The 57,671-nt window shown below is 70.5% G+C and carries 35 protein-coding genes (1 of these 35 running past the window's edge); 25 read left to right on the top strand and 10 right to left on the bottom strand.

What is annotated here, in order from left to right:
* Both ACZ5IK_RS16565 and ACZ5IK_RS16560 read left to right on the top strand, forming a co-directional pair.
* Positions 1-46 carry the 3' end of an HPF/RaiA family ribosome-associated protein gene (locus ACZ5IK_RS16565; RefSeq protein WP_465488444.1) on the top strand. The gene continues 356 nt to the left of window position 1, outside the view, so 46 of the gene's 402 nt are visible here — the last part of the coding sequence; its start codon lies beyond the left edge, outside the window; its stop codon occupies positions 44-46.
* Positions 47-199: 153 nt separating this feature from the next.
* Positions 200-1,207 (top strand): RNA polymerase subunit sigma-70, encoded by a 1,008-nt coding sequence (locus ACZ5IK_RS16560; protein ID WP_465488443.1) that lies wholly within the window; start codon positions 200-202, stop codon positions 1,205-1,207.
* 15 nt (positions 1,208-1,222) lie between these two features.
* On the opposite strand, the gene ACZ5IK_RS16555 is transcribed toward ACZ5IK_RS16560, so the two are convergent.
* On the bottom strand, positions 1,223-1,807 hold the full coding sequence (locus ACZ5IK_RS16555) for a dihydrofolate reductase family protein (protein ID WP_465488442.1): 585 nt from the start codon (positions 1,805-1,807) through the stop codon (positions 1,223-1,225).
* A 102-nt stretch (positions 1,808-1,909) separates the two neighbouring features.
* Here ACZ5IK_RS16555 and ACZ5IK_RS16550 point away from each other — a divergent pair, with 102 nt between their 5' ends.
* Positions 1,910-2,698, top strand: coding sequence for an LLM class flavin-dependent oxidoreductase (locus tag ACZ5IK_RS16550; RefSeq protein WP_465488441.1), 789 nt, complete (start codon positions 1,910-1,912; stop codon positions 2,696-2,698).
* A 21-nt stretch (positions 2,699-2,719) separates the two neighbouring features.
* Here ACZ5IK_RS16550 and ACZ5IK_RS16545 read toward each other — a convergent pair whose 3' ends face one another.
* The 3 genes from ACZ5IK_RS16545 to ACZ5IK_RS16535 form a co-directional block, all read right to left on the bottom strand.
* Complete coding sequence (locus ACZ5IK_RS16545; protein ID WP_465488440.1) at positions 2,720-3,442, bottom strand: nucleotidyltransferase domain-containing protein; 723 nt, start codon at positions 3,440-3,442, stop codon at positions 2,720-2,722.
* Positions 3,443-3,481: 39 nt separating this feature from the next.
* Positions 3,482-4,627 carry a hypothetical protein gene (locus ACZ5IK_RS16540; protein ID WP_465488439.1) on the bottom strand — a complete coding sequence of 382 codons (1,146 nt, stop codon included), beginning with the start codon at positions 4,625-4,627 and terminating at the stop codon, positions 3,482-3,484.
* A 246-nt stretch (positions 4,628-4,873) separates the two neighbouring features.
* Positions 4,874-6,376, bottom strand: a complete 1,503-nt coding sequence (locus ACZ5IK_RS16535) for an MFS transporter (RefSeq protein ID WP_465488438.1) — start codon at positions 6,374-6,376, stop codon at positions 4,874-4,876.
* Positions 6,377-6,448: 72 nt separating this feature from the next.
* Here ACZ5IK_RS16535 and ACZ5IK_RS16530 point away from each other — a divergent pair, with 72 nt between their 5' ends.
* The 3 genes from ACZ5IK_RS16530 (at position 6,449) to ACZ5IK_RS16520 (ending at position 11,560) form a co-directional block, all read left to right on the top strand.
* Positions 6,449-9,634, top strand: a complete 3,186-nt coding sequence (locus ACZ5IK_RS16530; RefSeq protein WP_465488437.1) for an ATP-binding protein — start codon at positions 6,449-6,451, stop codon at positions 9,632-9,634.
* Between the two features lie 104 nt (positions 9,635-9,738).
* On the top strand, positions 9,739-10,515 hold the full coding sequence (locus ACZ5IK_RS16525) for a hypothetical protein (protein ID WP_465488436.1): 777 nt from the start codon (positions 9,739-9,741) through the stop codon (positions 10,513-10,515).
* 169 nt (positions 10,516-10,684) lie between these two features.
* Positions 10,685-11,560 (top strand): alpha/beta fold hydrolase, encoded by an 876-nt coding sequence (locus tag ACZ5IK_RS16520; RefSeq protein ID WP_465488435.1) that lies wholly within the window; start codon positions 10,685-10,687, stop codon positions 11,558-11,560.
* Positions 11,561-12,070: 510 nt separating this feature from the next.
* Here ACZ5IK_RS16520 and ACZ5IK_RS16515 read toward each other — a convergent pair.
* The gene (locus ACZ5IK_RS16515) at positions 12,071-12,379 is read right to left on the bottom strand and encodes a hypothetical protein (RefSeq protein WP_465488434.1); all 309 of its coding nucleotides are present in this window, start codon (positions 12,377-12,379) and stop codon (positions 12,071-12,073) included.
* Positions 12,380-12,534: 155 nt separating this feature from the next.
* Here ACZ5IK_RS16515 and ACZ5IK_RS16510 point away from each other — a divergent pair, with 155 nt between their 5' ends.
* The 16 genes from ACZ5IK_RS16510 (at position 12,535) to ACZ5IK_RS16435 (ending at position 49,356) form a co-directional block, all read left to right on the top strand.
* Entirely contained in the window at positions 12,535-15,327 is a 2,793-nt protein-coding gene (locus ACZ5IK_RS16510; protein WP_465488433.1) for an AfsR/SARP family transcriptional regulator, read from the top strand.
* A gap of 587 nt (positions 15,328-15,914) precedes the next feature.
* Positions 15,915-19,352 (top strand): non-ribosomal peptide synthetase, encoded by a 3,438-nt coding sequence (locus ACZ5IK_RS16505; RefSeq protein ID WP_465488432.1) that lies wholly within the window; start codon positions 15,915-15,917, stop codon positions 19,350-19,352.
* Positions 19,349-22,813 carry an amino acid adenylation domain-containing protein gene (locus tag ACZ5IK_RS16500; protein WP_465488431.1) on the top strand — a complete coding sequence of 1,155 codons (3,465 nt, stop codon included), beginning with the start codon at positions 19,349-19,351 and terminating at the stop codon, positions 22,811-22,813. The genes ACZ5IK_RS16505 and ACZ5IK_RS16500 overlap by 4 nt, the downstream gene beginning before the upstream one ends.
* Positions 22,814-22,823: 10 nt before the next feature.
* Positions 22,824-28,166, top strand: a complete 5,343-nt coding sequence (locus ACZ5IK_RS16495) for a type I polyketide synthase (protein WP_465488430.1) — start codon at positions 22,824-22,826, stop codon at positions 28,164-28,166.
* Positions 28,167-28,379: 213 nt separating this feature from the next.
* The gene (locus ACZ5IK_RS16490) at positions 28,380-31,418 is read left to right on the top strand and encodes a non-ribosomal peptide synthetase (protein WP_465488429.1); all 3,039 of its coding nucleotides are present in this window, start codon (positions 28,380-28,382) and stop codon (positions 31,416-31,418) included.
* Positions 31,415-36,850 carry a non-ribosomal peptide synthetase/MFS transporter gene (locus tag ACZ5IK_RS16485; RefSeq protein WP_465488428.1) on the top strand — a complete coding sequence of 1,812 codons (5,436 nt, stop codon included), beginning with the start codon at positions 31,415-31,417 and terminating at the stop codon, positions 36,848-36,850. Before ACZ5IK_RS16490 ends, ACZ5IK_RS16485 begins: the two co-directional genes overlap by 4 nt.
* Positions 36,847-38,118 carry an ATP-grasp domain-containing protein gene (locus tag ACZ5IK_RS16480; protein WP_465488427.1) on the top strand — a complete coding sequence of 424 codons (1,272 nt, stop codon included), beginning with the start codon at positions 36,847-36,849 and terminating at the stop codon, positions 38,116-38,118. The genes ACZ5IK_RS16485 and ACZ5IK_RS16480 overlap by 4 nt, the downstream gene beginning before the upstream one ends.
* Positions 38,115-39,392: an ATP-grasp domain-containing protein gene (locus tag ACZ5IK_RS16475; RefSeq protein ID WP_465488426.1), complete on the top strand. Its 1,278-nt coding sequence runs from the start codon at positions 38,115-38,117 to the stop codon at positions 39,390-39,392. Before ACZ5IK_RS16480 ends, ACZ5IK_RS16475 begins: the two co-directional genes overlap by 4 nt.
* Positions 39,389-40,324, top strand: a complete 936-nt coding sequence (locus ACZ5IK_RS16470; RefSeq protein ID WP_465488425.1) for a TauD/TfdA family dioxygenase — start codon at positions 39,389-39,391, stop codon at positions 40,322-40,324. The genes ACZ5IK_RS16475 and ACZ5IK_RS16470 overlap by 4 nt, the downstream gene beginning before the upstream one ends.
* 254 nt (positions 40,325-40,578) lie before the next feature.
* Entirely contained in the window at positions 40,579-40,968 is a 390-nt protein-coding gene (locus ACZ5IK_RS16465; protein ID WP_465488424.1) for an ATP-binding protein, read from the top strand.
* Positions 40,969-40,996: 28 nt separating this feature from the next.
* The gene (locus tag ACZ5IK_RS16460; protein WP_158255813.1) at positions 40,997-41,152 is read left to right on the top strand and encodes a hypothetical protein; all 156 of its coding nucleotides are present in this window, start codon (positions 40,997-40,999) and stop codon (positions 41,150-41,152) included.
* A 162-nt stretch (positions 41,153-41,314) separates the two neighbouring features.
* Positions 41,315-41,662 carry a hypothetical protein gene (locus ACZ5IK_RS16455; protein WP_465488423.1) on the top strand — a complete coding sequence of 116 codons (348 nt, stop codon included), beginning with the start codon at positions 41,315-41,317 and terminating at the stop codon, positions 41,660-41,662.
* 53 nt (positions 41,663-41,715) lie between these two features.
* Positions 41,716-44,472 carry an AAA family ATPase gene (locus tag ACZ5IK_RS16450; protein WP_465488422.1) on the top strand — a complete coding sequence of 919 codons (2,757 nt, stop codon included), beginning with the start codon at positions 41,716-41,718 and terminating at the stop codon, positions 44,470-44,472.
* Positions 44,473-44,749: 277 nt separating this feature from the next.
* Positions 44,750-46,303 carry a S8 family peptidase gene (locus tag ACZ5IK_RS16445; protein ID WP_465488421.1) on the top strand — a complete coding sequence of 518 codons (1,554 nt, stop codon included), beginning with the start codon at positions 44,750-44,752 and terminating at the stop codon, positions 46,301-46,303.
* Between the two features lie 26 nt (positions 46,304-46,329).
* Positions 46,330-47,790, top strand: a complete 1,461-nt coding sequence (locus tag ACZ5IK_RS16440; protein ID WP_465488420.1) for a trypsin-like serine protease — start codon at positions 46,330-46,332, stop codon at positions 47,788-47,790.
* A gap of 27 nt (positions 47,791-47,817) precedes the next feature.
* Positions 47,818-49,356, top strand: coding sequence for a S8 family peptidase (locus tag ACZ5IK_RS16435; protein ID WP_465488419.1), 1,539 nt, complete (start codon positions 47,818-47,820; stop codon positions 49,354-49,356).
* 326 nt (positions 49,357-49,682) lie between these two features.
* On the opposite strand, the gene ACZ5IK_RS16430 is transcribed toward ACZ5IK_RS16435, so the two are convergent.
* From ACZ5IK_RS16430 to ACZ5IK_RS16420, 3 genes are all read right to left on the bottom strand, one after another.
* Positions 49,683-50,021: a peptidase inhibitor family I36 protein gene (locus ACZ5IK_RS16430; RefSeq protein ID WP_465488418.1), complete on the bottom strand. Its 339-nt coding sequence runs from the start codon at positions 50,019-50,021 to the stop codon at positions 49,683-49,685.
* A gap of 104 nt (positions 50,022-50,125) precedes the next feature.
* Positions 50,126-50,536 carry a nuclear transport factor 2 family protein gene (locus tag ACZ5IK_RS16425; protein ID WP_465488417.1) on the bottom strand — a complete coding sequence of 137 codons (411 nt, stop codon included), beginning with the start codon at positions 50,534-50,536 and terminating at the stop codon, positions 50,126-50,128.
* Positions 50,536-51,651, bottom strand: a complete 1,116-nt coding sequence (locus ACZ5IK_RS16420; protein ID WP_465488416.1) for a 3-oxoacyl-[acyl-carrier-protein] synthase III C-terminal domain-containing protein — start codon at positions 51,649-51,651, stop codon at positions 50,536-50,538. Before ACZ5IK_RS16420 ends, ACZ5IK_RS16425 begins: the two co-directional genes overlap by 1 nt.
* A gap of 168 nt (positions 51,652-51,819) precedes the next feature.
* Between ACZ5IK_RS16420 and ACZ5IK_RS16415 the strand changes: the two genes are divergently transcribed.
* Positions 51,820-54,111, top strand: a complete 2,292-nt coding sequence (locus ACZ5IK_RS16415) for an ATP-binding protein (protein WP_465488415.1) — start codon at positions 51,820-51,822, stop codon at positions 54,109-54,111.
* 26 nt (positions 54,112-54,137) lie between these two features.
* On the opposite strand, the gene ACZ5IK_RS16410 is transcribed toward ACZ5IK_RS16415, so the two are convergent.
* Entirely contained in the window at positions 54,138-55,034 is an 897-nt protein-coding gene (locus tag ACZ5IK_RS16410; RefSeq protein WP_465488414.1) for a poly(ethylene terephthalate) hydrolase family protein, read from the bottom strand.
* Between the two features lie 191 nt (positions 55,035-55,225).
* Positions 55,226-56,419 carry an FAD-dependent oxidoreductase gene (locus ACZ5IK_RS16405; protein ID WP_465488413.1) on the bottom strand — a complete coding sequence of 398 codons (1,194 nt, stop codon included), beginning with the start codon at positions 56,417-56,419 and terminating at the stop codon, positions 55,226-55,228.
* A 69-nt stretch (positions 56,420-56,488) separates the two neighbouring features.
* Between ACZ5IK_RS16405 and ACZ5IK_RS16400 the strand changes: the two genes are divergently transcribed.
* Together ACZ5IK_RS16400 and ACZ5IK_RS16395 are read left to right on the top strand one after the other, a co-directional pair.
* Positions 56,489-56,977 carry a MarR family winged helix-turn-helix transcriptional regulator gene (locus tag ACZ5IK_RS16400; protein WP_465488412.1) on the top strand — a complete coding sequence of 163 codons (489 nt, stop codon included), beginning with the start codon at positions 56,489-56,491 and terminating at the stop codon, positions 56,975-56,977.
* 77 nt (positions 56,978-57,054) lie between these two features.
* A complete protein-coding gene (locus ACZ5IK_RS16395) occupies positions 57,055-57,324 on the top strand; it encodes a GlsB/YeaQ/YmgE family stress response membrane protein (RefSeq protein ID WP_101607254.1) in 270 nt (89 codons plus the stop codon).
* The last annotated feature ends 347 nt before the right edge of the window (positions 57,325-57,671 follow it).

Genomic DNA, 57,671 nt, shown 5'->3' with positions numbered 1-57,671 from the left:
GGTCGGCGTGATCGAGAGCGAAACGCAGGCTACGACCACCAGCTGACTTCGTTGTTCGCCGAGCGGGTGTACCGGGATCCGGTGCACCCGCTCGGTCGTCCTGACGAAGGCCCAGCGTCAGCGACTTCACCGATCAGAAATCCTCCGCCGCGGCGTCAGTTCTGGTGACCGCCTCGCCCCGGTGGAAGGATCGATGACCATGACCGACGCTGGACCGCTGGGCGCTGACGAGGCCACGTTCATCGCCGTGGCCCGCTCCGGCGATACGGCGCGGTTCGCGCTCATCACGGAGCGCCACCGGCGTGAGCTGCGGGTGCACTGCTACCGGATGCTCGCGAACTACGAGGACGCCCAGGACATGACGCAGGAGACGTTCCTGCGAGCGTGGAACAAGCGGGAGTCGTTCAAGGGCCACGCCGCGCTGCGGACCTGGTTGTACCGGATCGCGACGAACGCCTGTCTCGATTTCCTGGAGAAGCGCAACGACCGCACACCCGTACCGGCCGGGCTGTCGGACCCCGGCTCCGAGCTGCTGTACCTGCAGCCGTACCCCGACCGGATGCTCCCCGAGGACCCGCAGGAATCGGTGGTGGCGCGGGAGACGATCGAACTGGCGTTCATCGTCGCCGTCCAGCACCTGCCGCCGCGGCAGCGGGCGGTGTTCATCCTGCGTGACGTCCTCGGCTGGCCGGCGTCGAAGGCCGCCGAAGCCCTCGAGCTGACCGTCGCCTCGGTGACCAGCGCACTGCAGCGGGCGCGCGTGACGATGCGCGAACAGCTGCCCGACCGCCGCCTCGACTGGCGGAGCCCCGCCACCCACGAGCTGTCGAATGACGAGCGAGGCGTGGTGAAGTCCTACATCGACGCCCACGAGCGCAACGACCTCGACGAGCTGATGTCCCTGCTGCGCGATGACCTGCGCTTCGCGATGCTGCCCGAGTCGGGCACCGTGCTCATGACGGCCGAGGACGCGGTGGACGGCTGGGTCTCCGGTGGGCTCTTCCAGCGCGGCCACGACGACTGGCGCGGTATCGCCACGACCGTCAACCGCATGCCCACCGCCGTGTTGTACCTGCGCACCCGCGACGACCCGGAGTACCGGCTGTTCGCCATCGCGGTCCTGCACATCGTCGACGGGAAGATCGCCGACCTCACCGGATTCGACGCCGCCGGCAAACCATGGCTGGGCCTGCCGCAGACACTGTGATCACCCAAGCCCCCATCAGTGCCGCGTCTCGTATCGGGTCATCACCACGCCGCCGGGAAAGGTCCGCGTCTCCACCAGGGTCAAGTTCACCCAGCTGTCCAGCGCCGTGAAGAACGGGGTGCCGCCGCCCACCAAGACCGGCACGGTGACCAGTACGTACTCGTCGATCAGCCCGGCCCGCATGGCCGCCCCGGCGAGCGTCGCGCCGCCGATGTCCATCGGGCCGGTGTCCTCGGCCTTGAGCCGGGTGATCTCGGTGACCGCGTCGCCGGTGACCAGGCGGGTGTTCCCGTCGACCGTGCCGGTCGTCGAGGAGAACACCGCCTTCGGCATGTCCCGCCAGCGACGGGCGTACTCGATCACCGCCGGTGTGGCGCCGGGCTGCTGGTCCGCGGTCGGCCAGTGGGAACTCATCGCCTCCCACAGCTTGCGCCCGTACAGCGCCAGGCCCGTCGCCGCCACCCGGTCGGACCACCACTGGAACAGCTCGTCGCTCGGTGACGAGTCCGGTCCCTCACCCTCGCTCCAGCCGAGGTCGTCGCCGGGCGCGGCGATGTAGCCGTCCAGGGTCACGTTCATGCCAAAGGTCAGTTTCCGCATGCGTCAGCCTCCGTGAGTCGATCTCACACGTACAGACGGGCGCGGCGCGGAAACCTCATCGGGCCCTGCGGCGAAGATCCGGGGTGGACTAGCGTAGAAGGCATGGCCGAGGTTCGTGTTGGTGTGGTGTTCCGTCCGCAATTGCCGCCGGAGGAGCTGCGGGAGACCGTCGTGGCGGCCGACAAGGCCGGTATCGACGAGCTGTGGCTGTGGGAAGACTGCTTCCTCGAAGGTGGTCCCACCAGTGCCGCGGCCGCGCTGGCCTGGAGCGAGCGGCTCACCGTCGGGATCGGGCTGATGCCGGTGCCACTGCGCAACCCGGCCGTCGCCGCCATGGAGATCGCGACGCTGGCGCGGCTGTTCCCCGGCCGGTTCGTCCCGGCCGTCGGGCACGGGGTGCTCGACTGGATGGCGCAGGTCGGCGCCCGGGCCGCGTCGCCGATGACGTTGCTGCGCGAACACGCCGACGCCGTCCGGCGACTGCTGCACGGCGAGACCGTCAGCGTGACCGGGCGCTATGTGAACCTCGACGCGGTGGCATTGGACTGGCCACCGGTGCAGGTCCCGCCGCTGATCATCGGCGCGCGGGGGCCGAAGACCGTCGCGCTGGCCGGAGAGGTGGGCGACGGCGTGCTCCTCGACTCTCCGCTCGCCACCCCCGAGTTCGTCGCGTCGGAGAAGGCCCGTGCCACGGAGGCCGCACGGGCCGCGGGACGGCCGGCGCCGCAGGTCGTCACCTTCGCGGAGATCGAGCAGGACGCGCCCGCCCTCGGCGACCGGGCCCGCGCCTTGATCGCCGAACTGGGCGCGGCCGGCGCCACCTCCGTCATCCTGCAAGGCACGTCGGAGCACCCCGACCCGGGCCCGCTCATCGCCGCGCTGTCCCGCTGACAACCGGGCGGCCCTCGTCGGTCACGGGTTTGCGCTGGCGGCCAACTCTCGGAGTGAGGGCGCGAGCCGCTCGGCGTAGGCCGGATCGACCTGCTCGGCCTCGGTCAGCAAAGCCTCACACGCGGCAGTGAACGCCCGGCTCAGCTCGGCGGGGTCCACCGAGCGCACCAGCGCGTCCATGATCGGGTCGGCCGCCTCGGCGGGGAGATCGTCGATGCCCCGGCCTTGTGTGGCGGGCACATCGTGGCGCAGGCAAGCGAGAGTGAAAATCCCGTCGCGCATTCCGCTGATCATGTATTCCGCTTGCCGGACTCGACGCCTGGCGATGCTCGACCTGGCATGCAGCGCGTAGAGCCAGGCCCAGTCGATGAGGTCCCTCGCCATCGGTGACTTGGTCTTCTCGACATCATTCGCTTCACCGAAAAGCACTTCGAAGCGCGGACCGGTCGCGCCGAAGTCTTCGTCGTGCCAGAACGCGATATCGACTTGGAGAGTGCCGGGCAGCAAGAACACCCTGAACAACGTGTTTCCCGCCCGCACATCCAGATGGGTGATCGCATGGTGTTTCCGATAGAGCGATTCGGTCCATAGTGCGACGAATTCGTCGTAGTCGACGTCGGGAGCCAAGCGCAGCGCCAAGTCGATGTCCGACCAGCGGTACCAGCGAGACGCGAACCCTGGTCGTTGTGAATGCGACCGCTGGTCGCGTTCGCGGTCGGTGGGCTTCGCCGTGCCACTGGCCACTGTGGACTGTCCGGTTGCGACCTGTGGCACGGCTGAGCGCTATTGGCCGGTTTTCTCTTCCAGCGTACGGCGTCGAGCGGTCACCTCGTCGGGGTCGTCCCCGAGGACCAGTAGCTGCAAGGTGCTTTGCCGGATCGGATTGTCCGTGTGGCCGGTGTCATGACCGGCCACGACGAGCAGGCCACCGGCGGCCAAGGCCGGGCGGATCTCGGCGAGCAGGTCGGTGAGTGCGCCGGTGACGGTCAGCTTCACGGATTCTGCGGGGTGGTCAAGGGCGTCGGGGCGGGCGGACTGCATCGCCAGCAAAGGGATCGAGCCACTGGTGATCCGGAAGTTCAGGTCGAGTACGACCTGCTGGCCGTCCTGGGTTTCGGCGCAGTCGAGGCTGCACAGGCCGCGGTAGCCGACATCGGCCGCGCGCTGGGTGATCGCCAGGCATTCGGCGAGCAGTTCGGCGGGAGGAGTGGTGACCGCACCGAATCTGCCGCCGGCATAGACCCCGATCGCGTCGACGCGTTGTTCGGTCACGGCGAGCAGGCGGGCCCGCGCGTCCGCTGCCACGTAGAACTGCAGGCCCCAGTTACGCCGGATCTGCAGGTATTCCTCGACGACGAACTCGTTGAGGACATCGGTGAACGCCGGCAGCATGATCTGCTCGTCGGCCTGGTGCAGATAGACATCGAGGCTGCCGCCGTGCGCGTCGTTGGTCGCGGCCTTGAGCACCCACGACTTCTCCGCCGGTGCCGCCTCCGCGAGTTGCCCACGGGTCACGACGCTGCGGTGCGCTTGGAAACGCGGATCGACCAACGTGGTGATGCTGGCTTTGTTGTTCAAATAGCCGACGAGTTGCGCGCTTTTGAGCGCGCGTTCGTCCGGGCACAGCGTGGTCGGCTGCGGGTATTCCATCGACATCAGCAGGCCGTCGGATATCGCTTCGGTCACGCGGGTGGCGAATTCCCTTTCGGTTCGGAACTCGCGCAGGTCGGTGCCGACAGGCAGGCCGCTGTCGCGCAGGTGTGCCAGCAAATCCGGGTCCGTGCCTCCGGCGCTGCAGATCACGGGCATGTCGGCCGCGACAGCGATCGGCCGCGCGGAAACCACGTCGCGGGTGTGGCGGTGCCTGTTCACAGGTTCGGTGGCGGCCAGTTCGGGGCGTGCGCAGACGGCGATGCCGGGACCGTACACATCGGTGAGAGAACGAGGAGCGCTGACGGCATGCGGCAGAACGACGGGAACAGTGATGGAGGGTCTCCTGTGGAGTGGGTCGGACCGGTCAGAACCGGCTGTGGCATGCGAGGAGATCCGAAGAGGAATGACAGCGTTGGCCGATCGACGGCCGCTGCCTGATCACCATGCTACGTCCTGACCTGGTGTAGTGGGCAGGCGTGCGATGGGCACAAGTGGGGCTCGATCTGTCGAGCCGGTGTTTTCTCATGCCGCGGCCCTCTTGCGCAGCACGGTCAGTGCGATGGCCGCGCTGATCGCGGAGACGACGGCGCAGGCGAGGGCGATCGCGTTGAGTCCGCTGGTGTAGGCATCCCCGGCGGCGGACAGCAGCCCGGCGGCGGCGTCGCCGGGCAGGGACTGGGCGGTCGTGACGGCGTTCTCCATGCTTTCCGCGGCGGGCCCGCCGCCGGGTATCTCGACGACCCCACGGTAGACGGCGTTACCGAGGCTGCCGAACAGGGCGATGCCGAGCGCGGTGCCCAGGTCACCGCCGATGGAGGAGAGGGCCGCGGCGGATCCTCCCCGCTCCGGTGGGGCGGATCCGACGACCAGGTCGGTGCCGAGCGCGCCGAGGGTGCCGACGCCGACGAAGACGATCACGAAACCGGTCACCAGCAGCGGCATCCCGCCCGGTTCGACGAAGGCGAGCAGCAGGTAGCCGAGTACGCCGACGAGCAGGCCCGCCCCGAGGACGGTCCCGAGTGGATACCGCTTGGCGACGATCGGGGCCAGTTGCGCGGCGACGATCGACGCGAGGGCCGCGGGCACCAGCCACAGGCCCGCGTCCAGCGGCGAGAGCCCTTCGACCATCTGGAGGAACCCGGTGACGAAGAGGTACGCCCCGCCGGTGCCGATCATCGTGACGACCAGGATCACCAGCGCCGCGGCGAACGCGCTGATCTTGAACAGGCTCAGGTCCAGCAGCGGGTCCGCCAGTTTGCGTTGCCGCCTCACGAACACCGCGCCGAGGACGATGCCTGCGACGAGCGCGGCGACCGGTGTGGTCGCCAGGCCGTGGCGTGCCAGCTCCTTCAGCCCGTAGATGGTCAGCAGGATCGCCGCCAGCGACAACACGACACTGACCAGATCGAGCCGTTCGGCGTGGGGATCCTTGTATTCCGGCAGCACGAGCGGGGCGACGATCAGCAGGACCACCATGACCGGCACGCCGATCAGGAACACCGAGCCCCACCAGAAGAACTCGAGCAGCGCGCCGCCGATCACCGGTCCGAGCGCGGTGCCTCCCATGAAGCATCCGGCCCAGACCGCGATGGCGCGGCCGCGCTGGGCCGGGTCGTGGAACAGGGTGCCGATCAGCGCGAGGGTGGACGGCATCAGCGTCGCGGCGGCGATACCGAGCAGCGCGCGGGTGATGATGAGCTGCTCGGCGCTGCCGGAGAAGGCGGCCAGCACCGAGGTGACGCCGACGGCCGCGGCGCCGATCATCAGCAGCTTGCGGCGGCCGACCCGATCCCCGAGCCTGCCCATGGTGATGAGGAAGCCGGCGATCATGAAGCCGTAGATGTCCATGATCCACAGCGTCTGGGTGCCGGTGGGACGCAATCCCTCGGCGAGATGCGGCAACGCCAGGTACAGAACGCTCTGGTCGAGGGCGATCAGCAGGGTGGGCAGGGCCAGCGCGGCGAGCCCCAGCCATTCTCGGGTCCCGGCTTTCCGGATGCCGGTTTCCTCGGTGTTCGATGACATGCCCGAACGGTGCGCCGTGCCGCTCCTGAGCCGCTCTCGGTTCGCTCTCGGTCCGGGGGTTAGCCTGGCCGTATGCGTTTCGGAGTGCTCGGGCCACTCGTGGTGTGGGCGGCCGACGGGGCGACGGTGGCTGTCCCCGAGCGGAAGGTCCGTGCGCTGCTGGCCTGTCTTCTGGCGCACGCCGGACACCCGGTCTCCGCCGACCGGCTCGTCGAGTTCCTGTGGGGCGCCAAGCGGCCGAGTGATCCGCTCGCCGTGCTGCAGACCAAGGTGTGGCAGCTGCGGCGAGCGCTGGAGGACGCCGAGCCGGGCGCGCGCTCCCTGGTGGTGTCGGGCCCGCTCGGCTACGAACTGCGGGGCGGCACGGACGCCGACCACTTCCAGGAACTGTTGACCCGGGCCCGCAAGGCCGTCGAACCACACGTACGGGCCGTTCTGCTCGCGGACGCGCTGGCCGTCTGGCGCGGGCCCGCGTTCGCCGACTTCGCTGACGAGGAGTTCGCGCGTGCCGTGGCCGCCCGGTGGGACGAGCAGCGGCTGACCGCGATCGAGGAAGCCGCCGAGACTCGTGTCGAGCTGGGCGAACACGCGCTGGTGGCCGACGAGCTGGGAGACCTCGTCGCCCTGCATCCGCTACGGGAGCGGTTGCGCGCGGTCCACGTCCGGGCGCTGTACCTGGCCGGACGGCAGAGCGCCGCGCTCAGCAGCTACACCGATCTGCGCACCCGGCTGGTCGAGGAACTGGGGGTCGATCCCGGCGCCGAACTCACCGCGCTGTACCAGGCGATCCTCACCCAGGATCCGGCGCTGGCCGCCCCGCCCGCCCCCGCGGCCACCGTGGCCCGTCCGCCGGCGGCGCTGCCCGCCCCGCTGACCGGCCTCGTCGGCCGCGACGAGGCGATCGATGAACTGTGTCCGCTGCTGGGCGCGCATCGGCTGGTGACGCTGACCGGGCCCGGCGGCGTCGGCAAGACGCGGCTGGCGTTGGCTGTCGCCGCACGGCTCGGCAAGGAGTTTCCCGGCGGTGTCCACCTGGCGGAGTTCTCCGCGCTCGATCCGTCACCGGGGCGGACCGAGGTGACCTCGGTGGTCGACGCGGCACTCGGGGTCCGCGACGATTCCGGGAAGCCGTTGCCGTGGGCCGAACGCGTCGCACGCGCCGTGGGTGACCGGCCCACCCTGCTGATCTTGGACAACTGCGAGCACGTCGCCACGCCCGTCGCGGAACTCGCCGAGCAGTTGCTGAAGGTGGCGCCTGCCCTGCATTTCCTGGCCACCAGCCAGCTCCCGCTCGGTGTCGCCGGTGAACGGCTCAGTGAAGTGCCTCCGCTGGTACGCCCGGCGGATGAGGCGGGCCTGAGCCTTGAGGAGATACGCGGGTTCAGCGCCGTGGAGCTGTTCGTGGCGCGAGCGGCGGCGTCCGCGCCACGGTTCGTCCTCGACGAGACCACCGTCGACGCCGTCGTCTCCCTCTGCCGCCGCCTCGACGGGCTTCCCCTGGCGTTGGAGATGGCCGCGACCCGGGTCCGGACCCTGGGCGTGCACGAACTGGCCGCCCGGCTGGACGACCGTTTCCGCCTGTTGGTGAGCACGCGAGCCGCCCCGGCACGCCAGCGGACGCTGCGGGCGGTCATCGACTGGACTTGGGAGCTGCTGGGCGAGCCGGAGCGGGTGGTGCTGCGGCGCCTGGCCGTGCACGCCGACGGCTGCACGCTCGCCGCGGCCGAGGAGGTCTGCGCGGGAGACGGCGTGGACCAGGAGGAGGTTCTCGACCTCCTCGCCCGGCTGGTGGACTGTTCGCTGGTCGTTCTGATCGACACGCACGACGGCGCCCGGTACCGGATGCTGGAATCGGTCACCGCCTACTGCCTCGAACGGCTGACCGAAGCCGGTGAGCTCGACGCGCTCCAGTTCAGGCATCGCGCGTACTACACGGAGCTGGCCGAGCGGGCCGAGCCGCGGCTGCGGGGGCACGGGCAGCGCCGGTGGCTTCGCCTGCTGGACGCCGAGGCCGCGAATCTGCGGACCGCGTTGGAAGGCGCCGTACGGGCCGAAGACGCCGGACACGCCCTGCGCCTGGTCAACGCGATGGCCTGGTACTGGTATCTGCGCGGGCGGAACGGCGAGGCCGAGCGGTCGCTGGCGCTGGCACTGTCGGTCGGCGCCGACGCGCCGCCCGCACTGGTGGCCGGTGCCACGAGCCGGCTGGGCGGCGTCCGGCTGCTGCACGGCGGAAGCGCCGACCCGGTCGCGAAATGCCGCGAAGCGCTGCGGCCGTACGAGGAGATCGACGACCCGCTCGGCAGGGCTCGTGCCGAATGGTTCCTGGGGTTGAACCTGTTCGCCATCAGCGATGTGTCGCCGAGCCGGAAGCTGGCCGAATCGGCGCTGGCGACTTTCCGGTCGCTCGACGACCGATGGGGCACAGCCGCCGCGCTGAGCAGCCTGGCTTTCTACGCCATGCTTGTGGGGGACTTCGACGCGCTGCGGCGCCACGGTGAGCAGAGCCTGGAGCTCTTTCGTGAGCTGGGTGATCAGTGGGGGCAAGTGAAGGCCATGGAGCCGCTCCAGGCACTGGCCGAGTCGACCGGCGACTACGAACGCGCCGGACGGCTGTGCCGTGAGGGCCTGCGCATGGCCGAGGAGCTCGGGCTGTGGACGGAGGTGTCCTTCCGGCTTTCGGGGCTGGGCCGGATCGCCTTGCTCACCAGGGACTATCCGCGAGCCAGGGAGTTCCACGAGCGCGGGAGGCTGCTCGCGGTCGAGCTGTCGAACGTGGTCGCCGAGTTGTTCGCCGAGATCGGGCTCGGGATGGGAGCGCGCCGGGAAGGCGACCTCGATGCCGCGGAGACACACCTGCGGAACGTGCTCGACCTGCACCGGAAGATGGCGCACGAAACCGGTCTGCCCGCGTTGATCCTCGCCGAACTGGGATTCGTCGCCGAGCTGAGGGGCGATGCGGCTTCCGCGCTGAAGCTCCAGCAGGAAGGCCTGTCCGTCGCCCGCGGCACCGGGGATCCCCGCACGATCGCCCTGGCACTGGAGGGCCTGGCCGGTGCACAGGGACTGGCGGGCCACGCCGGAGAGGCGGCGAGGCTGCTCGGACAGGCCGAGGCGGCCAGGCGTTCGGTCGGGATGCCCCTGCCCGCCGGTGAACAGGACGACGTCGATCGCATCGCGGCGCGGGCGCGCGATGCCTTGGGTGAGGCCGCGTACGCCGCCGAATTCGCCCGGGGCGCAGACGGTCATTCCTCGTGATCGAGCGTGTGAGCCGATGACGTCGGAGTTTTGAACCTGCGGTAACAGAGCGTGGGCCGGGTGCGACTGGGGGAGGGGATCGTGCCGGTGAGGGGTGGCTGTTCATGGGGCTGGCTGTCGGGGATGTCGGCGGTTGGCTGGTCCAAGCGTTGCCTGATATCTCCAGCAATTTGATCGCTGCGGCCATCGGGGGCGTGCTGGTCTGGTTGGCGACCAATGCGAGACGACGCCTCAGCCTGGTCCGCGCGCGCAGGTTCTGGCGGGCGTTGGGTGGCCGTCATCCGTTGATCGTCCTGGGGGCTCATGACTTGGGGCGGCAGCGGCGGTGGGCCAGAGCGGGTGTGGTGGGCATGGGGGACATCGGGGCGCTGGTGGAAATCGAGGCCCAGCTTCGGAAACTGGGGTTCGCCGGCAGAATCACGGAGTCGAGGCAGTTGTCGCCGCGTGAGCTGAGTTCGGACCTGGTCCTGATCGGCGGGCCGGTGGCGAATGCCGTGGCGAGGACGATGTTGGAGAAGCTGAGCGGAGTGATCTCCTACGGTTTCGGTGAAGATCGGGACCATGATGCGGCCGTGGTGCACGATTTGCGCACCGGCCGCGTGCTGGCGCCGCGGTACGACGAGTCAGGTTATCCGGTCAGCGACCACGCTTTGATCATCCGGACGCGAAATCCCTTGGCACCTGATACATCGGAGATCGTCATCGTGGCGGGGTGCTGGGAACACGGCACCGCCGCCGCGGCGGAGAAGCTCGGAGACCGGAAGTTTCTTCGCATGATGACGAAGATGGAGCACTTCGAGGTTCTTATCGAGACCACGGTCGTGAACGGTGCCCACTACAACGCCAAGATCGTCGAAACCCGGCGGATCTCGGCAGATTGACGCCGGAGCCTCCGACGAAGCCGGGTCCGCCGTTGGTAGGGCCTGCACCAGTGGGACGACGGGGGTGTTCCCGATGGTCTTCGTCTCGCTCGGCCGACAGGCTGGCCGCATGTCGCTCTCTCCTTCTCGTCGCGGTTTCCTCACAATGACCGCCACGGCCGCTATCGGTGTGGCATCTCTGGGTATCGCGGGCACCGCACAAGCCGCCGAGCCGGCGCGGATCAAACCGTTGCGGATTCCCACGCCCGCCGGCACCTTCGACGCGGTGACCGCCGGTCCGCGGCACGGCCGGAAAGTACTGTTGTTGCACGGCTTTCCCGAGTTCGGCATCGAGTGGGAGCATCAGTTGCGCGCGCTCGCCGCAGCCGGTTACCGGGCGGTGGCTCCCGACCAGCGGGGCTACTCGCCGGGCGTACGTCCTCTCGGGATCGAGAACTACCACCTGGATCACGCCGTCCGGGACGTCCGGGCGATGGCCGATTCCCTTGGCTGGCACCGGTTCGATCTGGTCGGACACGACTGGGGCGCCGCTGTCGCCTGGGTCGCCGCAGCGAAGTATGCGCGCCGGGTGCGGTCGCTGACCGCTGTCTCCGTGCCGCATCTCGGCGCCTTCGCCGAGGCGCTGCGGACCGATCCGGTGCAGCAGGAGGCGTCCAAGTACATGGACGACTTCCGGGCGCCGACCCCGATCCCGGAGAACTGGATTCTCGCGGGCGGGCCGCTCAAGATTCCGGGTGTCTCGCCGGAGAAGTGCGCGGAGTACTTCCGGCGGCTTTCGCAGCCGGGCGCCCTGACCGCCGCGTTGAACTGGTACCGGGCCAACGATTTCACGGGTTACGAGCAGCGGGTCACGGTGCCGACGCTCTTCATCGCGAGCACGAAGGATCGCATGGTCGCCCCCTCGGGCGTGGCGGCGACGAAGAACTGGGTCACCGGGCCGTACCGGCTGGAGAATCTCGAGGGAATCGGGCACAACATCCCCGAAGAGGCCGCCGAGACCACAACGGCGCTGCTCCTCGCGCATCTCGCTTCGGTGTGTTCCTAGGAAAGCCAAGGACTGCCGGCTGGATGTTCTATTGAGGGGTAAGTCAAAGGTGGCGGGGCCGGTGACGGATGAAGGCGTCCTTCGCCGCGTCCGATGCCGTGCGGCCGTGGGGGGGGGGGGGGGGGGGGGGGGGGGGGGGGGGGGGGGGGGGGGGGGGGGGGGGGGGGGGGGAGGGGGGGGGTCTTTCTCCTCCGTTTTGGATGCCGTGGGTTTTTTTAGAAAAAGCCTTTTTGGGGACACCAGACCTCAAAAGGGTTTTTTCCCCCACGTCCCGGAAAGGCTGGTGTGGCCTTCTCGCTTTGCCACTCACGACCCCCTTTATGAAGCGTATATAGGCATCAAGCAGACATTTAACCGTCTGGAAGTGTCCGATGTGAACAGTCAGGGTGCGGCCGGTTCAGATCCGCGACGCCGAAGGCTTCCTTCGCTGCATCGGACGCGATGAAGGGGCCTTCGGTCCGGCACCCCCCGCCCGCGAAGCACGACACGTTCGCCCTTCTCCGCAATAGGTCAGTCGAAGTCGGCGTCGCCATCGTCGTCGAGGCCGATGTCGCGGTCGGCGCGCTTGTTGCTGTTGTCCGGCCCTTCGGGGAATCCGGCGATCGCGGCAGCCACGGTCGTCAGCCCCAAGATGGTGTAGACCAGCCCGACCAGTATGCGGGTGATATCGGTGGTGGGCTCGCCTGCGCCGTTCAGGACGTCGATGTCGCCTTTCACGGTCAGCACGGCCAAGACTGTCATGCCGATACCGAACAGGGACCCGGCCACGCGGCCCACCAGTCCCCAGAAGCTCAGAGCGGGCTTCTGTCCCTTGGACATGGTGACGACGCTACGTCGACTTCGACGCCTGGTGCACCGCTGACCAGAGTCCGAAACGGGTCCGAGGCGGGCGGACACCAGGAAGACATCCTGTGCTGCGCACGGCGACTGATCGGTTTTGCGGCATGATCGGTGACGCCGAACGAAGGGCGGTCATGGTTCAGAGCAAAGCAACGGCTCGTGATCTGCGGCTCAGGGTGCTGGGGCCGTTCGAGGTCGAGACGGCCGCGGGGCCGGTGGACGTGGGTGGGCGGCAGCGGGCGTTGCTGGCATCGCTGGCGTTCTCGGCGAATCAGGTGGTCCCGCTGTGGAAGCTGATCGGTCACGTGTGGGATGACGATTCCCCGCTGGACGTGCGCAATGGGCTTCAGACCCTGGTGAGCAGGTTGCGGCGAAGCCTCGGAGCCGATGTCATCGAGACGACCGAGGGCGGGTACCTGCTGCGTGCCACCGCCACCGAGCTCGACCTGCTCGCGCTGCGCGAACTGGTCGAGTCGGCGGCCGTCGCCGCGAGGGAAGGGGACACCGGCCGGGAGTATGAGTCGCTCGCGTCGGCGGTCCGGTTGTGGCGTGGAGATCCGCTGGAGGACGTCGCGTCGCCGGGGTTGCGGGCGGAGGCGGGACCGCAGGTCGCCGAGCTGTGGTTCGCCGCCCGTGAGCGGATGCTGGACGTCGACCTGGAGCGAGGTCACGGGCAAGAGGTGATCGCCGACTTGCGGGACCTCACCGCGCGGCACCCGCTGCGCGAGTCGCTGTGGGCCAGGTTGATGCTGGCTCTGCACAGGGCGGGGCGGCGGGCCGAGGCGCTGGACGCCTATCGCCAGGTCACCGGCCTGGTGCGGGAGCAACTCGGCCTCGATGTGGGGCGTGCCGTCGCCGATCTGCACCAGGCGATCCTGCTCGACGACGAAGCGCTCGTGGTCGGGCAGCCCGTCAGGGCGCAGGTGCCTCGCCAGTTGCCGGGGGACGTGCGCGGGTTCGTGGGGCGTTGTGACGAGATGGCGGGTTTGGACCGGCTGGTGAACAAGGCCGACGGTCAGCCGGTCGTGATCTCCGCCGTCGACGGGGCCGCCGGCATCGGGAAGACGAGTCTGGCCGTGCACTGGGCACATCAGGTCGTGCCGCGGTTCCCGGACGGGCAGCTGTATCTGAACCTGCGTGGTTACGGTCCCAGCGTGCCGGTCGATCCGGCGGACGCGCTGGACGTGCTTCTGCGTTCGCTCGGGGTGTCGCCGGAGCGCGTCCCGGCCGACATCGAGGAGCGGGCGGCGCTCTGGCGCACCGAGTCCGCCGCGCGCGGGATGCTCGTCGTGCTGGACAACGCCCGTGACAGCGCCCAAGTGCGGCCGTTGCTGCCCGGCGGGGGTTCGGTCGTGGTGACCAGCCGCCGCAAGTTACGCGGCCTGTCCGCCCGGGAAGGGGCGCGCCACATCACCCTGGGCCTGCTCTCCCCGGCCGAGGGGCTGGAGCTGTTCACCGATCAGGTCGGCCGGGACCGGGTGGCGGCCGAGCCACGCGCGGCGGCGGAGATCGTGGAGTTGTGCGCGCGACTGCCGCTGGCGTTGCGGCTGGCCGCGGACCACGCTGCCCGGCATCCGGAGTGGCCGCTGTCTTCGCTGCGGGACGAGCTGGCCGACCAGCGTGGGCTCGAGGTGCTGGCGGTCGACGACGACCGCGACAGCGACCTGCGTTCACTGTTCGACTGGTCCTACGACGCGCTCGACGCGCAGGCTGCGGCGGTGTTCGATGTGCTCGGCCTGTTTCCCGGCGACAGTATCGGAAGGCACGCTGTCGCCGCGCTGGCCGGGATCCCGCCGGCGGACGCGGGTGCCGCGCTGGGGCGGTTGGCGGAGGTCAGCATGCTCCAGCAGCGGCTGCCCGACCGGTTCGAGTTGCACGACCTTCTTCGGCAGTACGCGCGCGACAAGGCGGCGGTTCTGCCCGGCGCGAAGGCGGCGGTCGAGAGGCTGGCGGCGCACTACGCGCACACCGCGGAACGGGCACGCGAGCAGCTCAGCGGCCTTCCGCACCGGATGCCGATGCCCGTGGCCCGGCCCGGCGTTCCGGTCGTCGACTTCACCGACCACCACTCCGCGGTCGCCTGGTTCGACCGGGAGATCGACACGATCGCCAGGCTGGTCCTCGGCGCGGACGAGCATGGCCTGCACGCCCAAGCCGCGGTGCTGTTCCAGCTGTCCTGGCACTACCTCAACCTGCGCGGATACTGGCAACGGATAGTCGACATGGGCGAAGCCGCCGTCCTCAGCGCGACCGCCACGGGCGACCGGTTCCTCCAGGGCAAGTGCTTGAACGGTGCGAGCACCGGCTACGGCCGGGCCGCCGCCCGCGACAAGCAGATCACCTACTGCCGCGCGGCGCTGGAGATCTTTCGTGAACTGGGCGACCTCGCCGAACAGGGCACGGCGCTGCTCAACCTCGGGTCGGCCCTCAACTGGCTGTGCCTGTTCGACGAGGCTGTCGAGCCGCTGCGCGAAGCGGTCCGGTTGTACGAGTCGGTCGGTGACTACCTGTCCGCGGCGATGGCACTCAACAACCTGGCGGACACGTTCGTCGGGCTCGGCCGCTACGAAGAGGCGAGTGGGCCCGCCCAGCGAGCCCTCGACACCTTTCGCGACGGGACGGAACCCTCGCGGATCGTCGCTGGTTTGGAGACCATCGCCGCCGTACAGGCGGGGTCGGGTGATCATCGCAGGGCCGCCGCGACGTACCGGGAAGCCGTCGACCTCGTCGAGGAGTTCCACGTGACCAGGTTGGCAGTGCCGCTCCGAGTCGGCTTGGGGCACGCGCTGCTCGCGGACGGCGACGTCGATCAAGCGCACCGGGTATGGCGGGAGGCCTACGACACGTGCCTTCGCGACGGCGATGAGACCGTCGCCGTCGAGATCCGGGCACTGCTTTCCGCGCACGTCCGGGCCACCCCGGAGTAGCCGACAGCGCCGTGCAAGCGCGACGACAGAGGTCATCGGGTTTCTCGCCCTACCCTCCTGTCCGAGGGCGGCGATGCGAAGAACGATCGTGGCGTTCATGGTGGCCGCGGTGGTGCCGGGTTTCTTGCAAGGGGGTGGCGCCACCGCGGCCGCGGCGCACCCGGGCCACGGCGCGCAAGCAGGCTTCCGTCCGCTCCGGGAAGTCCCGCGCGATCGGTAATCGCATTTCTGAATCGATTTCGGCGAATTCGTCCGCCGGTTGTTTGTAGACGCATTTCCCGCACAGTGTCGGTTAATATCCGACGCATTACCGGGCGTAGTCGATCGAGTGTCCATAGTGGTCGTAAGGTCGGGCGTGAAATGCCGCTCTGGCCGCTGGTTGGGCTGGAAGAGGCGGGTTGCTGCAACATCTGGTCCAAGATCAGTAGGCCATCCGAACCAAATCGACGGAATTCGTATTCCTTGGCGCGACAAGTCGTCTTAACCTTGCGTAATTCTTCACCTGAATGGTCACTGGGGAGCAAGATGAAGTCCACGCCGTTGTTGTCGCGCGCCCGAAAAACCTCGGAGCGACTGCTCGACGCCCGATGACACAAACCGGCTGCGTCAGCCGATTCGATGTGCACGCCCGGCAGTCACCCGACCGGATCGCGGTCTTCGAACACGGCACCAGGCTCACCTACGCCCAACTCGCCGGACTCGCGGGAGGCCGCGCGCTGCGGTTGCGCGACGCCGGTGTCCGGCCGGGGGAGCGGGTCGGGCTCGTCACCGGGCACGGCGGTGCCGCGATCGCGGCGATCTTCGGCACCCTCGCCGCGGGCTGCACCTACGTCCCGCTGGACCCGACCTTCCCCCGGGAGCGACTCGAACACCAGCTCGCCGCCGCGCGGGTGACCGCCGTGCTCGCGGATCCGGAGTACGTCGAGCTGGCGGAGTCCTTGTGCCGCAACGGGTCCGCGCGGCTCGTGCGTTCGGGCTCGGAGTCCGCGCCGCTCCCGGTGCCCGAATCCGATCCGGACAGCCCGGCGTACGTGCTGTTCACCTCCGGGTCCACCGGCAGGCCGAAGGCCGTGGCGCAGACCCACCGCAACCTCCTGCACGTCGTCGACAACCAGATCGCCGCGCTCGGCATCACCGCGGCCGACCGGCTCAGCCTGCTCGCCTCGTTCGGCTTCGACGCGGCGATCCCGGACCTGTACCCGGCACTGCTCACCGGTGCCGCGCTCGTGCCGGTCGACCTGCGCGCGCACGGCCTCGCCCACGCCGCGCGCGAGCTGGCCCGGCACGAGGTGACCGTCTACCACTCGACGCCCACGGTCTACCGGCACCTGCTCGACGTCCTCGGCGAGGCCGGCCTCCCGTCCGTGCGGACCGTGCTGCTCGGCGGCGAGCGGGCGACCCACGCCGACGTCCGCCGCGGCCGGTTCGCGCCGGACTGCGTGTTCGTCAACGGCTACGGCGCCACCGAGGTGACTTTCGCCGCGCACTACCGGACGACCGCCGCCGAGCTGGGACCGGACGCCGACGGGCCCCTGCCGATCGGGCGCGCGCTGCCCGGGTTCACCCTCACCGTGCTCGACAGCGGCGAACTCGAAGTGTGCGGGCGGCACCTCGTCGACGGCTACCTCGATCAGCCGAGTCCGGCGTTCGGGGTGACGGCCGACGGCGGCCGTCGCTACCGGACCGGCGACCTCGGACGGCTGCTGCCGGACGGGAACCTCGTCTGCCTCGGCAGGCTCGACCGGCAGGTCAAGGTCCGCGGCTTCCGGGTGGAGCTGACCGAGATCGAGGCCCGGCTCGCCGAGCAGCCCGGCGTCGCCGAAGCCCGCGCGATCGTGCGTGACGGCGACCTGCTCGCCTACGTGACCGCGGCCGGCCCGCGGCCGGACGGCCGGGTGCTGCGGGCCGCGCTGGCGGACGTCCTGCCCGCCTATTCGGTACCCGCGGCCGTCGCGGTGCTGGACGGTTTTCCGCTGACAGTCACCGGAAAACTCGACGAACTGGCACTTCCGGACCCACGGGCGGCCGCGACCGTCCCGGCCGAGCGGCTGACCCCGGCCGAGGAACGCGTGCACCGGATCTGGTGCGCGGTGCTCGGCCGCGACCGGGTCGGGCGCACCGAGGCGTTTTTCGACGCAGGCGGCGACTCGCTGCGGCTCGGCCGGGTGCAGGCGCGGCTGGCCGACGAGTTCGGGGTGGAGGTCCCGCTGCTCGCGTTGTTCGAGCACACGACGATCGCCGGGCAGGCCGCCTGGTTCACGGAGTCCACTTCGGACACTTGGCCGCCTGTCGCCGCGGAGGAGTCGACAGGGGATCTCATCGCCGTCGTCGGGTTGGCCTGCCGGTTCCCCGGCGCGCCGGACGCCGCCTCGTTCTGGTGGAACCTCTGCGCGGGCGTCGACTCGATCCACGACTACGCCGACGACGAGCTAACGGCGCTGGGCATCGGGCCTGGCCTGCGTGCCGATCCGGCGTACGTGCGGGCGGGTGGCCGGGTCGAGGGTGTCGAGGAGTTCGACGCCGGGTTCTTCGGGTTCACCGCCGACGAGGCCGCGCGGACCGATCCGCAGCACCGGCTGTTCCTCGAAACCGCGTGGCAGGCACTCGAGGACGCGGGACGCGACCCTGCCGCCGAGACCGGGCCGGTCGGGGTGTTCACGGCCGCCTCGGTGAACCGCTACTTCCTGTTCCATCTCTTCGGCAATCCGGCGGTGACCGGCGACGTCGACCCGGACGACTGGGAGGGGCGGCTGACCGGCCGCCAGCTCACCGACCACCTGCCCGGCCAGGTCGCCTACCGGCTCGGGCTGACCGGGCCCGCGGTGGCCGTGCAGAGCGCGTGCTCCAGTTCGCTCGCGGCGGTGGCGCTGGCCGCGCAGAGTCTCATGGACTACCGGTGCGACGTCGCGTTGGCCGGCGGGGCGAGCGTCACCTGGCCGCGGTACCGCTCCGGCGGGCTCGCGTCGCCGGACGGCCGGTGCCGCGCGTTCGACGTCGCCGCGGCGGGCGCCGGGTTCAGCTCGGGCGCCGGGGTGCTCGTGCTGCGGCGGCTGGCGGACGCGCTCGCCGACCGCGACCACGTCTACGCCGTGCTGCCCGGCTGGGCGATCACGAACGACGGCCCGGACCGCGCGGGCTACGCCGTGCCGGGACCGGCCGGGCAGGCGGCCGCGGTGGCCGAGGCGCTGGCCGTCGCGGAGGTCGCCCCGGACGAGGTCGCGCTGCTCGAAGCCCACGGCAGCGGCACCCCGCTGGGTGACGCGATCGAGGTGGCCGCGCTCAACCGCGTCTACCGGGGCGCGCCGCCGGAAACGTGCGCGCTGGGCTCGGTGAAGACGAACATCGGGCACCTCGACGCGGCGGCAGGCATCGCCGGGCTGATCAAGGCCGTGCTGGCCGTGCGGCACGGCGTCATCCCGCCGAGCCTGCACTTCACGGCCCCGCACCCGGAGGTCGACCTGGCGGGCGGCCCCTGGTACGTCCCGGCGAAGGCCACCGACTGGCCCGTCCGGGAGCGGCGGGTGGCCGGGGTCAGCTCGTTCGGCCTGGGTGGCACGAACGTGCACGTGATCGTGGAGGAGGCCCCCGCCGTCCCACCACGACCGGTGGCGAGCGGTCCGTTCGTGCTGCCGGTGTCCGCGCGTGACGCGAAGGCGTTGCGCGAGGCGGTGTCCCGGCTGCGCGACCGGCTCGCCACGGACGCGCCGGACCTCGGGGACGCGGCGTACACGCTTTCGGTCCGGCGGGCGTTCGCGTGCCGGGCCGCCGTGGTGGCGGACTCGGTCGCGTCGGCGGTCGCCGCGCTCGACGCGCTGCTGGCGAACGGAACCGACGTCGAAGGCCCGGCCGGAGCGGTGCGGGACCTGGCCGTCCACTGGGCCGGGGGCGGCGACGTCGAGTGGGCCGCGCGGTTCGCGGGCGGTGCACCGGGCCGCGTCCCGTTACCGGGCTATCCGTTCCAGCGGGAGCGGCACTGGATCGACCCACCGCTTCAGCACACATCCGAACAGGGGAGCCCTCGGTGACCGACACCTTGCCCGTCGCGGGCGGCCATGGCCCGCCACTGTCCTATCCGGACACCACGCTCACCGGGCTGATCCTCGCCCAGGCCACGCGCACCCCCGATGCCGTCGCCGTCCGGCAGGGCGACGCCCGGCTCACCTACCGCGAACTGGTCGCGTCGGCGACCGGCGTCGCACGGCTGCTGTGGGCACGGGGCGCCGGGCCCGGCGACCGCGTCGGCGTCTGCTCCGACCGGCGGCCGGAGCTGATCTCGACCGTCGTGGGCGTGCTGCTGTCCGGGGCCGCCTACGTGCCGCTCGAACCCGGCGGCCCGAAGGCGCGGCTGGCCGAAATCGCGGCGGATGCCGGGATCGCCCTCGTCGTCGGTAATCGCGCGCGGGCCGAATTCGGTGCCACGGAAGGCATCGAGGCGCTCGACGTGCTCCCGCCCGAGGACGGGCCCATCGAGTGCCCCGCCGGGCCGGACGACCTCGCCCATCTCCTCTACACCTCCGGCTCCACCGGCAGGCCCAAGGGCGTACTGACCAGTCACCGCAACGTCGTCGCGTTCGTCACCGGGTTCGCCGCCGCCCTCGAGATCCGGCCCGGCACCCGGACGCTCGGCCTCTCCTCGCTGGCCTTCGACGCCTTCACCATGGACGTGTTCGTCCCGCTGGCGTACGGCGGATCGGTCCAGCTCGCCGGGGCCGCCGACCGGGCCGACCCCGAACGGCTGCGGCGGTTCCTCGTCGAGCACGACGTCGAGTGGGGCTTCGCCACGCCGACGCTGCTGTCCATGGTGGACCCCGCGGCCGTTCCCGGCTGGCGCGTCATCGCCTGCGGTGGCGAGCCGGTGCCCGCGGACCTCGCCGCGCGCTGGCTGCCGGGCCGTCGCTTCTTCAACGCCTACGGCCCGACCGAGACCACCGTTGCGGTCGTCACCGACGAGGTCACCGGCATCCCCGCCGACCCACTGCCGCTCGGCCGCCCGATGCCGAACCATCGGGCGTACGTCGTGGACGCCGAGCTGCGGCCGGTCGCGCCCGGCGAGATCGGCGAGCTGCTCATCGGCGGGCCGGGCCTCGCGCGAGGCTACCTCGGCAGCCCGGAGCTGACCGCCGAGAAGTTCATCGACGACCCGATCACGCCGGGGGAGCGGCTCTACCGCACGGGCGACTTGGTCCGCGAGCTGCCCGACGGCCGTCTCGAGTTCGCCGGCCGCGCCGACCGGCAGGTGAAGGTCCGCGGCCAGCGGATCGAGCTGGGCGAGGTGGAGTCGGCGCTCACAACCCATCCGGACGTCGACGCCGCCGCCGTGACGGCCGTCCCCGGTCCGGGCGGCACCCGGCTGGTGGCCTTCCTGACACCGGCGTCCGCACCGTCCGATGTGGACGAACTCGGCCGGGACCGGCTCACCGCGGCGATGCGCCCGGCCGCGGTCCGGGTGCTCGACCGCCTCCCGGTCAACCCGGTCACCGGCAAGATCGACCGGCCCGCGCTGCGGGATCTGGCCGAAGCGGCGCTCGCGGGACAACGGGAGGACCTCGGCCCGCTCGGGACCCCGGCCGAACGCGCGGTCGCGGCCATCTGGCGGCGGGTGCTCGGCGACGGCGCGGGGAAGGATTTCCTGGCCTCGGGCGGGAACTCGATCGCCGCGATGCGCCTGGTCGCGGCACTGCGGGCGGAGCTGGCCGCGGACGTCGCCACGGAGGACGTGTTCGCGGGCGGCACCCTCGACGGGCTCACCCGGCGGGTCGCGGCCGCGCCGCCGCTGACCGGGCCGGGGCTGACCACCGGGCACGCGCCCGCGCTGTCCCCGCCGCAGCGGCGGCTGTGGTTCCTCGACCAGCTCGCCCCGGACGCCGCGCCGTACAACATCGCGATGGCCTTCCGGCTGTCCGGTGCGCTGGACGTCGACGCGCTGCGCCACGCGTTGCGCACGGTCGCCGAGCGGCACGACGTGCTCCGCTGGCGGATCCGGTCCGTCGACGGGGCGCCACTGGCGGATCGCCTGCCATCGGCGGACGTTCCGCTGCCGGTGGCGCCGGTGACCGAGGACGGGCTGCGGGCCCGGCTGGCCGCCGACGCCGCGACGCCCGTGCACCTCGACCGCGACACCCCCTGGCGGGTGCGGCTCTACCGGCTCGGCGAGATGGAGCACGTGCTCGGCATCACGCTGCATCACGCGGTGTTCGACGGCTGGTCGCAGGACCTGCTCTGCGCCGATCTGTCGGCGGCCTACCGGGGCGAGCCGCTGCCGCCGCCGGTGGCGTCCTACGCGGACTACGCGGTGTGGCGGGCCGGACGCGACGAACGTCGGGAAGCCGTGGACGTCGCTTGGTGGACCGGACATCTCGCCGGTGCACCCTCCACAGTGGACCTTCCGAGGGACCGGCCGCGCCCGGCCGTGCAGACCTACCGGGGCGCGAGCCTGCGTCAGTCCTTTCCGGACGGTGCCGCCGAATCCGTCCGGGCACTGGCCGCCCGCACCGGCACGACGCGCGCCGGGGTGCTGCTCGCCGCGTTCGGCCAGCTGCTGCGGCGGCTCACCGGCGCGGCCGACCACCTGGTCGCCACGGTCGTCGCGGACCGGCAACTCGCCGAGTTCCAAGAGGTCGCGGGGTTCTTCGTGGACATCGTGCCGGTGCGGCTGCGGGCCGACGACGACGCGGACTTCGCCAAGCACGTCCGCGACGGCGGCGCGGAACTCCTCGCCGCGACCGCGCATCCGGCCGCGCCGGTCGAGCGGCTCGTCGAGGCGCTCGGCGTGCCCCGCGATCCCGCCCACGCCCCGCTCGTGCAGGTGATGTTCAACGTCCTGAACTTCACCGAGCCGCGGCTGGACCTGCCCGGTGTGCGGTCGGGGTGGCTGCCGGTGGACAAGCCGGGGTCGCCGTTCGACCTCACGGTGTACGTCCACGACGACGGCGTCGAACTGCTGTACAACCCGGACCTGTTCGACCACGCCCGGATGGCCGGGCTCGCCGAGGACTACGTCGCCCTGATCGCCGCGCTGGCCGCGGCGCCGGACGCGCCGGTCGGGACGAGCGTGCCGGAGCTGCCGCGGGCGGGCGTCCGCACCGCCGTGCCGAACGCGATGACTCGCGCACTGGCGGTACTGCCGGCGACGACCGCGGCCGCGGACCCGGCGGCGCTCGCCGCGACCGAGGCCGTGATCGCCCGTGCCTGGTGCGACGTCCTCGGCGTCGCCGAAGTCGGGCACACCGACAACTTCTTCGACGTGGGAGGCCATTCGCTCGCGCTGGCCAGGGTGCACGCCCAGGTCACCGCCCGGCTCGGCCGCCGGATCCCGATGGTCGACCTGCTCAGCCATCCCACCGTCCGCGCCCTCGCCGCGCACCTGCACTCCGGCGGCGTCCCCAGCCCGGAGCTGGCCCGCGCGGCCGAACGCGTCGCCGCCCGTCGCGGCCGCACCCAGACCAGAAGACCCCGCAGCACCGCCGGCCCTGCCGGCCTCGGATAGGAGCACCACCGTGACCCACCTCCCCGAAACCGGCGCCGGCGATCCCGGAGCCGAACCGATCGCGATCGTCGGACTGGACGTGCGCGTGCCCGGCGCGCGTGACGCGCGGCAGTTCTGGCGCAACCTCGTCGACGGCGTCGAGTCGATCGTGCCCGCCACCCGCGAAGAGATGATCGCCCGCGGTGCCGAAGAGGCCACTGTGGACGATCCGAGCTGGGTGAACGCCACCACGGTGGTCGACGGCTTCGACGAGTTCGACGCGGAGCTGTTCGGCATGACCAGCCGCGAGGCCGAGATCACCGACCCGCAGCATCGGCTGTTCCTGCAGTCGTGCCACGCCGCGCTGACCGACGCGGGCTACGACCCGGCCCGCTTCGACGGCGCGATCGGCGTCTACGGCGGTTCAGGGGGCACCGGCTACCTGAAGGAGAACCTGCTGCGCAACGAGCGGATTCTCGCCTCGCAGCACGGCGGAATCGGTATTTCGACCGGCAACCAGCCGAGCTACCTGACGACCTCGGTGTCGTACAAGCTCGACCTGCGTGGCCCGAGCCTCGCGGTGTTCACCGCCTGCTCGACGTCCCTGGTCGCGGTGCACCTGGCCTGTGAGGCGCTGCGCAACGGTGAATGCGACATGGCGCTGGCGGGCGGGGTCAATCTGGAGATGCCGCATGGCATCGGCTATATGGGCGTCGAAGGCTTCACCTCGCCGGACGGCCACGTGCGCGCGTTCGACGAAGGCGCCAACGGCACGGTCTGGAGCAGTGGCGCCGGGGTCGTGCTGGTGAAGCGGCTGTCGCAGGCGATCGAGGACGGCGACCACATCCGGGGCGTCGTGCTGGGCAACGCGATCAACAACGACGGCGCCACCAAGGTCGGCTTCTCCGCGCCCAGCGTTGCCGGGCAGACCGAGGCGATCGCGCAGGCCGTCGGCATGGCCGGGGTCGACCCGCGCACCATCGGCTACGTCGAGGCGCACGGCACCGGCACGGCGCTGGGCGACCCGATGGAGATCGCCGCACTGTCCACTGTGTACGGAAACGGGGTCGCGGACACCGGCTGGTGCGCGATCGGCTCGGTGAAGTCCAACATCGGTCACCTGTCGCAGGCGGCGGGCGTGGTCTCGCTGATCAAGGCCGTGCTCGTCATGGAGCACAGGCTGATCCCGCCGACCATCAACTACCACGAACCCAACCCGGGCATCGATTTCCCGGCGAGCCCGTTCTACCCGGCGCAAGGGGTGACGAAGTGGGAGGCGGCCGCGGCGCCGCGGCGGGCGGGCGTCAGCTCGTTCGGTGTCGGCGGTACCAACGCGCACGTCGTGCTGGAGGAGGCGCCGGCTCCGCAGTTGAGCAGGGCGCCGCACCCGGCGCATCTGCTGCGGGTGTCGGCCAACACCGCGGAAGCGCTCTCGGCCGCTGTCGACCGGCTGGCCGAGCGGCTCGCCGGGGACGTCGACCTCGATCTCGCCGACGTGGCCCACACCTTGGCCGCCGGGCGCACCGAGTACCCGCATCGCGCGGTCGTCGTCGCCCGTGACCCCGAGGACGCGGTCGACGGGCTGCGGGATTCCCGGCGTCTCGTGTCCGCACAGGCCGGGGAGCCGAACGTGGCGTTCCTCTTCCCCGGGCAGGGTTCGCAATACGCCGGAATGGGCGCCGAGCTGTACGAGGCCGAGCCGGTGTTCGCCGCGGCCGTCGACGAGTGTCTGAGGCTGCTCGAACCCGAGCTGCCGGAGCTGCGCGACCTGATCTTCTCCTCCGGTGGCGAGCAGGCGCTGCGGGAAACCCGCGTGACCCAGCCCGCGCTGTTCGTCGTCGAGTACGCGCTGGCGAAGCTGTGGCAGAGCTGGGGCGTGCAGCCCGCGGCGATGATCGGTCACTCGGTCGGCGAGTACGTCGCCGCCACCGTCGCCGGGGTCTTCACCCTGCCGGACGCGCTGAACCTGGTGGCCACCCGCGGCCGTCTGATGCAGTCGATGCCCGCCGGGGCGATGCTCGCCGTCCAGCTCGACGAGGAAAGCGTCGCCACGCGGCTGCCGGGCACCCTCGCGGTCGCCGGGGTGAACGGGCCCGGCACGTGCGTCGTGGCCGGGCCGCCGGACGCGGTCGCGGATTTCGCGGCGACGCTCAAGGCCAGCGGCGTGCAGTGCCGCGAGCTGGTGACCTCGCACGCGTTCCACTCGCCGATGATGGACCCGGTGCTGGCCGAGTTCACCGCCGCCGTCACCGCCGTCGTCCGCACCGCGCCCGCGCTGCCGTTCCTGTCGAACGTCACCGGCGACTGGATCACCGACGCCCAGGCCACCGACCCCGCCTACTGGGCCTCCCACCTGCGCCAGGCCGTCCGGTTCGGCGACTGCGTCAAGAATCTGTTCGCGCGAGGCGGCCGCTGGGCGCTCGTCGAATGCGGCCCCGGTCACCAGCTGTCCGGGCTGGCCCGCGGCCAGGTCCCGAAGGGCATGCCCGCGCCGCAGCCGAGCCTGCCGGGCCGGACCGAGCGCATCGGCGACGTCGAAACACTGAACGGCGCCGCCGGTCTCTTGTGGACGAACGGGGTTTCCCTGGATTCGCGGACGTTCGGCGCGCCCGGCCACCGGGTACCGCTGCCCGGCTACCCGTACGCGCGCAAGCGGTACTGGGTCGATCCGGACCCGGTCACGGCCATCCGGCCCGCGCGGCGGAGCGGTCCGCTGCCCCTGTCCGAGTGGTTCGCGGTCCCGGCGTGGCGGCAGGCGGAACCGGACCTGAGACGCGAGCCCTTCGCGAACGCGCTCGTCTTCGCCGCCGAGGACGTCCTGCCGAGGCTGCTGCGTGACGCGGGTGTGACGGTCACCGAAGTGCGTCCCGGCGACGGGTTCGCCGTGACGGAGACGGGATTCACCGTCCGGCCCGGGGTGCGCGAGGACTACGACGCGCTCGTGGCCGCGCTGCCCGCCCGGCCCGAGCGGGTCGTACACGCCTGGACGCTGACCGGGGACGAGCGCGGCATGGCCGCCCAGGAGCACGGGTTCTTCAGCGTGCTCAACCTCGTCCAGGCCTGGGGCGAGCCGATGCGGATCGACGTGCTGAGCGCCGGCACCGCCGACGTCACCGGCACCGACCTGACCCGCCCCGAGCACGCGACCCTCGCGGGCATCGCCAGGGTGGTGCCGCTGGAGGCCTCGGGCACGGTGGTGCGCCGGATCGACGTTATTGACACTGACGCGACGCACCCCCAGGACGCCGTCGCCGAACTGTTCCGCCCGGCGGACGCGGCGGCCGAGGTCGCGCTGCGGGCCGGCCGTCGCTGGGTGCTGGACCACACCCAGATCGACCTGCCCCCGGCCGCCGAGCCGGTACTGCGCGACGGCGGCCGGTACCTGATCACCGGTGGGACCGGCGGCATCGGCATCACGCTCGCCGAGGACCTCGCCCGCCGGGTGCGGGCGAAACTCGTGCTGCTCGCCCGCACCGCACTGCCGTCGCGGGCGGAGTGGGACGCGCACCTCGCCGCGCACGGTGGCACCGACCGCACCGGGCGCGCGATGCTCGCCGTGCGGCGGATGGAGGCCGCGGGCGCGGTGGTGCACGTCGTCGCCGCCGACGTCACCGACGCGGCGCGCCTGCGCGAGGTGCGTGAGCTGGCCGAGCGCGAGTTCGGGGGCCTCGACGGGATCGTGCACGCCGCCGGGATGCCCGGCGGCGGCGTCGCGGAAGTAAAGGAGCGGGCCGCGGCCGAGGCCGTGCTGGCCCCGAAGATCGCCGGGACGCTGGCTCTTGCCGAGGCGTTCGCCGATCTGCCGATGGACTTCGTCGCGCTGTGCTCGTCGATCACCGCGGTGGTCGGCGGCATCGGGCAGGTCGACTACTGCGCGGCCAACAACTTCCTCGACGCCTATGCGCGGGGCGGCCACGGCTGGCGGGCGCGGCTGGTCTCGCATGCCTGGGGTGGCTGGGACGAGGTCGGCATGGCCGCGGAGGTGGCCGCCCCGACCACGATCCGCACCGCCCGGTCGCGGGCACTCGGCCCGGTCGCACACCCCGTGCTCACCACGCGCGCCGAGGACGGCGCGCACGGCCTCGTCTCGGCGGCCACACACTGGCTGCTCGACGAGCACCGGATCGCCGGGGTGCCGGTGGTACCGGGCACGGGACACCTGGAGACCGTCCGCGCGGCGGTGGCAGCTGCGCTGCCGAAGCCCGGTGACGGGCACGTCGTCGAGCTGCGTGACGTCGCGTTCCTGGAGCCGTTCGGCGTCCCGGACGGCGCCACCGCGGAGTACCGCGTGGAGTTCGACGGCGACGAATTCACCGTGACCAGCCACGTCGCCGGCGCGAGCCGGACCCACGTGCGCGGATCCGCCGGGTGGGTCGCGGCCGGTTCGGCGTCCACTGTGGACATCGCGGCGGTGACCGGGCGGACCGAACCGATCGACGACGGGCACGGCTTCGGCACCGGCCGCACCAGCATGGTCACCTTCGGCCCGCGCTGGGCGGCGCTGCGCGAACACCGCATCGGCGCGCAGGAGGAGCTGGCCACGATCACCGCTCCCGACGCGGCGGCGGGTGACGCCGGCGCGTGGGGGCTGCACCCTGCACTGCTGGACGTCGCGACCGCGTTCGGCCGAGGCCGGGGGAGCGGCGCCTACCTGCCGATGAGCTACGGCCGGATCGTCGTGCACGACGTGCTCCCGGCGAGTTTCCGCAGCCACCTGCGCTACCGCGACTCCGGCGGCGACCAGGTGGTGGCGGCCGACCTCTCGCTGTGTGACGAGACCGGCCGCGTGCTCGTCACGATCGAGGACTTCGTGCTGCGCCAGGTCGATCAGGCCGCCGTCGGCGGTGGCCTGACGTCCACAGCGCCCTCTGTGTCCAGTTCGTCCACTGTGGACAAGACGTCGACCGGGATCCGGCCGGTGGACGGCGCCGAGGCGTTCGTCCGGGCGCTGGCCCCCGGCCTCGGCGGGCAGGTGGTGATCAGCACCCTCCCGGTGCGGGAGCTGATCGAGCACCGGGTCAGCGCCGAGGAGCTGGACGAACCCGGCGAAGCACCGGTGAGGGTGTCTGAGGACGACTACGTCGCCCCGCGCACCGACCTGGAGGCCGAGATCGCCCGCCAGTGGACCGAGCTGCTCGGCGTGGAGAAGATCGGCGTGCACGACGACTTCTTCGCCCTCGGCGGCAACTCGCTGGTCGCCATCCAGCTCATCGCCCAGGTGCGCAAGGCCACCGGCACCCGGCTGGCGATGAAGACGCTGTTCGAAGCGTCCACAGTGGCCACTCTGGTCGAGCGGATCGAGGAGCTGCGCGCCGGCAAGGCCGAGGCGCCCGCCGAATCCGCCCGGACCACCATCCCGAAGCTCGAGCGGTAGAGCTGGTGGAGTCGGGCCGGGTCGGGCTTCGGCGTTCGGCATGTCGCGAAAGCCACTTTCGCGACACCTGACGTCCCGAAAGTGGCTTTCGCGACACGTTCGCCACTCACTCACCGGCGACGACACCATCCGCCACTCCGCACACCAGCCAGGCCGGCGGCCGAGACCCCGTCGGGTCCCGAAACCGCCACCAGACACCGAGAACAGGAAATCATGAGCGACACGAAGGAATGGACGTTCCCGGCCTCGTTCGGCCAGGAGCGGATCTGGCTGTCCGGCCAGCTCGACCCGGCGTCCCCGGTGTACAACCTGCACTGCCGGGCCCGGCTGGACCGCCCGCTGACCGCCGCGCAGTGGCGCACCGCGCTCGGCGTCGTCGTCGGGCGGCACGAGGCGCTGCGCACGTCGTTCCGCATGGACGGTGGCGCGCTCATGCAGGTGGTGCACGCCGAGGTGCCGATCGAGCCCGAAGTACACGACTTGCGGGATCTGCCCGCCGAGGCTCGCGGCGACCGGCTCGCCGAACTCGTCGGCGCTGTCGTGCGCGGTGCCATCCCGCTCGACTCGCCGCCGCCGTGGCGGGCCCAGCTGTGCCGCATGGCCGACGACGAGTGGGTGCTCACGTTCGTCGTGCACCACACCGTGTTCGACGCCCGTTCGGTGCTGGTGCTGGAGGCCGAGCTGAGCGAGGCGTGCGACGCCGTCTTCGAGGGCCGCGAGCCGAAGCTGCCCGAGCTGGCCATCCAGTACCCGGACTACTCGGCCTGGCAGCGCGGGCAGCTCGAAACGTCCTCCGAACAGCTGGACTACTGGCGGACGCAGCTCGCCGGGCTGCCGCCGGTCCACGGCCTGCCCACCGACCGGCCGCGGCCCTCAGCGCTGACGTTCGCCGGTGACCAGGTGGACTTCGCCCTCCCGGACGGACTGATCGGCCGGGTCGGCGAACTGGCCCGGGAGCTTTCGGCGTCGCCGTTCATGGTGCTGCTGGCCGGCTACGCGGCACTCGTGTCACGACTGTCCCGAGTGGACGACGTCGTCGTCGGCGTCCCGGTCGCCGGTCGCGACCTGCCGGAGCTGGCCGACCTGATCGGCATGTTCGTCAACCAGATGGCCGTACGCGTCGACTGTTCGGGCGCGCCCGCGTTCACCGACCTGGTCGGCCGGGTCCGGACCACGCTGCTGGAGGCGATCGACCACAGCCAGGTGCCGTTCCAGGCGGTCGCCGAGGCGGCCGGAGCCGAGCGCGACCCCGGCGTGCAGACGCTGTATCAGCTCGGATTCAACTTCCTGCCCGACTCGGGGCTGGAGCCGGTCCGCTCGGCCACCGCGAAGGACGACATCGCGATCGACCTGACCGCCGTGGACGGCAGGCTCGTCTACCGCACCGACCTGTTCGACCGCGAGACCGCCGAAGCCGTGGCCGAGCGGTACCTGCGGCTGCTGACTTCGGCGCTGGCCGATCCGGCTCGGTCGATCGCGGACCTGCCACTGCTTTCGGACGCCGAGCGTGAGCTGGTCCTGACCGACTGGAACTCGACGGAACTGTCCACTTCGGACAATGCGACAGTGCCCGCCCGGTTCGAGGACCAGGTGCGGCGGACCCCGGACGCGCCCGCCGTCGACTTCGGCGGGGTCCACCTGACCTACGCCGAGCTGAACACGCGAGCCAACCGCGTCGCACATCGGCTGCGTGAACTGGGCGCCGGTCCCGGCACCGTCGTCGGCGTGTGTGTGCCGAACTCGGCGGATCTGCTGACCGGCCTGCTCGGGGTGCTGAAGAGCGGCGCGGCCTACGTCCCGCTCGACCCGGCCAACCCGGCCCCTCGGCAGGCGCTGATCCTCGCCGACGCGGGTGTCCCGTTCGTGCTGGTCGCCGGAAAGTCCACTTTGGACACCAAGACGCTGGCCCTGGACGACCCGGCCGAGTGGTCCACCGCGGCCACCGAGGACCCGGAACCGGCGGCCGGGCCGGGCGACGTCGCCTATGTGATCTACACGTCGGGCTCGACCGGGCGGCCCAAGGGCGTCGAGGTCGAGCACCGGGCCGTCGACACGTACCTGGCCTGGGCGCGTGAGGCGTACCCCGGTCTGGCCGGACGGGCGTTGCTGCACACGTCGCCGTCGTTCGACCTCACCGTGACGACACTGCTCGGCACCCTCACCGCCGGGGGCGCGGTGGTCGACGGCGGCAGGCCGACGTTCGTCAAGGCGACCCCGACGCACCTCGCCGTCCTCGCCGAAGAGTCGTTCCCGACGGGCGAGTTGGTGCTCGGTGGCGAAGCGCTGACCGCGGAAGCCGTCCAGCCGTGGCGGGAGCGGCATCCCGGCACGCTCGTCGTCAACGAGTATGGCCCGACCGAGGCCACGGTCGGCTGTGTCGTGCACCGGATCGAACCCGGGGACGAGCCGCCGTCCGGACCCGTCCTGATCGGCCGTCCGGTGCCCGGCACCCGCGTGTACGTCCTCGACGAGCGGCGGCAGCCGGTGCCGCCGGGCGTCCCTGGCGAGCTGTACGTCGCGGGGCCGCAGCTCGCCCGCGGCTACCTCGGGCTGCCGGACCTGACCGCCGAAAAGTTCACCGAGGGTCCGTCCGGCCGGATGTATGCGACCGGCGACCTCGTCCGCTGGCGCCGAGACGGCACGCTCGACTACCTCGGCCGCGCCGACGAGCAGGTGAAGCTGCGCGGCTACCGCATCGAGCCCGGCGAGGTCGAAGCGGCGCTGCGCGAGCTGCCGGAAGTGCGGGACGCGGCCGTGGCGGTCCGCGGCGGCACACTCGTCGGCTATGTCGTCGGCAGCACCGAGGGGGTGGCCGAGGCCCTGCGGAAGACGTTGCCGGACTACCTGGTGCCGACCCGGTTCGTGACGCTCGACGCGCTGCCGATGGCGGCCAGCGGCAAGCTCGACCGGGCGGCGCTGCCGGATCCCGAACCCGGTGAGGCGACGGCGTACGTCGCACCCCGGACCGCGGCCGAAGAACTCGTCACCGAGGTGCTCGGCGAATTGCTCGACATCGGCGACCTCGGCGTGCACGACGACTTCTTCGCCCGCGGCGGCAACTCGCTGCTGGCGATCCGTGCGATGTCCCGGCTCCGCAAGCAGATCGAAGTCGACATCCCGGTGCGGGGGCTGTTCTCTTTCACCACCGTCGCCGAACTCGCCGCCGAGATCGAGCGGCGGCTCGCCGAGGACCTCGACCAGCTCAGTGACGAAGAGGTCCAGCGCCAGCTGGCCGAAGGCGAGCTCTCATGACCACGATCGACGAAACCGGCCGCGCGGCCGCGCGCCGCGCCCTGCTCGAACGGCGACTGCGACGGCGCACGGAGCCGACCGCGACCATCACGCCGCGCCCCGAAGACGCCGTCGTCCCGCTGTCCTACCAGCAGGAGCGCGTCTGGTTCATGGAGCAGTTCGCGCCGGGCACCGGGTCCTACCACATCCCGGTGCCGATCCGGCTGACCGGACGGCTCGACGTCGTCGCGCTCCAGTCCGCTTTGGACACTCTGCCGGTGCGGCACGAGGCCCTGCGGATGCGTTTCCCGGCAGGGGAAGACGGGCAACCGACCGTCCACATCGAACCATCGGTCGCGGTCAGACTGTCCATAGTGGACGCAGGAAGTGAGGAGGCGGCGCGTGCGGTCGTCGACGCCGCCGCGGCCGAGACGTTCGACCTGGCCGCGGGCCCGCTGCTGCGCGCGACCCTGGCCCGGGTGTCGGACGAGGAGCACCTGCTGGTCCTGTGCACGCACCACATCGTGGGCGACGGCTGGTCGGTCGACCTGCTGTTGCGGGACCTCGCCGCGCAGTACCACGCCCTGAGCACCGGTGGCACGGCCGAGCTGCCCGCGCTGAGCATCGGGTACGGCGACTTCGCGCACTGGCAGCGCCGGACGCTCACCGGCGGAGAGCTCGACCGGCAGCTGGAGCACTGGCGGGCGCAGCTCACCGGGGTCGAACCCCTGGAGCTGCCCACCGACCGGCCCCGGCCCGCCAAACAGAGCTTCGACGGCGCGATCCACGAGTTCTTCGTCGAGCGCGACCTCGCCCGTGCCCTCGGCGAGCTGAGCCGCGGGCACGGAGTCACGCTCTTCATGACCCTGCTGGCCGCCTACCAGGTACTGCTGGCGCGGTACTCGGGCCAGGAGGACTTCGCGATCGGCTCGTCGTCGGCCGGACGCGGCCTGCCCGAACTCGAAGGCGTGGCAGGCATGTTCATCAACATGCTGCCCCTGCGTGCCCAGCTGGCGGGCGACCCGTCGTTCACCGAGCTGCTCGACCGCACCCGGCGGCACGTGCTGGACGCTTTCGACCACGCCGACGTCCCGTTCGAGCGGCTGGTGAACGCGCTCGGCGTACCCCGCGACGTCAGCCGCTCACCGGTGTTCCAGGCCATGTTCGTGCTGCAGAACTACGAGATGGGCCGGATGGGCGCGGCCGGGGAGTCCGATGTGGACTTCCGCTGGCTGCCGATGGACCTGCCCGCGACCCGGTTCGACTTCGAGTTCCACGCGATCGAGATCGAGAGCGGGCTGATCGGCAAGTTCGTGCACAACACGGCGCTGTTCACCGCGGACACGGTCGCCGGGATGGCCGGGCGGCTGGTCACGCTGCTGCGCTCGATCGTCGCCGATCCGGACCGGCGACTGTCCGAATTGGACATCCTCGACGCCGGGCAGCGTGAACTCGTCCTGGAGCGCTGGAACGCCACGACGGCCGAGTTCCCGCAGACCACGTTGCACGCGCTCGTCGAGGAGCAGGCCGCCCGGACGCCGGACGCGGCCGCGGTGACCTTCCGCGGCGCGTCGCTGACCTACCGCGAGCTGGACGAGCGGGCCAACCGGCTCGCGCACCGGCTGCGTGGCCTCGGTGTCGGGCCGGGAGTGCTCACCGGGGTGTTCGCGGAGCGGTCCTTCGAGCTGGTCGTCGCGCTCCTCGGCGTGCTGAAAGCCGGTGGCGCGTACGTTCCGCTCGACCCGGAGTACCCGGCCGACCGGCTGGCGTTCATGCTGCGGGACGCGGCCGCGCCCGTCGTGGTGACGCAGGCGGCGTTGCGCGAAACGCTGGGTTTCCAGTGTGACGCGACCGTCGTTGTCCTGGACGACCCCGCCGAGACGGCCGCGCAGCCGGGCACCCCGCCGGAGCCGCTCGCGGGACCGGAAGACCCGGCGTACGTCATCTACACCTCGGGCTCGACCGGACAGCCGAAAGGCGTGCCCAACGGTCACCGCGGCATCGTCAACCGGCTCGACTGGATGCAGCGCGCGTACCGTCTCGACGGCACCGATTCGGTGCTGCAGAAAACCCCGGCCGGCTTCGACGTGTCGGTCTGGGAGTTCTTCTGGCCGCTGATCACCGGCGCGCGGCTGGTGCTCGCCGAACCCGGCGGCCACAAGGACGCCGCGTACCTGCGTGAGCTGCTCGCGTCCGAAGGCATCACCACCGCGCACTTCGTGCCGTCGATGCTCACGCTGTTCCTTGCCGAACAAGGCGTCGAGGCCTGCGTGGCGCTGCGGCGGGTCGTGTGCAGCGGCGAGGAGCTGCCACTCGACGCAGCCCGCGAGTTCACCCGGCGGCTGCCGGACTGCGAGCTGCACAACCTCTACGGCCCGACCGAAGCCGCCATCGACGTCACCGCGTGGCACTGCACGCCCGCCGCGCTCGCCGAGGTCGCTTCGGTGCCGATCGGGGCGCCGATCCAGAACATCCGGATCTACGTGCTCGACCCTGCCGGGCGGCCATGCCCGGTCGGCGTGCCCGGCGAACTGCACATCGCCGGTGTCGGCCTCGCCCTCGGGTACCACAACCGCACGGAGCTCACGGCCGAGCGGTTCGTACCCGACCCGTTCCACAGTGGACGGATGTACCGCACCGGCGACCTCGCGCACTGGCGCCCCGACGGGACCATCGCGTTTCTCGGCCGGATCGACCACCAGGTCAAGCTGCGCGGCCTCCGCATCGAGCTGGGGGAGATCGAGACGACCTTGCGCGCCCAGCCTGGGGTGCGCGACGCCGCCGTGATCGTCCGCGAGGACACGCCGGGGGACAAGCGGCTGGTCGGGTACGTCGTCGGCGGCGCCGAGCCCGGCGCGCTGCGGACGGCGCTCAAGCAAAGCCTCCCGGACTACATGGTCCCGCCGTCGTTCGTCCCGCTCGACGAGCTGCCGCTGACCCCGAACGGCAAGCTCGACCGCAAGGCGCTGCCCGCTCCGGTCGCGTCCCGGGACGCGACCAAGGAGCTGGTCGCACCGTCGACCCCGGTCGAGATCCTGCTGGCCGGGATCTGGCGGGACGTGCTCAAAGTGGACGAACTGGGTGTCGACGACGACTTCTTCGACCTCGGCGGCCACTCGATGCTGGCCACCCAGGTGGTGGCGCGGATCGGCAAGGCGGACGCGGGCCAGGTCGGCGTCATGGACCTGTTCCAGCACCGCACGATCCGCGAGCTCGCGTCCTTCATGGACGGTGACACCGCAGACCGGCCGCGCCACCTGCTGTACGAGCTGACCAAGCCGACGACGCAGCGGACGCTGACCTATGTCTGCTTCCCCTACGGCGGCGGCAGCGCGATCGTCTACCAGCCGCTGGCCGACGCGCTCCCGGAGGGCCACTCGCTCTACTCGGTCGCCATCCCCGGCCACGACGTCGGACTGTCTGAGGAGGCCGTGCCCTTCGACGACCTGGTCGAGCGGCTGGCCGACGAGATCCTCGACCGCGTCGACGGTCCGCTGGCCATCTACGGCCACTGCGGTGTCGGCAACGCGCTCGCCGTCGCCGTCGCCCGGCTGCTCGAAGAACGCGGCCGCGAGCTGGAGGTCGTCTACATCGGCGCGATCTTCCCGTTCGCCCGCATGAAGGGCGCGGTGGGCACGCTGCGCACCCGGCTGGAGAAGCTGCGCAGCAACCGGTACTACTCGAACTGGCTCAAGGGCATGGGCGTCGACACCGACGACCTCGACCCGGCGCAGGCCGACCGGATCATCACGAACATGCGCGCCGACAGCCGCGCCGCCGAGGAGTACTTCAGCGGCCTGCTCGACGCCCGCGTGGCCAAGCTGCGCGCGCCGATCGTGTCGGTGGTCGGCTCCGAGGACCCGGTCACCGACTACTACACCGAGCGGTACCGGGAATGGGAGTTCCTCACCGACACCACCGCGCTCGTGGTGCTCGACCGGGCCGGGCACTTCTTCCTGCGCTACCGGGCCGACGAACTCGCGGAGATCGTCACGCAAGTGCACCCGGCACTGGACGATCCCGGCGAGCTCGACGTCCGGACCCGTGGCGAAGACGCGGCCTGGGCGGTGCACGAGACCCATCGGGCGGAAGTGGACGACAAACCCACTGTGCGGCCGAGCATGGCCCGGTTCCTCACGATCACGGCCGGGCAACTGGTGTCCTCGACCGGCTCGGCGCTGACGTCGTTCGCGGTGCCGATCTGGCTCTACACCCGCACGGGCTCGGTCGCCGACCTCGGCCTTCTGTGGGCGCTCGCGCTGATGTTCGGCGTGCTCGTCCTGCCGGTCGCGGGCGCGCTGGTCGACCGCGGCGACCGGCGGCGGATCATGATCGCGGCCAGCGGCACCGCCGGCGGGATCCAGCTGATCCTGGCGTTGTTGCTGATCACCGGGCACGTCCAGCTGTGGTTGTTCTACGTGCTGATCCCGCTCGGGTCGGTGGCCGCTTCGTTCCAGCGCATCGCCTACCAGTCGTCGGTGGCGCAGCTGGTGCCGAAGCAGTACCTCGGCCACGCGATGGGCCTGGCGCAGCTGTCCACCGGTTTCGCCCAATTGCTGATGCCGGTGCTCGCGGCCGGGCTACTGGCGACGATCCAGCTGTCCGGCATCCTGATCCTGGACATGGCGAGCTACGCGTTCGCGATCGTGGGCCTGCTGCTGGTGCGGTTCCCGGATCTGCTGGGCTGGCGCCCGCGCGAACCGCTGCTGACGGCGATCGCGGGCGGGCTGCGGTACTCGTGGAACCACCGCGGCTTCCGCACGATGCTGCTGTATTTCGCGCTGGCGAACGTCTTCCTGGCTCCCGCGCTGGTGCTGGTCTCGCCGCTCGTGTTGTCGTTCGGCTCGGTCACCGACGTCGCCCAGGTGGCGCTGGCCGAGGCCGTCGGCGCGGTGGCGGGCGGGATCGGGATGGCGCTGTGGGGTGGCCCGCGGCATCGCCGGATGGTCGGCGTGCTCGCCGGCAACATCGGGATCGCGCTCGGCAGCCTCATGATGGGCCTGCGGCCGTCGCTGATCGTCGTCGCGGCCGGTGTGTTCGTCCTGGCCGCCGCGATGTCCGTGTCGCAAGGCATCTACGCGACCCTGGTGCAGGTCAAGGTGCCGCAGCGGTTCCACGGCCGGGTGTTCGCGATCAACCAGACGATCACGTGGTCGACGCTGCCGATCGGATTCGCCGTGCTGGCGCCGCTGGCCGTCGGCTGGTTCTCGCCGCTGCTGGCGCCGGGCGGCGCGCTGACCGGGTCGGTCGGCGCCGTGCTCGGCACCGGTGAGACCCGGGGGATCGGGCTCGCCTATGTCGTCTTCGCGCTGATCCTGCTGCTGATCAACGTGGGCGGGTTCTCGCTGCGGCGGCTGCGCCGGTTCGACACCGAGGTGCCCGACTCGCTGCCCGACGATCTGGTCGGGGCGCAGGAACGGGAGCGCAAGCTCGCCGGGAAGGAAGCCTCATGAGTACGGCAGTGCTGGTCAGGGAGGCCCGCGGGCACTGGGTCGGCGAGGTCGCGCCGGTGCTGCGGGCGGCCGGGCACCGCGTGGTGCTGCTCGCCCCGCCGATGGACGCGGCTGAGCGGGCGGCGCTGGCAGGCGTGGTGGACGACGTCGTCGCGTTCGACGACGTCCACGACCCGGAAGCCGTCTCGGCGAAGGTCCGGGAGATCGACGGCGGCGCGCTGGCCGGGATCTTCACCGGCTCGGACGGCGCCATCGCGAGCACCGCCCGCGCCGCCGAGCTGCTCGGGGTGGCGCGCTGTCCGGCGTCGGTGTTCGCCTTGTGCGCCAACAAGTTCGCCGTCCGGGAGGCCCTCGCCGCGGCCGGGCTGCCGGGGCCCGCGTACGCCCTGATCTCGTCGGCCGCTGAGGCGGCATCGGTCGCTTCGGCGGTCGGGCTCCCGGCGATCGTCAAACCGGTCAACGGCGCGGGCAGCAACCTCGTCCGCGTCGTGTCCACTGTGGACGAACTGGCGGCCGCGTACGAGCTGCTGGCCGCGCGACTGCCCGAGTCCGCGGATCCGCGTTACCACCGTCCACTGGGGACAGTGGACCCGTCGGCGACGTTCCTCGTCGAAGGATTCCTGCGCGGCCCGGAGTACGCGGTGGACGTCCTGATCCGCGATGGGGTGGCCGAGCCGGTCGAGATCCTCGACAAGCCGCTGATCGACGAGCGAAAGTTCGAGCTGGCGCTGTCGTGCCCGCCCGCCGGGCTCACCGCCGACCGGGCCGAGCTGGTCACCGCGGCGGCGGTCGCCGCCGTCCGCGCGCTGGGTCTCGACAACACCTGCGCCCACGTCGAGCTGATCGACGACGTCGACCGCGGCTCGACGATCGTCGAGGTCAACGCGGGCAGGCCCGCCGGGTCGATCATGCCGCTGCTGGCGAAACTGCGCACCGGCATCGACGTGTTCGCCGAGCTGGCGGCGCTCGCGGTGGACGCTCCACCGCCGGTGCGGGAACCCGCGAAACTGCCGATCCCGCTGGGCATGCTGATCCTCTACGCCGCCGGTTCGGGCCGGTTGACGAGGATCGGCGGGCTCGACGAGGTCGCCGATCTGCCCGAGGTGATCGACGTCGTCACCACCGTCTCGCCGGGGCAGGTGCTCACCGACGAACAGGAGACCTACGCGGTCAACCTCGTCGTGGCCGGGTTCGCCGATCACGACGACCTCGCCGCCCTGCACGCGGAGGCGAGCAAGCTCGTCCAGCTGGACCTGGAGGACGTGTGAACACCGTGTTCGTGGTCCGGGAGACCGCAGGGCAGTGGATCGCCGACGTCGTGGCCGCCGTGCGCGCGACCGGGCTGGGGGTCGAGCTGGTCACCCAGCCTCTGGAACCGGCCGAGCAGGCACAGCTGACGGCACTGGTGGACGGCTTCGTCGTCGTCGACGACGTCCGCGACGCCGAATCCGTGGCCGAAGCGATCCGGGCGCGGACCGCGCGTCCGGCCGGGGTGGTGACCGCCGCCGAGGGAATCATCGCGAGCGTCGCCCGCGCGGCCGAGCTGCTCGGCGTGGCACGCTGCCCGGCATCGGTGTTCACCGTGACGCACAACAAGTTCGCGGTCCGGCAGGTGCTGGCCGCGGCCGGGTTGCCGGGGCCGCGCTGCGCGCTGATCTCGTCGGAGGCCGAGGCGGCGTCGGTGGCTTCGGCGGTCGGGCTCCCGGCGATCGTCAAGCCGGTGAACGGCGCGGCGAGCAATCTCGTACGCACGGTGTCCACTGTGGACGAACTGGCGGCGGCGTACCGGCTGCTGGCCGAGCGGTTGCCGCTGTCGGAGGACGCCCGGTACCACCGGCTCATCGGTGGCGGCCCGTCGCCGATCGACCCGGTGAAGGCGTTCCTCGTGGAAGGCCTGCTGCGCGGTCCGGAGTACGCTGTCGACGTCCTGGTGCGTGACGGCGTCGCGGAACCGGTGGCCGTGGTCGAAAAGCCGCTGATCGACGAGCGCAAGTTCGAGCTGGGCATGGTCTGCCCGCCGCTCGAACTGTCCGAAGAGGACAGTGAACGGCTGTTCGCGGCGGCGACGGCCGCCGCGCTCGCATTGGGCCTGGATAACACCTGCGCGCATATCGAGCTGATCGACGACGCCGAGCTGGGCCCTGCGGTCGTCGAAGTGAACGCGGGCCGCCCGGCAGGCGGCGCCCAGCCGGTGCTGCTGAAGCTCGCGACCGGCATCGATGTCATCGCCGAGGCCGTGTCGCTGGCACTGGGCACGCCGCCGCCCGCGCGAGGTGCGGGCCTGCCGGTGCCGGTGGGCTATCTGATCTTCTACGCCGAGGGCACTGGGCGGCTGGTCCGCGTCGACGGCACCGACGAGGTCGCCGACCTGCCCGAGGTCCTTGAGGTCGTCACGATCGTGCGCCCCGGCCAACTGCTCACCGACGACCAGGAGATCTACGCGGTGAACGTGCTCGCCGCGGGGTTCGCCGACACCGAAGACCTCGCCGCGCTGCACGCCGAGGCCGCCAAACTGATCCGTTTCGAACTGGAGGAGTCATGACCGCCGAACTCGCGGAGAACCTCGGTTACATCGAGGGCAACGACCACACGAAGCTCACCGTCTACGCGGCCACGGGCCTGGACTGGGTGCGCGCGCACCGCGAAGTGCTGCAGGACCGGCTGCGCGAGGACGGCGCGATCCTGCTGCGCGGGATGCCCGCCGACCTGGCGGTGTTCAACCAGGTCACCGAGGAGATCGGCGGCTCGCTGCTGACCTACACGGAACGGTCGACGCCGCGGTCGGCGGTCTCGGGCAACATCTACACCTCGACGGAGTACCCGCCGGGCGAGTCGATCCCGATGCACAACGAGAACTCGTACTCGGCGAACTGGCCGGACCGCCTGTTCTTCCTGTGCGACACGGCGGCCGAAACCGGCGGCGCGACGCCGATCGCCGACAGCCGTGCGATGTACCGCCTGCTGCCGGCGGACCTGCGCGAGCGCTTCGCGGGCGGCGTCACCTACACCCGCGCTTTCCGTGAAGGACTCGGGCTGACCTGGCAGGAGGCGTTCCAGACCGACGACCGCCAGGTGGTGGCGGACTACTGCACCGGCAACGGGCAGACGTACGAGTGGACCGACGAGGGCCTGCGCACACGGCACGTGCGCCCGTCCTTCGCCACGGAACCGCACACCGGTGCGACGGTGTGGTTCAACCAGGCCAACCTTTTCCACGTCTCGAGCCTGGGGGAGGAGGTCAGCGAGGCGCTGCTGGACCTGTACCCCGAGGAGGACCTGCCCCGCAACGCGTCCTTCGCCGACGGCTCGCCGATCCCGCAGGCGGACCTGGCCACGATCAAGGCGACCTACGACGAGGTCAGCTACGCGTTCCCGTGGCAGCCGGGCGACATCATGGTGATCAACAACATGCTGATGGCCCACGGCCGCGAGCCGTTCACGGGCAAGCGACGGACCCTGGTCGCGATGACGTGACTCGCGTGATTGGAGCCGGATCTCGCGTGATCAGAAGGCGAACTCCGTGATCCGTCTCTGGTCACGTGTGATCGCCCGCTCCGCCCGAACATGGCACGTTCGACGGCTGACGGGTCGGCTCTTTTCACCCGCCAGGTGTCCCCGAGTCGTGACTGAAACGGGCCCGGAACGGGTAATCCTCACTTCAGGTATCCGTCTGGGGAAGGCAGGGCCGAATGCCGGACAGCAGCCGAGGCACGACCGTGGAGGAAAGATTGCCCTCGCCACCTCGCGGGGCCGCCGGCCTGGGAGAAACCAGGTGCTGGTTCAGGAGCGTCCTGGAACGTCACCATCCGGGTGCGTCCGCCGACCTGACCGATGACGCGGCACTGGTGCTCGGCGAGCTGGTGACGAACGCGGTGGTCCATGGGCATGCCTGCCGGGCGGTCACCGTGGGGCTGACCGCGGACCGTCTGCGCATGGAGATCGACGACGCGAATCCAAGGCTGGCGTACGCGGGGGAGGACGCGGGGCTCGGCCTCCGGCTCGTCGCCAGAGGTGCGGCCAGATGGGGGCAGCGGTGTGGTCCCGAAGGCAAGACGGTCTGGGCGGAGCTACCGCTCAGGCAGGCCGGACCGCCGAGCAGCGGGAACCAGAGGGTTTGACCCGGACGATCCGAGGTACTTCCTGAGCATGGGCGATGAAGTCGGGGTATCGACGGCCGAAACGGCGATGACCGGGGCCGTCGACGAATCACTCTGGATCAGGCGTGTTCTCCTGGCCGTCGGGGTGGGCGGAGTGGTCGCCTTGCTCGCTTGGCTGGCGCTGTGGCTGGCCATCAACCTCTGACTCGGCGCGGTCGAGCCGCTGGTGGTCAATAGCTACGGATCCTCATCTATCGCTTCCGGCCTGGCTGAGGCACCTCTGCCCGGCAAAGCTGGGATCGTGTCGAAGCGATTCGAGGATCCCGCGACCGTTGCCACCCTCGGGCCACACTACTTACGAGACCGCATGGTGGCCGGCGTGCTTCACCGGATGGCGAGCATGGCGGACGTCGCCCCCTACCTGCGGGGGCCGTCACGCGTGGCCGCGATCCGGCTGACCGGCGAGGTCCTTTCCCGCTGCCTCGACGCGCTCGAGCCGGAAGGGAGCCTCAGTGGCGGTGACGACGCGCTGCGGCCTCGCGCGGGGGAACCCGCCGCGGTCAGGGCAGTGCTGGCCAGGGTGCTGGGCCGGTTCGCCTGGGAACAGCTGACCGAGGTCATCGGCCCGTTCGAGGTGCCGCCGCTCGCCGTGTGCCGGTCCGCGGAGGTGCTGTTCGACAGTCTCGTCGAGTTGGCCCGCCCGGCGCCGCATTAAATGAGGACCCTTAGAGAAATCCCGAACAAGAGGTTCGCGCTTAGAGTCGGTTCATGAACGGCGCGACAGCGGATTTCGTCGCAGGGCCCGCGCGGGCGATCGCCCGGTGTCCCGCCTTCGCCGTGGTCGAGGGCGAACCGGGTTCCGGGCGGACGCGGCTGCTCGACGAGCTCACCCGGCGCGAGACCGAGGACAGTGCCCTGGTCCGGGTTCGCTGCGCCCGACGCCGGCGGCCCGTCCCACTCGGCCCGATGCTCGAAGCGCTGAGCGCCGACCTCCGCCGGTGGACCACGGTCGCTCCGCTCCTGTCGCCGCTCGCCGGTGTTCTCCGGCCGTTCCTGCCGGAACTGACCCAGGTGCTCCCCGAGGTGCCTGCCGACACGACCGGTCGTCACCTGGTGTTCCGGGCGCTGCGGGAACTGCTGACCGCGCACGACCGCACCGTGCTGCTCGTCGATGACGCCGACGAGGCCGACGAGGAAACCCAAGACCTCCTCAGGTTCCTGGCGGACCACCCCTCTCCACGGCTGGCCGTCGTCGCCACCACGGCGATTCGGGCGCATCGGCCGGGACCGGGGGAGTCCTGGTGGCCTCCGAGGTCGGGAGTGACCGCGAGACTCACGCTGGCGCCGCTGGAGCCCGACGAGGTCGTGTCACTGGCAGGTTCCCGGGAACTCGGCGAACTGGTCCATCGCCGGACCGGTGGCGTGCGCGGTGCCGTGCACGCGGTCCTCGAAACGCCTGGTGCGCCCGTGCCCCGGGCCTGGGCCGACGCGCTCGCGGCCAGGTTCGCGAAGGCGGAGCCGGGCTGTGCCGCGATCGCCGAGGCGGCCGTGGTCTTCGGCCGCCCGGCCGGGGGCGCCGAGCTGGCCGCCGTGTCCGGTTTGGCCTCTGACGCCATCGACGACGCGCTGCTTTCCGCTCTCGACGAGGGATTCCTGCGAGACCTGGGAAGGGGCCGGTACGCCGCACGCAGCCCCCTCGCGGCGGAGGTCATCCTCACCGCTGTCCCCGGCCCCCGCCGATGCCGCCTGCACGGTCGCGTCGCACGTTTCCTTGCCGGTTCGAGCGAACCGGACGCGCCGAAAATCGCACAGCACCATCGGGCGGCCGGAGAACTCGCCGAATGGGTGCGCTGGACCTCGGAAGCGGTCGACAGAGCGGTGGCCGAGGGCAAACCGGACGAAGCCGTGCGCCTGCTCGAAACCGCGCTCGGCGACGAGGGACTTTCCCGCGCGGACCGGGAAAACTTCGCGGTCAGGCTCAGCAGGGGGACGGCCTACGAGCTGATCAAGGAGCCGACGGTCCGGTTGCTCCGCACGGCGGTGCGGGAGTGGCCGATGAGCAAGACCGCCCGCGGCGAGATCCGGATCAATCTCGGCCGGGTGCTGATCAACCAGGCCGGGCAGATCGACGCCGGCCGCTCGGAAATCCAGCTCGCCGTCGCCGACCTCTCCGACCACCGCGCGCTGCTCGCGCGCGGCCTGGTCACGCTGGCGCTTCCGCACCTCGGCGCGGTCCCGGTCGAAGAGAACCTGCGCTGGCTCGATCAGGCCGAGCGCGCCAGCCACGGCCTTCGTGACGTCGAACTGCTCGCCGCGGTCACCGCGAACCGGATGTCCAGCCGGATGCAGGTCGCCGATCCCGGTGTCTGGCAGGACGTCGGCACGCTCCCGGACTCGCCGCGGTCGGCCGATGTGCGCCGCCAGGTCAGCCGGACCTACATCAACCTCGCCGACGCGGCGGCGTGGAACGGCTACTACCCGGTGGCCAGGTCGTATCTCGCGACGGCACGACGGCTGATCCAGGACGAGCACCAGTCGTATCTGGAGGCCTTGGCCGCGGGCACCGATCTGCGGCTCGATGTCGTCATGGGCCTCTGGGCAGGAGTGGACACCGAAGCCCGTGAGCTGGTCGCACGAGTGGGCGAAGACAGTTCCCTGGCGGCCGAACCGCTGCTGGCACTGGGCTGGTACCACTTCGGCCGTGGGCAGCGGGCGGCGGCCCTGCGCGATTTCGACGCCGCTTTCGGTCTTTCGGCGGGCAGTGTTCCCCTCCAGGCCTCGTCGTTCGCGGGACGGGCGGCGGTCCGGTTGGCCGCCAAGGATCTCCCGGGGGCGCGTCGTCTCGTCGAGTACGGGCTGGAGAACGTCCGCCGCAAGAACAACTGGGTGTGGGCGGCCGAACTGCTTCCGCTGGCCGTCCGGATCCTGCTCGGGGAGCACGAGACCGAAGCCGCCGAAGCGTGGCTGGCCGAATACCAGGAAGGGATCGTCGGCCGCGACGCGCCGCTCGCCCACGCGGCGGACCTGTTCTGCCAAGGTCTGCTCGCCCGGCCCCGCCCCGCCGAAGCCGCCGAACTGTTCAGTCGCTCGGCCCGGTCGTATCAAGCCTTGCCTCGGCCTTACGCGGCCGCGGGCGCGGAGGAACTCGCCGGGGAGTGCTACGCCGAACTCGGCGAGCACGAACGGGTGCTGGGCGCGCTCACCTCCGCCGAGACGACTTACCGGGCGCTGGACTCCCTCGCCGACGCGCAGCGATGCCGAAGGGCTCTGGCGGCTCACGATCCGGACGTGCCGCGGCGTGGTCGTCGAGGCTACGGCAAAGCGCTGTCACCCCGTGAACTCGAGGTCGTCGTCCTGGCCGCGCAGAACCTCACCAATCGCGAGATCGCCGAACGCCTGTTCCTCTCCGCGCGCACCGTCGAGGTCCATCTCGGCCGGGCGTTGTGCAAACTCGATCTGCCTTCGCGTGCCGTCCTGAGTGAAGAATTGTTGCGCGACCGGATCGCCGCGTCGAAAACCGCCTGAATTGTGTGGTTCAATCAGGCTCGGTCTTTTCATGTCCGCGCCGATTGATGAGGTCCCTTACTTTTTCGGCATACGGGTCGAATTAATTCGAGCTTGTTCGAGCTGTCGCGACTTGCGACAAAAGCGCAGGTGGCGGGCCTGTGAATTTAATGGGTAGTCCATCGTGGACAACCACTATTGTTCTCGCCGTCGGAAAAATTCACTGTTGTCACAGCGCCGTGGTCGCCCTCGCTCTCTCCCCGCCCGGCGCCGATTCCCCACCTTCAGGAGTATGCCGATGCGTGAACGTTTCCGTCCCCGACGGGCCTTGGCCTTGGCCACGGCCCTGTCCGCCGCCGTCCTCGTCCTCCCGGCCACCGCCTCCGCGGGCGAACAGGCCGTGCTGAAAGGTGGCCCGGACGCCATCCCGGGTGCCTACCTCGTCACGTTCGAACCCGGCCGGGCCGGCACCGCCGACGCCCACTCGCTGGCCTCCGGCTACGGCGCGCAGGTCACCCGCACCTACGACGCGGCCCTGCGCGGCTTCGCCGGTCGCATGACGGAGGGGCAGGCCCGCAGACTCGCGGCGGACCCGGCCGTCGCGTCGGTCGAGCAGGACTCGACGGCCCGCGCCACCGACACCCAGAACGACCCCACCTGGGGCCTGGACCGGATCGATCAGAAAGACCTGCCGCTGGACAAGAAGTACGACTACGCCAACAAGGGCGACGGTGCCACCGTCTACGTCCTGGACACCGGGACCGACTACCGGCAGTCCGAGTTCGGTGGCCGCGCGAGCAGTGGTTACGACTTCGTCGACAGTGACAACGACGCCTCCGACTGCCACGGTCACGGCACGCACGTCGCGGGCACCGTCGGCAGCACGACCTATGGTGTCGCCAAGGGCGTGAAGATCGTCGCCGTCCGCGTGCTCGGCTGCAACTCCAGCTCGCCGTGGTCGACGGTCGTCTCCGGTATCGACTGGGTCACCAAGAACGCCAAGAAACCCGCGGTGCTCACGATGAGCATCGGGGGCGGTGTGACGTCCACTGTGGACCAGGCGGTGCAGGGCGCGGTCCGGGCGGGGATCACCGTCACGGTCGCCGCGGGCAACGAAGGGCAGGACGCCTGCAACGTCTCACCCGCCCGCACGCCGGAGGCGATCACGGTCGCGGCCAGCGACGCGCAGGACAAGCGGTCGATCTTCAACTCGTCCCAGTCGTCGAACTACGGAACCTGCACCGACCTGTTCGGGCCGGGCAGCAACATCACCTCGACCCGCAACGGCGGCGGCACGCAGCAGATGAGCGGCACGTCGATGGCCACCCCGCACGTCGCCGGCGCGGCCGCGCTGTACCTGACCGCGAATCCGTCGGCCACCCCGGCGCAGGTCACCAAGGCGCTGCTCGACAACACCACCCCTGGCAAGATCTCCGATGTCAAGGGCTCGCCGAACAAGCTGCTGTACACCGGTTTCCTCGGCGGCGGCACGCCGAATCCGCCGTCCTGCGCGGGTGGCAGCAGCACCGACGACGTCGCGATCCCGGACGCCGGTGACGCCGTGTCCAGCACCGTGACCATCGGCTCCTGCGATGCCAAGGGCACGTCGGGCACCTCGGTCGCCGTGGCGATCAAGCACGCGTACTCGGGCGACTTGAAGATCGACCTCGTGACGCCGAGCGGCAAGGTCGTCAACCTCAAGCAGGCCGGTGGTGAAAGCACGATCGACCTCTCCAAGACCTACACCGTCGACACGTCGGGCGAGAACCGTTCCGGCGACTGGAAGCTGCGTGTCCAGGACGTCTACCGCTTCGACGCGGGCGTCATCGACAGCTTCGGCCTGACCTTCTGATTTCCCTCCCTGTGAAAGGAACCACCGTGCAGAGAAAAAGAATCCTGGGCCTGTTGGCGCTGGGTGTGACGGCGCTGTCGATCCCCATCGCCGGCGGAACCGCGGGGGCGGCGCCCCAGCGGACCGCGTCGGCGATCGCTCCGACCGGCGACGTCCGGATCCCCGACGGCGCCCACGCCCAGGGCATCGGCGGCGTGCCCGCCTCGGTGAAGGACTACCCGTTCGCCATCGCCGCCCTGCGTGAAGGCGGGTCGCGTCCCAAGGGGCAGAGCTGCAGCGGCTCGGTCGTGGCACCCCGCAAGGTGATGGTCGCGGCGCACTGCAAGGAACTGGCGGGCGAGAAGTCCGTCCTTTATGGACTCGACGACCTGAAGAGCACCGGCGGCACGCAGCTCAAGGCCGTCGACTACCAGCTCCACCCGCGGTTCACCCAGCCCTGGAACGGTTACGACGTCGCGATCATCACCACCGACGCCGACATCCCCGTCCCCGCGGGCGGCTACGCCAAGGTCGCCACCTCGGCCGACACCGGCCTGGAGACCCCGGGCAAGGACGGCTTCAGCCTGGGCTACGGCAAGAAGACCCAGAGCGACAGCCCCGCCGACGTCACCCTGCAGAAGCTGACCCTGCCGATCGTCAACCCGAACCAGTGCACCGGGGTGGAGAACGGTGTAGACCCGGCGACGATGATCTGCGCGGGCTACTCCGACGGCCGCAAGACCGTCCTGCCCGGCGACAGTGGCGGCCCGTTCGTCGTCAACGGCGTGGTCGTCGGCATCACCTCGTGGAGCCGCAGCGACTTCAAGTGGTACAGCGTCTACAGTCGCCTGAACAACGAGATGGGCGACTGGGTCAAGGAGCAGATCGGCGAAGCCCCCAGCGCCGACAAGTTCACCCTCGCCGCGTCGCCGGGTTCGGCGAAGGTCGACCCCGGCAAGTACGTCTCGACGTCGATCACGAGCAAGCCGGGCAAGAACGGCACCGAGGACGTCGCGCTGACCGCGTCCGGACTGCCCGATGGCGCCAAGGCGACCTTCCAGCCGTCGACCATCAAGTCCGGTGACACGGCGAAGCTGACGATCGAGACCGCGGCGAACACGCCCGAGCGGGACTACACGATCACCGTCTCCGGCAAGGGGAACACCGACACCGCGACCACCACGCTGACGCTGACCGTCGGCAAGGGCGGCAGCGAGCCGGGCGACCTCAAGGTGACCCTCAACCCCGCGTCGGGCACCGCGCGGCCGGGTTCCATGGTCAGCACGAAGGTGTCCGTGACCGGCGGCAGCGGCTCCATCACGCTCTCGGCCTCCGGTTCCGGTCTGCCGTTCGCGCCGTTCTTCAACCCGCAGACCATCTCCAGCGGCGGTACCTCGACGATGCAGGTCTTCCCGCCGTTCCAGACCGGGACGTACCCGATCACCGTGACGGCGAAGGACGGCTCCGGCAAGACCTCGACCGCCACGTACACGCTCACCGTCCAGTGACCACGACGACCACGGAGGTGATCCACCATGCGTAACTCTCGAAAACTCCTGCTGGCACTGGGCGCACTGACGCCGCTGCTGGCGCTCGGCGCCGGGAACGCCGTCGCCGCGGAGGCCGAAGGTGTAGTGGTGCAGGCGAAACAGCACTACGGCGACCAGTACATCGTGGTGCTCAAGGACGGCCTCGCGACCGCGCAGGCGTCGTCCGCCTCGCTGACCCAGCGCTTCGGCGGCGAGGTCCGGTCCACCTGGTCGGCCGCGCTGAACGGCTTCTCGGTCAAGAAGATGACCGAGAAGCAGGCCCGGCGGCTCGCGGCCGATCCGTCGGTCAAGGCGGTCTACCAGGACGGCACGGCCCGCGGCACCGAAACCCAGGCCAACCCGACCTGGGGTCTGGACCGCGTCGACCAGAAAACCCTGCCGCTGGACAAGAAGTACACCTACAACAACAGCGGTGAAGGAGTCACCGCGTACGACCTCGACAGCGGCATCAACCCCGGCAACCCGGAGTACGAAGGCCGGGCGAGCCTCGGCAAGGACTTCATGGGCGGCGACGGCAAGGACTGCCACGGCCACGGCAGTCACACCGCCGGCACCCTCGGCAGCAAGACCTACGGGGTCGCCAAGAAGGTCAAGATCGTCGGGCTGAAGGTGCTGGGCTGCGACAACTCAGGGCCCGACTCGGGCATCATCGACGCCGTCGACTGGGTGACGGCCAACGCGGTGAAGCCGGCCGTGGCGAACATGAGCCTCGGTATGGACGCACCGGGGGTCGGCGACGACGCGGTCAAGAAGTCGATCGCGTCGGGCGTCGTCTACGGTGTCGCGGCGGGCAACGCCTCGACCGACGCCTGCAACACCAGCCCCGCGCGGGTGCCGGAAGCCATCACGGTGAACGCGACGGACTCCGGCGACAACCGTTCGTCGTTCTCGAACTACGGAAGCTGCACGGACATCTTCGCCCCGGGCACCAACATCACCTCGTTGAGCCCGAGCAACGGCGGGTCCGCCGGGATGAGCGGGACCTCGATGGCGACACCGCACGTCGTCGGCGCGGCCGCGCTCTACCTGGCGGCCAACCCGTCCGCGACACCGAAACAGGTCCGGGACGCGCTGGTGAACAACGCTTCCGACGGTGTCGTCAAGAACCCGGGCAGCGGTTCGCTGAACAAACTGCTCAACGTCTCGTTCATCGGCGGCGGTGGCCCGGGGCCGAAGTGCGGTGCGAAGTCGAACACCACTCCGGTCGCCATCCCGGACGCCGGTGCCGCCGTGACGAGTGCGGTGACACAGGACGGCTGTGACGGCAGGGCGTCCTCGACGCTGCCGGTCAAGGTGGACATCTCGCACACCTACACCGCGGACCTGGTGCTCGACCTGATCGGGCCGAGCGGGAAGGCGTACCGGCTCAAGGGCTCCGGTGGAGTCGGTGCGGCGGGCGGTGTCCACGAGACGTACACGGTGGACGCCTCCGGCGAGAACGCCAACGGCACCTGGAAGCTGAGCGCCCAGGACGTCTACCGGTTCGACACCGGCTCGGTCGACGGGTTCACCGTCACGTTCTGACCCGGGGGCGAGGAAACGAGGTGGGACCGGACTTGGCGACCGGTCCCACCTCCCTGGGCATAGCCTTACCGCTTGTTCTCGGGCTACAACGCAGGTGTCCTTTCACGGGTAGCGCCGGATGAGGGGAACTTTGAGGGACCCAGAGTCCTTCAAGGAGTCCTTCACGGACTCCGCGGTCCCGACTTGACCGGGAGGTCGTGAGCGTTAAACGTCGTTCTAACGCTCCTTATCGCTCACGACCCCCGCGCGGAACCGCGTGAAGCACTCAAATCGGGCATCAGGACCCGTCTTGAGCAGTCGCGAGATCAGACGATGACCTCACCGCGTCAGGCGCGGCGGAAGCTGTGCACCACGAACTGGGTCTTGGCGACCTGCTTGCCCGGTCCGAGCACGAACGACGGGCCGTTGCACGAGGAGCCGTTGTACATCCGGATGCTGTAGCCGGTGCGGCTGACCGCGGAGTTGTAGTGCTTGTCCGGGTAGCAGTGAGTGTTCTTGTCGAAATACCCCGCCGAGCTCTTCGTGCCGGTGTAGTTGAGCCCCGACCACAGGCACAGATCCGAGGTGCAGCTCGGCGCCGCCATCGCGGTCGCGGGCGCGATCACCGTCGCCGCGAGCGCGATGCCGGCGGCCAGCAGGGTCGTCAGGCGATACTTGCGACTCATCGTCGTCCCTCCTGAGCGGGCACTCTGCCCGATTCGGCAGGAGCGTAGCTTCGGCATCGCCCGGCGAGGCGGTGTAGTTGCCCAACGGTGACCTTCTCGGGGTGTCAGCCGATCCGTCCCGGTACCGGTGGGCCGGTGAAGTCCACGTCGAGGTGGGTGATCAGGCCGTCCACACCGGACAGGTAGGTGGCTCGCATCGCGACGTCGGCCGTGTCGCCGGCCCGGGCGGTGCCGGGTCCGGGAATGAAGTCCGTGTCGCCCAGTGCGACGAAACGCACGGCGAGGTCCGCCACGGTCTCTCGGCCGTCCGGGGAAATGCGAACGCCTTTCGGCACCAGCACCTCGAACAGCGCCTCGTGGACGGTCCGGAACCAGGTGAGGGATTCGGCCCTGCCGGTGAAGGTGGCCACCGGGAACCGGACACGGATGTCCTCGGCGTAGAACTCACGGTGCACCAGGTCCCAGTCCTGGCCGTTGAAAGCCGCGACATAGCGCAGATATCGGGGAAGGTCCATCATGGCCTCCAGCCACTGTCCGGGATCCGTACGGTGAACGCGCCACAGCTGAAACTCAGCCCGAAGGCGACGACCAGTCCCGTCCCCGGCTCGCGGTGGACCGGGTCGGCGAACATCAGGGGCACCGAACAGCCGAGAGTGTTCCCGTGATCGCGCAGAATCCGGTAGGAGGACGCGGCTTCCGGCCCGTCCGGGGCGACGCCGAATTCGGTGCAGAGGCCGTCCAGGATGCGGCGGCTGCCGGTGTGCAGGAGCATCAGCCCCGCCTCCGACGGCGAGGAGAGCCCGCTGGAACCTCCGGCCAGCAAAGACCGCACGGTGCTGACCGCGTAGTGCGTCCCGCGCGGGGTGACCTGCTGGCTGAGCGTGTAGAGACGCCGCCCGTGCACGACCGGGATGTCCGAGCCTCCGTCCGGCACGGTGCCGAGTTCCGCGTCCTCCGGACGTTCGTTCGTCAGATGCGCCACCGGCCCGAATGTCGGTCCCGCACCTTCGCCGCCCAGCAGCATCGCCACCGCGGCGTCACCGAAGAGGAAGCCGTGCATGGCGTTCACCGTGTCCTGGCGGTCCGTCGCCTCGCTGAAGTGCCCGTACTCCCCGGGCAGCGGGGGCGAGAGCGGGGTGATCGCGTCCATGAAGCAGACCAGGACGCGCTTGCCGGGCTCGGCGTTGAGAAACCACCGTGCCGTGTCCACCGCTTTCGCCATCGCCGAACACCCCAGGTACTCGAGGCTGAGAGCGACAGCCTCGCGGGGGATCTCCGGGACCGAAGCGAACAGGTCGCAGACCAGGCTCGGCAGCAACCTCCCCGGGCTACTGGTGACACCGAGCACCAGGCCGATGGTGGCGGGATCGATGCCCGCTTTCGCCAGGCAGCCGCGCACCGCGCGGGTGGCCAGTTCCGACGCGGTGATCTCGAATTCGGGTTCGGCCCCGGCAAAGAGCACGTCGGGGTAGTTCGCCAGCACCGAGTGGCGGGTCCGCACACCCAGATCGCTCAGCATCGCGACCAGCCTGGGGCTGAAACGGTCGCCCGCCGAGGCCAGCAGGTCGGCCGTGGACCATCGAGAGGACGGCAGTTCGGCCGAGACGGCCAGCAGGCACGGGTCGGGCATCGGGCGCCTCCACGAACAGCGGTGGATCATGGTCGGTCTCCGGGTCATGATGGATGATCCGGACGCGAGTACACGGCGCCTCACGTGATCGAGGTACTAATGGACACGGTTTCCTGTCCGCCGGTGCCTTCGGCGTGGGGGATACGCGATCCCGGTGAACGTGCTTCGATGTGGGCGATGAGGCGGATGGCGGGCGAAGGCGAGGGCCGGCTGCGGGCACTGACGAGCTACGTCGGTCGTGCGGAGGACGAGGACGAAGTGCGACGGCTGCTCGGCATGGGCCGTCTGGTCACTTTGACCGGTGCCGGCGGCGTGGGCAAGACCCGGCTGGCCGCCCAGGTGGCCAGTTCGCTGACCCGTGACTTCCCCGGAGGCGTGGCCGTCGCGGGTTTGGGCGAACTACGGGACGAACGACTGGTCGCGCGCGCCGTCGCCGACAGTCTCGGTCTGCACGACACGGCGGGTCGTACGGACCTGGAGGCCGTGGTGTCGTACCTCCGGCCCCGGCGATCGCTGCTGTTGCTGGACAACTGCGAGCACCTGCCGGTCGGTAGTGCCGACCTGGTCGCCGCACTGCTTCGCGACTGCCGGGATCTGGTGGTCCTGGCCACCAGCCGGTGCTCGCTGGGCCTCGACGGCGAGCACATCCTGGCGATCCAGCCCCTTTCCGTTCCACCCGAGGAGGTCGGCACGCCCCAGGAGGCGCTCACGTTCGACGCGGTGCGGCTGTTCGCGGAACGAGCCATGAGCGTTCTGCCCTCGTTCGAGGTCACCGAAGGCAACGCCGCGTCCGTGGTCCGGCTCTGCCGTCGCCTGGACGGCCTGCCGCTGGCGATCGAACTGGCCGCGGCACGCGTTCGCGTCCTGTCGCCGTCGCAGATCGCCGACCTGGTCGAACAGGGCTCGGGGGTGCTGGTCACCGGTCTCCGGCTCCCCGTGGAGCGGCATCGGACGCTGCGGGCCACGCTCGAGTGGAGTCATTCCCTGTGCACCGCCGACGAGCGAGCCGCCTGGGCGTGCTGCTCGGTCTTCGCCGGGCACTTCGATCTGTCCGCGGCCGAGGCCGTCTGCGGCAGGCCAGGGAACGAGGTACTGGACGCCGTCGCCGGTCTCGTCGACAAGTCGGTGCTGATCCGCGTCGACGGAGCGGACAAGGTCCACTATCGGATGCTCCGGTTGCTTCGTGAATTCGGCGGCCGGCTGCTCGCCGAATCCGGCGATGAGCCAGCGGTGGCCGGGAGGCATCGTGATCACTACGCCGAGTTGATCGAGCAGGCCGCCGGCGCCTGGTTCGGACCGGGACAGGACGAGGCGTTCGAGCGCATGACCGCGGCGCACGCCGACGTCCGGGAAGCGTTGTCGTGGTCGTTGCGGACGCCGGGCGAAGGGGAGGCGGCGTTGACGATGGCGACCGCCCTGATCGAGTACTGGGTGGCTCGCGGAGCCGCGTGGGAGGTACGCGACTGGATCGATCGCGCGCTCGACGTAGTCCCTCCGGAGGCCCCAGGCCGTGCCCGCGGCTTGGCGATCGCTTCTCTCTGCGCCGCGCTGCACGCGGACCTCCCGCTCGCCAAGGAGCGACTGACCGCGGCGAAGGCGGTCGAGGACGACGAGGCGGCGCCGTACCTCGCCCACGCCCGGGCATTCGTGTTGATGCTGTCGGCCGAGCCGGATTCGAGCGTCCACGCCGCGGCCGCTGTCCGGATCTTCCGCGAGCGGGGCGACGCACGACGTCAGATGCACCCCCTGTTCATCCAGGGAGTCGCGCTGGCCTATCGGGGAGACCTGCCAGGAGCGCGAAAACTGCTGGGTTCGATGCGCAGGCTGTGCGAGGAGGCGGGGGAGGACCGCTACCGTTCGATGGCGTTGTTCGGCCTGGGTGTCGCAGAGGTCTGCTTCGGCGGCGACGTCGACGAAGGCGAACGATCCATCCGTACGGCACTGGAGATCGACCTTCGTGGGTCGGACGTGCTGTCCGCGGCGTACCGGGTGGACGGTCTGGCCTGGGTTTCCGCCCGGCGCGGACAGTGGACGCGGGCGGCGGGTCTGTTCGGAACGGCCGCGACACTCTGGGATCGCTGCGGTGCCGAGCCCGACGTGGCCGTGTCGACGGCCCACCGGGAGTTTCGCGAAGCCACCCGAAAAGCTCTGGGAGACGACGAATTCGACGTCTCCTTCAGCGAAGGGCGGCAGAGGAGTCCTCACGACGCGCTGAGCGGCACGAGCGCGCGCCGGGACGACGGTACCGAGGGTGTCCTGCCGCCGCTGACACCGCGCGAGTCGGAGATCGCGCGGCTGGTCGCGGCCGGGATGAGCAACCGGGAGATCGCGGCACGGCTGGTCATCGCCCGCCGCACCGTGGAGACGCATCTGCAGCACATCTCGAACAAACTCGACTTCGCCAACCGGACCCAGCTGGCCGTCTGGGTCGAGAACCGGGCCCGTGGCGGGCCGCGGTGACCCGGAGGCCACCGCGGCCGGGGTGCTCAGGTGAGTGGACACGTTCCCTGGTAGGCGGCGATCTTCGGGTCGTTCGCCGGGAGGGGGCACAGGAACTGGTCGTACCTGGTGTCTTCGTCCACGAAGCGCTTCAGCCACGAAATGCTGTATTTGGCGATGGTCACGTTCGGTTTCGTCGGCACCATGTGCCCGGCGCCCGAGAGCAGCATGTACGCCTTGTTCAACGACGCGGGAAGGCTTTGGTAGAACGGGCGGGAATGCGCACCGTCCGGTGCGATGAAATCGTTCTGAGCACTGACGACGAAGGTGGGGACCTTCAGGTCGGAGAAGATCGTGTTCGGATTCCAGCCCGTCAAGGGAATGGCCGCCTTCAGGGTGGGGGCCTTCTGCGCGGCGATCAGGGAACCACCGCCGCCCATCGAATGCCCCATGACGGCCAGCCGGTTCGAATCCACCCGGCTCCTGGCCTGGCTCTTGTCCGTGACGTAGCGCAGGGCCGCGAGCAGCTGCTCCGATCGGACGTCCGGGGTGTCCCAGGTGCTCGTGGTCGAGAACGTGATGACCACGAAGCCCTGTGACGCCAGCCGCGGGCCGTACCAGGCGACGGCGGCCTCGGTTTCGAGAAAGCCGGGTGCGATCGCGATCGCACCGAAAGTGCCTTGGTCCGTGGCGGTCGGATAGTGGATCGTCCCGCCGCCGAATCCCTGCCCGGACGGGACCTTCTCGGTCGCGATCCGGAACGACCCGAGGGCCGCCTCGACAGTGGCTTTCGTCGGAGCAGGCCCTCGAGCGTAAGGACTGTCCTCGGCGGTCGCCGCCGACGCGACTCCGGTGACGGGCAGCCCCGATGTTGCCGGCATGGCCACCAGCAGTGCGATCACCGCACCCGCGATCGCGGCGGTCCATTGTGGTCGACGCTTCATTGCGCATGTCCTCTCGGAAGAACCGCTCCGACGCAGGAACGGTGTTCCAGGTATAGAGGAACGCATTCGCCTGAACGTCGTGGAAAACACGTACCGGCGGAAATCGGATTCTCGCGGTGGGGAATCGCGCGCACCAGTGACAGTCCGCCCGGGAGGAATTGGCATTCAGGCGCGGTGCCCGCCCGGGTCGTTCAGCTCGCCGTTCCCGTCGCCGTGATGGACGGCAACGCGCGGTCGGTGTCGGCGATCCTGGTGAACCTCGCCATCAGGGGTGCCAATACCGGTGACATGAGTGCTTTGTCGGCTGCTCTGCACAACGCCAGGCCGAACCGGGTCCGGGGGAAGGCGAACGGTTTGATCCAGCGGGGGAGTCCCTGGACGTCGTCGACGAGTGGCCGCATCCAGTTCTCGTAGGCCGTGAGGCCGGGGGTGAGGGAGCCGGATCCGGTGCCGGACAGGCAGGCGGCGAGGACGTAGCCGCTGACGAGCGCGAGCGAGGCGCCGCCGCCACCCATCGGGGTCACGCACCAGGCGGCGTCACCGGCCAGGCACACCCGCCCGCGGTGCCAGACCGGCATGCGGATCTGGGTGAGATGGTCGAAGTAGACGTCGTCGGAGCCGTCGAACCCGTCCAGGATCCGGGGCGCTTCCCAGCCCACGCCGGAGAAGCGGTCGCGGAGCCGGGTCAGCGCCTCGGCCCGGCCGAGCCGGGTCGGGTCTTCGGCCTCCGTGCAGGCGAGGATGGCGCGCGTGGTGCCGTGGTGGTCCGGGCGCAGGTGGACCTGCCGTCCGCCGACCGTGGTGTACCAGCGCCATCGGCTGTCGTCGCCGGTGGTGCGCGGGATGGTGCCGAAGACCATGGTGATGCCCAGCGCGCGGCGGTCGACCTGGCCCTCGAAGAGCAGGTCGCGGGTGGTGGAGCGGACCCCTTCGGCGACGACCAGCAGGTCGGCGCGCAGGACCCGGCCGGCGCTCGTGGTCACGGTGACCGCGTCGCCCTCCTCCCGGACCGCGGCGATGGGATCGCCGTACCCGATCTCGACTCCCTCGGGAAGCTGTCGCAGGATCGTGCCGGCGAGATCGCCGCGCAGGATTTCGAGTTCGGCGGTCGCGCCGTCGGAGGGCAGTTCCACCAGCACTTCGCCGGAAGCGTCCACGAAGACGGTGCCGGTCTCAGTGGTGTTCTGCGCTTTCACCGCGTCGGTCAGGCCCATCCTGGCGAGCACCTCGCGGCCGACACCGCGGACGTCGACGTTCTGCCCGCCGTTGCGGAACGCCGTCGCCCGCTCCAGCACGGTCACCTCCCAGCCGGTGCGCCGAAGCCAGAAAGCGGCAGAAAGTCCGGCGATGCTCGCGCCGGACACCACGGCATGTCGAATGGTCATCCGAGTTCCCCTGTCGGTAGCCGTCATAGTAGCTTTACTGCAAAGCTACTATGGTGCAAAGGAGGTCGCATGGCCGATGTCGACCCGTTGACCGAAAACTGGACACCGATCCAGATCGAGGTGATGCAGCGGCTTCGAGACTGGGCGGTCGGCTTCGGTGAACTGCACCGGCATCTCGCCGTCTGGATGCGGCTGCCCGTTTCGGACGCCAACGCGCTGGGCCAGATCACCTGGGCCGCCGAGGCGGGCACACCGCTCTCGCCGGCGGAACTGTCCCGGCAGATCGCCATGACCACCGGTGCCACCACGATTCTGCTGAACCGGCTCGAAAGCGCCGGTCATGTCCAGCGCAGCCGTGAGAGCAGCGACCGTCGCCGGGTCACCCTGCGCCCGACCCCCGCCGCGCGGGAACACGCCCGCCGGTTCCTCGCCTTCGCCGGGACCGAGATCGCGGCCACGCTCCACGCCGCCGACCCCGAGGAACTCCGTGTCGTCACCAGGTTCCTGTCGAAGATCGCCGAGGCGACGGAGAACGCCAACCGGCGATTGGAGCCGTGAATGGGCGCCGCGGTTGGCGCCGGTGTGCTTGCGCGCCGTACTGTGAAAGTGCCGTTCGACCGAAGTGAGGGGACAAGATGTTCTGGACCATCCTGGGCTGGATTCTGTTCGGCCTGATCGCCGGGTTCATCGCGCGAGCCCTGGTCCCGGGCAAGGACGACATCGGCCTGCTGCGGACGATCGTGCTGGGTGTGGTCGGCTCGGTCGTGGGCGGCCTGTTGTTCGGCCTGCTCACGGTCGGCATCCGCGGTTTCCAGCCCGCCGGGTGGATCGGGTCGGTCATCGGCGCGGTGATCGTGCTGGTCATCTACAACAAGGTGACCGGCCGCAAGAGCCGTCGCTCCTGACTGTCCTTAAGGGACACTTTTGTGGTGCAGGTGTCCCGTTTAGGTGCTTCGCGTGCTTTGTGTCAGGGGTCGTGAGTGGCAATGCCGGTTCTATTGAGGGGAAGGGCAAACGGGGCGTGCTCGTGCCGTTTGCGGTGTTGGTTGTGGGGCGGGTTTTGTGAAGGTCTCGTTCGCAACGGTGAAGGTTGGGAACGTGGCTTTCGGGACACTGTTGTTCTGGGTGACGCTGTTCCTGGCCGGGGTTGAAGGTTCAAACTGTGTGGGTCGCACCAGTCGCCCGGGGTGTCGCGAAAGCCACTTTCGGGACATCAGACACCGCGCAAAAGGATTTCTCCACACAGAACCCC

The organism is Amycolatopsis sp. NPDC031561 (genome assembly GCF_055580625.1).
This window is presented reverse-complemented; position numbering and strand designations above follow the sequence as displayed.

Bases quoted from the DNA above. Each gene is read 5' to 3' on its own strand.
- ACZ5IK_RS16560 (WP_465488443.1), top strand. From the start codon at position 200: ATGACCGACGCTGGACCGCTGGGCGCTGACGAGGCCACGTTCATCGCC.
- ACZ5IK_RS16555 (WP_465488442.1), bottom strand. From the start codon at position 1,807: ATGCGGAAACTGACCTTTGGCATGAACGTGACCCTGGACGGCTACATC.
- ACZ5IK_RS16550 (WP_465488441.1), top strand. From the start codon at position 1,910: ATGGCCGAGGTTCGTGTTGGTGTGGTGTTCCGTCCGCAATTGCCGCCG.
- ACZ5IK_RS16535 (WP_465488438.1), bottom strand. From the start codon at position 6,376: ATGTCATCGAACACCGAGGAAACCGGCATCCGGAAAGCCGGGACCCGA.
- ACZ5IK_RS16530 (WP_465488437.1), top strand. From the start codon at position 6,449: ATGCGTTTCGGAGTGCTCGGGCCACTCGTGGTGTGGGCGGCCGACGGG.
- ACZ5IK_RS16525 (WP_465488436.1), top strand. From the start codon at position 9,739: ATGGGGCTGGCTGTCGGGGATGTCGGCGGTTGGCTGGTCCAAGCGTTG.
- ACZ5IK_RS16515 (WP_465488434.1), bottom strand. From the start codon at position 12,379: ATGTCCAAGGGACAGAAGCCCGCTCTGAGCTTCTGGGGACTGGTGGGC.
- ACZ5IK_RS16510 (WP_465488433.1), top strand. From the start codon at position 12,535: ATGGTTCAGAGCAAAGCAACGGCTCGTGATCTGCGGCTCAGGGTGCTG.
- ACZ5IK_RS16505 (WP_465488432.1), top strand. From the start codon at position 15,915: ATGACACAAACCGGCTGCGTCAGCCGATTCGATGTGCACGCCCGGCAG.
- ACZ5IK_RS16490 (WP_465488429.1), top strand. From the start codon at position 28,380: ATGAGCGACACGAAGGAATGGACGTTCCCGGCCTCGTTCGGCCAGGAG.
- ACZ5IK_RS16485 (WP_465488428.1), top strand. From the start codon at position 31,415: ATGACCACGATCGACGAAACCGGCCGCGCGGCCGCGCGCCGCGCCCTG.
- ACZ5IK_RS16480 (WP_465488427.1), top strand. From the start codon at position 36,847: ATGAGTACGGCAGTGCTGGTCAGGGAGGCCCGCGGGCACTGGGTCGGC.
- ACZ5IK_RS16470 (WP_465488425.1), top strand. From the start codon at position 39,389: ATGACCGCCGAACTCGCGGAGAACCTCGGTTACATCGAGGGCAACGAC.
- ACZ5IK_RS16460 (WP_158255813.1), top strand. From the start codon at position 40,997: ATGGGCGATGAAGTCGGGGTATCGACGGCCGAAACGGCGATGACCGGG.
- ACZ5IK_RS16455 (WP_465488423.1), top strand. From the start codon at position 41,315: ATGGTGGCCGGCGTGCTTCACCGGATGGCGAGCATGGCGGACGTCGCC.
- ACZ5IK_RS16450 (WP_465488422.1), top strand. From the start codon at position 41,716: ATGAACGGCGCGACAGCGGATTTCGTCGCAGGGCCCGCGCGGGCGATC.
- ACZ5IK_RS16445 (WP_465488421.1), top strand. From the start codon at position 44,750: ATGCGTGAACGTTTCCGTCCCCGACGGGCCTTGGCCTTGGCCACGGCC.
- ACZ5IK_RS16435 (WP_465488419.1), top strand. From the start codon at position 47,818: ATGCGTAACTCTCGAAAACTCCTGCTGGCACTGGGCGCACTGACGCCG.
- ACZ5IK_RS16430 (WP_465488418.1), bottom strand. From the start codon at position 50,021: ATGAGTCGCAAGTATCGCCTGACGACCCTGCTGGCCGCCGGCATCGCG.
- ACZ5IK_RS16425 (WP_465488417.1), bottom strand. From the start codon at position 50,536: ATGGACCTTCCCCGATATCTGCGCTATGTCGCGGCTTTCAACGGCCAG.
- ACZ5IK_RS16420 (WP_465488416.1), bottom strand. From the start codon at position 51,651: ATGCCCGACCCGTGCCTGCTGGCCGTCTCGGCCGAACTGCCGTCCTCT.
- ACZ5IK_RS16415 (WP_465488415.1), top strand. From the start codon at position 51,820: ATGTGGGCGATGAGGCGGATGGCGGGCGAAGGCGAGGGCCGGCTGCGG.
- ACZ5IK_RS16410 (WP_465488414.1), bottom strand. From the start codon at position 55,034: ATGAAGCGTCGACCACAATGGACCGCCGCGATCGCGGGTGCGGTGATC.
- ACZ5IK_RS16405 (WP_465488413.1), bottom strand. From the start codon at position 56,419: ATGACCATTCGACATGCCGTGGTGTCCGGCGCGAGCATCGCCGGACTT.
- ACZ5IK_RS16400 (WP_465488412.1), top strand. From the start codon at position 56,489: ATGGCCGATGTCGACCCGTTGACCGAAAACTGGACACCGATCCAGATC.
- ACZ5IK_RS16395 (WP_101607254.1), top strand. From the start codon at position 57,055: ATGTTCTGGACCATCCTGGGCTGGATTCTGTTCGGCCTGATCGCCGGG.